Here is a 56,653-nt window from a genome sequence, read left to right on the forward strand (position 1 = left end):
AACGAGGGAGTGTACGACTGTACATGACCGAGTGAGGGAGCAAAGTAACGCCGCTAGCGTGCTTTATAGCCAGCGGGATAAAGCCACAGAATTTGCTTGGCGACCATAGCGTTATGGACCCACCTGATTCCATGCCGAACTCAGTAGTGAAACGTAACAGCGCCGATGGTAGTGTGGGGTCTCCCCATGTGAGAGTAGGACATCGCCAGGCTTCCAATTTAAGTTAACGTTGTGAACGAACGTTAATTTGAGTGGAGCGGTAGTTCAGTTGGTTAGAATACCGGCCTGTCACGCCGGGGGTCGCGGGTTCGAGTCCCGTCCGCTCCGCCACTTCTTAAAGAAACCTCAGCAGAAATGCTGAGGTTTTTTGCTATTTGTCATACTCAAATAAGACACTCAATTTACATACTCAATATCTGTCTTAAGTTCAAAATACAAGCCTGACCAAAATTAATGAGTGGGCATTGGTTAATAAGTTGATATGTCGAAAATCCACATCTAATGTATTGAAATGCATACACTGAGTGTTCATTGTTTATTACTCTTACTTTTATTTATGCAACGGATGGAGTATTGGTCTGAAGTTTTTATTATTGAGACTTTTTTTATATAACATCGCGGTATTATCAGTTTATCTAACAGGGATAAAGGAATCACCAGATGGATGATTTAGCAGCTTTACTTCAAATGACTCTGCTTTGTAGCGCTATTGCAGCTTTGGTTGCAGGGCCGGCAGTTATCGCATTACTGGTATTTAATAAGTACAAGCAGAAAAATCTTGCTGAAGAATTATAATTTTGCATGAAATCTGTTCATTTGGTTTAGCTTTCCCCAACCATTACTGGCTATTTGATTGAGAACCATTAGAATAACGCGCGTACAGGGGTGTAGCTCCAATTGGCAGAGCAGCGGATTCCAAATCCGCGTGTTGGGGGTTCGAATCCCTCCACCCCTGCCAAATTCGAAGCCTCAGCAGAGATGCTGGGGCTTTTTCATATATGGCATTTGTCTCTGCGAGCCAATTGTTGGGAGCTGGGGCGCCAGTCCGATCGAATCCCACCACCCTTGCCAAAATCGAAGCTTCAGCAGAAATGCTGGGGCTTTTTCGTATCTACTGTTCCCCCATTCAGTTCAGCATTTGAATTGGCTAAAAGATCGCCTTAGCGAATAGGTTCTTTACGGCGTATCATGTCAGCTTGGTTTTTTCGATAGCATGGGTTTGAACGCCATGAATCAAGCGGCTTTACTCTTCTATATTGCGATTGGAGGTGCATTTGGTGCCTGTTCTCGCTACCTGATCTCCGAGCTATGCGCAGTGATGCTAGGGCGCGGGTTTCCTTATGGTACTTTGATGGTTAATGTCGTGGGCTCATTTATGATGGGGCTACTCGTTGCCGCCTTGGAGCAAGAAGTCTTTTCTCCAGGTCCTTGGCGCCACCTTATCGGACTTGGCTTCCTTGGTGCGCTCACTACCTTTTCCACGTTTTCTATGGATAACGTTTTGCTGCTTCAACAGGGTGAGTGGTTCAAAATGGGCCTGAATGTTGTGCTTAATGTCGTTGTCTGTATTTTTGCAGCTTGGGCAGGCTTTCAGTTGTTAATGCGCGGTTAATCACTTTGAGTGGTTGAGATAACGGAAAGCATTCCCTATACTCGTTCGCTGATACTTGTCGGAGTGCCATTTGGCTGAGACTGCGAAAGCAGGATCCGTTGAACCTGATCAGGCTAATACCTGCGAAGGGAACAAGAGAACAACAATAGTGGTGTTCAGGGATAGCCATATCCATAATTGTCGCCACACCTCTTGCTCAGCAAATCCGGCAAGCATTTATTCCCAAAAATATATTGGAGTAATGCTATGTCGAACCGTAAACAAGCCAGAAACGAAGCAAAAGCCTTTATCGACAACCTGTCGGTACAACCCTTTCCTAACTCTCTTAAAGTTCATGTAGAAGGCTCCCGTCCAGATATCCGGGTGGGCATGCGTGAAATCTCCCTAGCACCAAGCCTCATTGGTGGCACTAAAGATAAACCCCAGTTTGAAGAAAATGAGCCAGTTCGTGTTTATGACACCTCGGGTGTGTATACCGATCCAGACTACGAAATTGACATCTATGCGGGTCTGCCAAAGCTGCGTGAGCGCTGGATAGAGGAACGTAGCGATACTCAACTCCTTGAGGGGGTGACGTCAGACTTTGCAAAGACACGTTTGGATGATGACACGCTGGATGAGCTTCGTTTTGGTAACCTACCGTCTGTGCGTCGAGCTAAAAGTGGGCAGTGTGTTACCCAGCTACACTATGCACGTCAGGGTATCATCACGCCTGAAATGGAATACATCGCGATTCGTGAAAACATGGGTCGCCAGCAATATGCAGATGAGCAACTGAACCGTCAGCATCCGGGTCAGAACTTTGGTGCTAACCTGCCAAAAGAAATTACGCCGGAATTTGTTCGCAAAGAAGTGGCGGAAGGCCGCGCGATCATCCCTTCCAATATTAACCACCCTGAATCTGAGCCAATGATCATTGGCCGCAATTTTCTGGTGAAAGTGAACGCTAATATCGGTAACTCATCAGTCACCTCATCGATTGAAGAAGAAACCGAGAAGTTGGTGTGGTCGACCCGCTGGGGTGCAGATACTGTCATGGATTTGTCGACCGGTCGAAACATCCATGAAACTCGCGAGTGGATCCTGAGAAACAGCCCTGTGCCAATCGGTACTGTTCCTATGTATCAGGCACTTGAGAAGGTAAACGGTATCGCTGAAAACCTGACGTGGGAAGTGATGCGCGACACTCTTATTGAGCAGGCAGAGCAGGGTGTTGATTACTTCACTATCCACGCTGGCGTACTGCTTCGTTATGTACCAATGACAGCTAAACGTGTCACTGGCATTGTCTCCCGAGGTGGCTCCATCATCGCCAAGTGGTGTCTGGCGCACCATCAGGAAAGTTTTCTCTACACTCACTTCCGCGAGATTTGTGAAATCTGTGCGAAGTATGACGTGGCATTGTCGCTGGGCGATGGTCTGCGTCCGGGATCTATTGCCGATGCTAACGACGAAGCTCAATTCTCAGAACTTCGTACTCTTGGTGAGTTGACCAAGGTTGCTTGGGAGTACGACGTTCAGGTGATGATTGAAGGCCCAGGCCATGTGCCAATGCACATGATCAAAGAAAACATGGAAGAGCAGTTAGAGCATTGCCATGAAGCACCTTTCTACACGCTTGGACCTTTGACGACAGACGTTGCTCCGGGCTATGACCACATCACTTCCGGTATTGGTGCGGCGATGATCGGCTGGTTTGGCTGTGCCATGCTTTGCTACGTGACACCAAAAGAACATTTAGGGCTTCCGAATAAAGATGACGTGAAAGTCGGCCTGATTACCTACAAGCTTTGTGCTCATGCGGCTGATTTGGCGAAAGGACACCCTGGGGCTCAGGTACGTGACAATGCCCTGTCTAAAGCGCGCTTCGAATTCCGTTGGGAAGATCAGTTCAACCTGGCGCTCGACCCAGATACTGCGCGCGCTTATCACGATGAAACTCTCCCACAGGAGTCAGGCAAAGTGGCGCATTTCTGCTCCATGTGTGGCCCTAAATTCTGCTCAATGAAAATCAGTCATGAAGTTCGCGCTTTTGCAAAAGAAGAAAGCACAAAAGGCCTTGAGCTAGGCGAAGGCATTGAAGTGAAAATGCTGGAAGATCCACTTGAAGGCATGAAGCAAAAATCGGCGGAATTTCTCGCTAAAGGCAGCGAACTCTACCACCAGAAAGCGTAGGGGGTGCTATGAACACCTCTCCCGTGTTTCCAAGGATGGACGGGGGCATAGGCCCTCTCTATCCGGTGGTGGATGATATTGCCCTGTTGAAGCGATTGCTGGCGTTTGGCGTGCGTACAGTGCAGCTTAGGGTTAAAGACGCCAACCATCCTAATCTTGATGCCATGATCAAAGAGGCTGTCGCTTGCGGCCGCCTCTGTCAGGCTCAGGTATTTATCAACGATCACTGGGAAAAGGCTCTCGATGCAGGCGCATATGGAATTCATCTGGGTCAGGACGATTTGAAATCGGCTGATCTGGATGCGATAGCCCGTGCCGGTATTCGCCTTGGAGTGTCCACCCGAACGTCTGATGAACTGGATTTAGCCTTGTCTCTTAACCCGAGCTATTTAGCTATCGGCCATATTTTCCCAACACCAACCAAACAGATGCCGACGCCTCCCCAGGGCGTAGCGCAGTTGTCGAAGCATTTAGCGACAGTAGCAGGGAAACTACCGACAGTGGCTATTGGTGGTATTGATCTCGCTAAAGCCCCAGAAGTTTGGCAAAGCGGCGTGAATGCGATTGCTGTTGTCCGGGCGGTCACCCAGTCCTGTGACTTGGCGGCAACGCTTCAATCGTTCGCTGAGGTGCTGACAGAGGAGGCAAGAAATGAGCGTATCGTCGTCGAACAAAGCTAGTCTGTCAGACAATGAATTTGACCGTTACAGTCGCCAAATCATGTTGGATAACTGGGGCGAAGAGGCGCAACTGAAACTTTCCCAAGCCAAAGTACTGATAGTGGGATGTGGTGGTCTTGGAACTGCGGCTTCGCAGTATTTGGCCGGGGCAGGAGTCGGACAGTTAGTGCTGGCTGATGGCGATGTGCTGGAGCGTTCAAACTTGCCGAGGCAAATTGCTTATCGCGAAAAGGACCAGGGTAAAGGTAAGGCGAAAGCGCTGAGTGAACAACTCAACGCGTTGAATAGCCTAATCCAATGTCGCCCTGTCATTCGTCAGCTTGATGGAATGGCGTTGGAGCTTGAAGCTTCCCTTGCTGATATCGTGCTTGATTGCAGCGACAACATGGCAACCAGGCAGGCGGTGAATGCCGCCTGTGTGAAACTGGGCAAACCGTTGATTGCTGGTGCAGGTATTGGTTGGCAAGGTCAACTGATGACTTTCGATTTCAGAACCTCTTCCTCGCCTTGTTATCACTGTCTATTCCCCTCCCATCACGACCCTCAATCGAGGAGTTGCCAGAGTGCAGGTGTCGTGGGGCCAGTAGTGGGCATTATCGGAAACTTTCAGGCTTTAGAAGCACTTAAGCTACTGATTGGAGAAAGGCTGTCACCTAACTTCTTTCAATTTGATGGACAGTCATTTTCGCTCAAAAAGATACTGGTTGCTCGCGATCCTGAGTGTGCCATTTGTCAGCCTCGCGCACTTCTAAATAAGGAGATCTCACATGCAGATCTGGCTTAATGATGAAGCCTACTCGCCAAAAACTGCCAGCGATTTGCTGGCATTGGTGAGCGAATTATCTCTGCCTGAACAGTCGGTGGCGATAGCTCTGAACGGTGAAATTATCCCCCGTAGCCAGTGGCAATCTACACCACTGACTGAGGGTGTTCAGGTCGCTATGTTTCAGGCCATTGCCGGAGGTTAACCATGTTGAAAATTGCAGATAAAACATTTTCCTCTCGCCTGTTTACCGGAACAGGAAAGTTCTCAAGCACCCAGGTTATGGCAGAAAGTATTGTCGAAAGTGGCTCCGAGTTAGTTACCATGGCGCTAAAACGTGTCGATGTCCAAAAGCGTGATGATGACATTCTGGCGCCACTGATTGCGTCGGGTATGAATCTGTTACCTAACACGTCGGGTGCAAAAACCGCGAAAGAAGCCATTTTTGCGGCAAGACTTGCCCGTGAGGCACTGGGAACGAACTGGCTGAAGCTCGAAATTCATCCTGATCCCAAATACCTGATGCCTGACCCGATTGAAACCTTGAAAGCGGCTGAAGCACTGGTCAAAGAGGGGTTTGTGGTGCTGCCATATTGCCATGCCGATCCTGTGCTTTGTAAGCATCTGGAAGAAGCTGGTTGTGCGGCCGTGATGCCGCTCGGTGCACCCATTGGCAGCAACAAAGGCCTTGCGTCGCGAGACTTTCTCGACATCATCATCGATCAGGCCAAAGTGCCAGTGGTGGTAGATGCTGGGATAGGCGCCCCTTCCCATGCTGCTGAAGCGATGGAAAAAGGTGCAGATGCTGTGCTGGTGAATACAGCCATTGCTGCGGCAGCTGACCCTGTCGCAATGGCTAAGGCCTTCAAGTTAGCCGTAGAAGCAGGACGCATGGCGTATGAGTCAGGCTTAGCAGGTCAGGTAAAACAAGCTGTCGCTTCCAGCCCACTCACCGCTTTTCTTGATGAGCTGGCGTGACGGGAGGAGATATGGCTTTTTCTGATCATTGGCAGACGCTCGATTGGGACGATATCCGTCTCTCGATTTACAGCAAAACGGAAGTGGATGTTCAGCGGGCACTGGCTAAGCCAAAGCGGAATTTGGAGGACTTCAAAGCGTTGATCTCGCCGGCTGCGGAGCCCTTCCTTGAAGCGATGGCGCAGCAAGCTGCCGCACTGACACGCCGTCGATTCGGCTATACGGTCAATTTCTACGTGCCGCTTTATCTGTCGAACCTTTGCGCCAATGCTTGTACCTATTGTGGTTTTTCAATGGAAAACCGTATCAAGCGACGTACCCTGTCATTGGATGACATTGAGCGAGAGTGCGAAGCGATTAAAGCAATGAACTTCGACAGCATCCTTTTGGTGACGGGTGAGCATCAAACCAAAGTGGGGATGGACTACTTTCGAACCTCAGTGCCTGTCATTAAGCAGCATTTCAGCTATCTCGCCATGGAGGTACAACCCATGGAAACGAAAGACTATGCTGAGCTTAAAGGTCTGGGTCTGGATGCAGTGATGGTCTATCAGGAAACCTATAATCGCTCGACCTATGCCGAACATCATCTACGTGGCAACAAGACAGATTTTGCTTTCCGTCTTGATACCCCTGACAGGCTTGCCCAGGCAGGGATCGACAAGATTGGCATTGGTGCTTTGATTGGACTGGATGAGTGGCGAACTGATTGCTTCTTTGTCGCCAGTCACCTTGAGTACATGGAGCGAACTTACTGGCGAAGCCGTTACTCGATTTCATTTCCAAGGCTCCGTCCTTGTGAGGGGGCGGTACAGCCAAAGTCAGTGATGACGGACCGGCAACTGGTTCAGCTAATATGTGCCTATAGGTTGCTTAACTCTGAAGTGGAGCTTTCTCTATCGACCCGAGAGTCACCTGAATTTCGGGATAAGGTGCTGCCGCTTGGGATCACTTCGATGTCAGCAGCCTCGAAAACCCAGCCTGGCGGGTACGCCGATGATGAGCCTGAGCTGGAGCAGTTTTCGGTCTCTGACGAGCGCAGTGCGAGTGCCGTTGCGACCGCTGTGAAAGCGGCGGGTTTTGAAGTGGTGTGGAAGGACTGGGAGCAGGGATATTCTGGATAACAAACAGAGTTATTGTATAAACAAAGAGCGCCAATCGGCGCTCTTCTCTTTGGTGTTTAACCATCTAGCGTGAAAGGGCGGCAGTTGCTCGCTCAAGCCACGCCAAGTCCTCTCCTTCAAGTGATGGGCTAACATCCTGCCACACTTTCTGGTGGTAATCGTTCCACCATGCAATCTCGCTGTCAGTCAACAAAGACACGTCCACCAAGCGGCGATCGATTGGAGCGCGGGTTAATGACTCAAAACCAAGTACAGTCATGTCGCCCTGGGTTGGCACTTCTACCACCAACTCCAGGTTTTCGATGCGGATACCAAAGGCATCAGCGCGGTAATAGCCTGGCTCATTTGACAACACCATACCTGGCAACAGCGCAACGGTATTCGGCGCTTTGGCAATGCGTTGAGGGCCTTCATGGACGCTTAGGAAGTGACCTACTCCGTGGCCTGTGCCATGGTCGTAGTCGAAGCCGTTAGCCCACAGGTGCTGACGCGCCAGCGCATCCAGTTGGCTACCAGCGGTACCCTTCGGAAAACGTGCAGTTGCCAGAGAGATATGGCCTTTCAGTACCAGAGTGAAGGCTTGCTTCACTTCGTCGGAACACTCACCAATCGCAACAGTGCGGGTGATATCGGTCGTACCATCCGGATATTGACCGCCTGAGTCCACCAGATAGACATTGTTGAGCTCAAGCTCGCCCGGCTCAGGCTGATTCAGGTGGTTGTAATGGCACATAGCTGCATTGCCACCTGCTGCTGAGATAGTATCGAAGCTCAAATCTGCCAGTGTTTTATCTAGTTCGCGGAAGCTGTAGAGCTTGTTTGAAAGCTCGGCTTCGTTTGGCAGGTTGTCCGCCGCGACTTCTTTATCCAGCCAGGCAAGGAAACGGCTGACTGCCACGCCATCGCGGACATGGCTTGCTTTCATACCTGCGACTTCTACTGCGTTTTTGGCCGCTTTTGGCAGCATGCATGGGTCGGCAGCGTGAACGATAATGGCACCGTTTTGATTCAGTACCTGACTTGCCCAGGCATTGCTGGTTTGCGGGTCGACCAACACAGATTGGCCGGATAGTGCAGCCAGAGCTGACTCCAGTGCTTCTGGAGCTTGAACCGATACGCCTTCGCCCACATGCGCTGAGAAACCTTCAGGCAGGCGCGCAGGGTCGATAAACAGAGTGACTTCGCCTTTGGCATTGACGATAGCGCTGGCCAGCACCACGGGCAGACGTGATACATCGCCACCACGGATATTCAGAAGCCAACAGATGCTGTCGAGCTGACTTAAAAGCGCTGCATCAGCGCCGGATTTAGCAATCGCAGTACCGATTTCACGGCGTTTATCTTCGCTGTTTTGACCCACAATGTTGGTGCCCATCAGCCTTGCATCGGTTAGCAGGGGAGCAGGACGATCATGCCATGCAGTATCGACCGGGTTGGTATCTACACACACCAAATCCAGTTTACCCTCGACCTGTTTCTCCGCAGAAGCCAGCCAGTTGGCGCTGTGAAGGCGTGGGTCAACGGCCACTTTGCTGCCTTTAGGCAAGTTGTCTTGCAGCCATTGCAGGGCAGGCTCTTCAATCAGATGACGGTATTCGAAAATGTCACCAGGCACTTGCTTGCGTACCTGTACCGTGTAGCGGCCATCAACAAACATCGCGGCTTTGTCTCGCGCGATAACAGCCGCGCCCGCTGAGCCAGTAAAACCGGTCGCCCAGAGGAGGCGTTCATTGTGCTCGGGGATGTATTCGCCGAGAAATTCGTCTTCATGAGGAATGATCAGAGCGTCCAGTGCCTGTTCTTCCAGCCAGCGTCTCAATGCATCGACGCGCTGCGCAATAATGGCGTGCATTCTTCGTCCTTATTTGGGTGATCGTATAGGGGTCTTTGGTTGTCTAAGCTATCTGTTTTCATCTGCCGCTGCAATTTCTGTCATATGTCGACAACGTGAAATAATCAACTGCCGTAACCAGCTATGACCAGGATCGGATTGCTGACTTTGATGCCAGAACAGGGTATATGCCATGGGCGGTAAAGGTGTTGGCAATGACAACACGTGTAAATTGAGTTGCTTAGCGACGGCTGCTGCAAAATGCGCCGGCGCGGTGAACACCAGGTCGGTATGGGTGCAAAGGCTCGCCGCGCTGTTGAAATCCGGCACATACATGGCGATGTCGCGCTCAATGCCCCGCTCTGCAAGTTTATAGTCAAGCAGCCAGCGATCGCTGCCATCACACCTGACCTGAACGTGTCGCTGTTTCAGGTAGGTATCCAAATCCCATTTTGCTTCATCTAGCACGGGGTGATCTTTTCTCACTATCACCCGTTGCTCATCCTGATAAAGCTCCTCATAGATGATGCCTTTCGGCGGCATCATCGTCAGCATGGCGTCAGCAGGGTTAAGGTCTTTTCCCGTAATGCCAAAATCTACCTCACCACGTGCCATGGCGTCGAAAGTTTGCCCGCTCCATGCCTGAGTATCCAGCGTGATTGAGGGAGCTGCGTCGAGGATTTCACCTAAAAATCGAGGAAGCAGCAGAGGATAGGCACTTTCGACCAGAGAGAAGTGAAAACGGCGATCGCTGGTTGCCGGGTTGAATTCATCCGAGACTGTCAGCCCTTCAATGTGCCCAAGCAGGCTTTTCAGTCCCGGTTTTAAGGACAAGGCTTTCGGCGTTGGGTAAAGGCCACGGGAAGTGCGGTTGAACAAGGGGTCATCAAACTGTTCGCGAAGTTTGGCGAGGTTTTTACTGACCGCGGATTGACTGAGATGAAGACGCTGCGCAGCCCGGGTGACGTTGCTTTCTTCCAGTAACACATGAAGACAGATAAGCAGGCTGAGATCGTAACGCAGCAGTTGGTTGAGGTTCATTAAGTGTTATTCCTAATGGGAATGTCTGACCTGAATATAAACCATTTTTGTTCATATCAAAATCCCACTACACTCCGCCTCAAATCATCAGGAGCTCTTTATGTCTACCCCTTCTTCCAAGCCTGATAGCCGACTTGTGGCGCTCATGGTCCTGCTGGTGCTGTTCAGCCCACTGGCAATCGATATTTACTTGCCTGCGATGCCACTGATGGCGGCAGAGTTTGACGTGGCCTCTACCCGGATTCAGGACACCATTTCCTGGTTTATGGTGAGTCTGGGTCTTGGCCAGCTTCTGGCTGGCCCTTTGGCAGACCGTTATGGCCGCCGTCCGGTCGCAATAGCCGGTATCGTGATTTACAGCTTGAGCTCGGGCTTTGCCTGGGTGGCAAGTTCGCTGGATGCGCTGCTTTTTGCCCGTCTGATGCAAGGTGCGGGCGCTTGTGCAACCTCTGTATGTGCATTCGCTGCCGTGCGTGACAGCTTTGGCGGTAAGCGAAGCGGTCAGATGATCAGCTACCTTAACGGCGCTATCTGTTTCATTCCTGCACTGGCACCGCTTTTGGGTGCATGGCTCACCGCTGAGTTTGGCTGGCGTTCAAACTTCAGCTTTATGATGGCGTATGCGCTGGTGGCATTGGTGCTGGTATTGACCCTGTTCCGTGAAACCCGTCCGGCAGACACGGACAGCAGCGGCAAACTGCTGAGCCCTTCGCGTTACTGGCAGGTTTTGAAAGAGCCAGTGTTTGTGTATCACGCTGTGCTTTGTATGCTGGCGATGTCGGTTATTTTGGCTTACGTCACCTCAGCGCCGATTCGCCTGATTAACGGCCTTGGCCTTACCATGGAGCAATTCACCCTGTGGTTTGGTGTCAATGCAGTGCTGAACATTACGGCATCCATGACGGCGCCAAAAGTCATGGATAAATTTGGCAGTCGCAAAACCCTGAATGCCGGCATGTTACTGCTGGTGTTTGCAGGTGGCCTGATGGCTGCACTCAGCGCCACACAAGCTGCCTGGGCATTTATGGTACCTGTCTTCCTGTCATCATTTGGTTTCGCCTGGATTCTGGGCTCTGCGGCGGGTAAAGCGCTGGAGCCGTTTGGTCAACGTGCAGGAACGGCAGCCGCTTTGCTGGGTCTTTTCCAGATGAGTGGCGCAGGTGTGCTGGTCAGCGTGACACAACGCGCAGGTCTTTCTGAGCCACACCTTCTGGTCTTTCACATGTTGCTGCTGGCACCAGGCCTTTTGCTGCTGTGGTCGTCGAAAGGTAAACGCTGGCATACCGCAGAAGCGTAAAACTTAGCGAATTCACTAATAAGACGCGAAAAGCGCGACGGTCTCGACAACCGTTATTCCACCATTTACCCGTTAATTGCTCATTAGCGGGTATTTTTTTGTTGCTTATTTGGCTTGGGAAGTATATTTAGTGTGCGAATTTCTCAGATCTTCCCGATTTCGGGGTGCCAGCCAAATCAAAGGCTGTTCGCACACTCCTTCGTAAATACATACACAGGCAGTTAAATATTATGTCGATGTCGACAATTGAATTAGCTCGTCATCTGGAGATGCTAGAAGAATCTCCGGAAAAAATGATGTTCGGTAAATTGCTCACTGAATTGAGCGGCATGAGTGAAGAGCGCGTAAAAAGTGCCGCGCGTCAAGTGCCAATCAGTGGTCTTCGCGAGCTGGTACACCAGTTCAATAAAGTGATTGATGAGCGCAAAGGTGAGCGTGTGCTGGAATTGGCGCAAGAGCTGGCAAACGACGGTATTTCTGTCGATGAGCTGCGCGACTATCTCGCGCAGCGCAGTGCCTGATTATTTCGCTTTCCCTTTTCGCTGCTGGATCAGCAAACCGACAACAATCATCACCAGACCGATTAAGGTCGTTGGATGAATTTGTTCTCCAATAATTTGCGACAGCAAGATCAGCGAAATAAAAGGTGAAATAAAGATCAGGTTACTGATCTTGGCGGTATTAGTGGCAAGCTTCATGGCATTAAGCCAAAGCACAAAAGTAATGCCCATCTCGAACAGACCGACATAGGTCACTGCCGCCCAGCCTTGCCATGGAATGCCACTCCAGTCACTGGTGTACAGGCTAAGTCCAATCGAAAAAGGCAAAGAAAGTAAGAAACCAAGCAGCAGCCCAATCACTGGGTCGGCTTGGTTTTTTGCGTTCAAAATCCAGTAACCCGCCCACAAAACCGTGGAAAGCAGCGCCAATCCGACACCTAATGGGCTGTCGAATTGCAGTCCAAAGATATCCCCTTTGGTGGCAATGACCACCACACCTGCATAACCTAGTGCCGCCGCAATCCAGTCCTGTTTACGAATTTTCTGGCCGAGGAATACTGCTGCCATCAGCGTCAGGGTGATCGCCCAGCTGTAGTTCAATGGCTGCGCGAGAGAAGCGGGCAACAAATCATAAGCTTTGAACAGCACCAGATAATAAATCAGCGGGTTGATAAGCCCGAGCAGCAGGTAATACAGCGGTCGTTTGGCAAAGGTAGACGTCAACAGGTGCAATTTGCCCTGAAAGCCTGCCACCGCAGCCAGAGAAATTGCCGACACCACACTGGCGGCTGCCAGCATCTGAATCGGCGTCATGTAGCTCAGGGTGATTTTAAAAGCCGTCGCGACGGTCGACCAAAGGAGTACCGCAGCCAATCCGTAGCCAATCGCTAGGCGGTCGTTCATAGGAGAATCACTTATAAAAAATGAGGGAGAGAATGCGGCAGTCTAGAGCAAGATCTGCTCAATAGAAAAGCTGGACATTTATCCAGTGTCTGATTAGCCTTCAATACAGTTAGCGTATTGGAAATAAAAGGGTATCGGCATGCAGCTTGAAGCGCTGTTTTCAGACAGTCTGGTATGGATGGCAGCAGGGGCTGGCGCAGGTCTCACAGCGTTATTGGCGGCGCTTTACCATCGTATGGCAAAACAAAATCTGCAGGCCTTGCATGAGCAATTGCGGGAAGCTGATGAAAAGCACAGCCAGTCTGAGATTGGTCGGCTGAAAGGCGAAAACCAGAGCTTGCAGGATGAGCTTGATGGCATGGATCTGGAACGTGATCGCTTAAGCTCTGAGCTTCGCACTCAATATGGCAAGCTCGCGGCAGCGGCAGAAAAGCTGCGCCAGATGGAAACCCTACGCGCTGAAAAAGCCCAATTGGCCGATACCGTTGAGAACCTTCGTGATACCAAAGCGGCACTGGAGCTGACCCTTCGCGAGCATCAAACCCGTACCGAAGAGCAGCTCGAAGCTGCAGAAGAGAAAATCAAACTGCTGGAAGGGGCGGAGGAGCGTCTTCGTATTCAGTTCGAGGCGCTCGCCAACAAAGTCTTCGACCATAAAACCCGTACTGTGGATGAGCAAAACCGCCAGAGTCTCGAATCTCTCTTGAGTCCTTTGAAAAACGAGCTGGAAGGTTTCCGTAAGCAAGTCAGTGACAGCTTTGGCGAACAGGCCAAAGAGCGCCACACTCTGGTGCATGAAATTAAAAACCTCCAACAGCTTAATGAGGTGATGACCCGAGAAGCGGTTAACCTGACTCAGGCGCTCAAAGGTGACAACAAGCAGCAGGGCAACTGGGGGGAAGTGGTTCTTGCCCGTGTGCTGGAAGAATCCGGCCTTCGTGAAGGGTATGAATACGAAACTCAGGTCAGCCTTGAGAACGAGCAGGGTAAACGTTACCAGCCGGACGTCATCGTACGCTTGCCGCAAGGGAAGGATGTGGTGATTGATGCCAAGATGGCACTGGTGGCGTATGAACGTTATTACCACGCCGAATCACTGGTGGATAAAGACAATGCACTGCGCGAGCACATTGCTGCCATTCGCGGTCATATCCGAGGCCTTGGTCGCAAGGACTATCATCAGCTTCATGGCATTCAAAGCCTCGATTATGTACTGATGTTTATTCCTGTCGAGCCCGCGTTCCAGATTGCCATCGAAGCAGAGCCTTCCCTTATCCGAGAAGCGCTGGACCACAACATCATGTTGGTGAGCCCAACCACTTTGCTGGTGGCTCTCCGCACCATCAATAATCTGTGGCGCTTTGAGCATCAGAACCAGAATGCCCGTGTGATTGCAGAAAAAGCCGGCAAGCTTTACGACAAAATTCGTCTGTTTGTGTCGGACATGGAAGCCATGGGATCGGCGCTCGATAAAGCGTCAGACAGCTATCAAAACGCCGTGAACAAGCTTTCCAGCGGACGAGGCAATATTTTGCGTCAGGCCGAGAGCTTTAAAACGCTGGGTGTGGAAGTGAAGCGCGATATCAGCCCAGCTATGCTGAAAAGAGATACGACAGAAGAGAATGATGATGTTGTGACCTTACCCGTCTCAAAGGATTAAACGGACAGTCACTTGGCGCACTAAGCGCTTTGAGCATGCTCTGCATCATGCTCAAATAACCGCATGAAGGCGAGTTCAGCGAGTAGTAATTGGCTTTCAAACAAGGCGTGGATTTGAAGGCGTAGTGGGCTACATCGAAAAGCCACAACGAAGTGTGGAAGCCAATTAAACTCGCCCTTCGGGAGTGATTCAGCACGCCCACTTCGGTGTCAAACGCCTTTGAAGTGGCTCACCATTTCCGCAGGCGTTTTCCTTGAAGTGGGCGTGCTGTTATCACTCTGAACAGCGCTTCTTGTGGTTGTTTGAGCATGTAAAGTACACTAAGCGCAAAAATATCGGGCGTTTTCTTCTTTTCCGGCCCGGTGTTACTCAGGGGTTAATAATGACAGATATGACACAGGGCGTGACGCAAGACGCGGAACAGAATACCACCCACTTTGGCTTCAAGACCGTCGCTAAAGATGAGAAAGCCGGTATGGTTGCCAACGTCTTCCACAATGTGGCGGCAAAGTACGACATCATGAACGATGTGATGTCCATGGGTATTCACCGTATCTGGAAACGCTTTACCATTGATTGCAGCGGTGTGCGCCCTGGCCATCGTGTCCTCGACCTGGCTGGCGGTACTGGCGATCTGACGGCTAAATTCTCCCGCATCGTGGGTGAGAAAGGTCAGGTGGTGTTGGCAGACATCAACAACTCCATGTTGAATGTCGGTCGCGACAAACTGCGCGATCTGGGTATCGTCGGCAACGTGAATTACGTGCAGGCGAACGCGGAAGAGCTGCCATTCCCTGATAATTACTTTGATTGCATCACCATTGGCTTTGGTCTTCGTAACGTCACTGACAAAGACAAAGCACTGCGCTCAATGTACCGCGTACTGAAGCCGGGTGGTCGTCTGCTGGTGCTTGAATTCTCCAAGCCAATCGTTGAGCCGCTGTCAAAAGTCTATGATGCCTACTCTTTCCACCTGCTGCCGAAAATGGGCGAAATTATCGCGAATGACGGCGAAAGCTACCGTTATTTAGCTGAATCTATCCGCATGCACCCCGATCAGGACACCCTGAAGGGCATGATGGAAGAGGCAGGTTTCGAGCAAACCAAATACTTCAACCTGACCGGTGGTATTGTTGCCCTGCACCGCGGCTACAAATTCTAAGGGGTCGGGAATGCCATTAGACCCATTAGTCACCGCCGTTGTTGAGACCAGCTTAAACACCCTGCTCAAGCAGGATGTGGAGAGTCAACGCCGACTGGCGAGGCTCAAAGGAAAAGTGCTGCGTGTTCGCCTGACAGACATCAACAAGCAGTTGGTGTTTGTGTTCAGTCAGCAAATCGATGTACTGGCGGATTTTGAAGGTGACGCAGACTGCGACTTGGCATTGGCCATTTCCATTGCGCCACAGCTGAAAGACAAAGCCAACCTGACCAAACTCATCAAAGAAGACAAATTGCATCTGGACGGTGATATTGATGTCGCCCAGCAATTTTCCAATCTTCTGAATGGCCTTAACCCGGATATCGCAGAGTGGCTCTCGCATTACACCGGTGATGTGGTTGCACACACCCTGGTTCGTGGTGCCCAGCAAGGGTTGGCATTTCTCAAGCAGATGACCGAGCGTAACCAGCGCTATGTTGGTGAACTGGTGGTCGAAGAATGGCGACTGGCGCCGGGTGCGTTGGAAGTGGCCTATTTTGCCGATCAAGTCGATGATGTTCAGAGTCAGGCCTCCCGTCTGTCAGCCCGACTTGAAGCGTTCGAAAAGCAATTGGCTGAGGTGGAGAGCGCATGACACCCAGCGAAATCCGCCGCCTCTACAAAATTACCCAAGTCCAGCTCAGTTATGGGCTGGATGAGCTGTTGCCGGACCAGCCGATAACCCGTGGCCCGCAATTGATGCGCAAAATGCTGTTCTGGATGAAGAATCAACATCCGGACAAGCAACTCGGTGAGCGTCTGCGTTTGGCGCTTCAAGAGTTGGGCCCGGTGTGGATCAAGTTCGGCCAGATGATGTCGACTCGCCGTGACCTTTTTCCGCCTGCGATTGCTGACCAGCTTGCTCTGCTGCAGGATCAGGTTGAGCCGTTTGATGGCAAGCTTGCCAAAGCGCAAATGGAAAAAGCCCTTGGTGGTCCGCTGGAAAATTGGTTTGACGATTTCAGCGAAACACCGCTGGCGTCCGCCTCGATTGCACAGGTTCACACTGCGACCTTGAAAGAAAACGGTCGCGAAGTCGTGCTTAAGGTTATCCGCCCTGACATCCTCCCTGTCATTCAGGCTGACATCAAACTCATGTATCGCATGGCACGTTTGGTGGCGCGTTTCCTCCCCGAAGCAAGACGCTTGAAGCCGGTGGAAGTGGTGCGTGAGTATGAAAAAACTCTTCTTGATGAACTGGATCTGATGCGAGAAGCGGCCAATGCGATCCAGCTTCGCCGCAACTTTGAAAACGATCATATTCTCTATGTGCCGGAAGTGTTCAGCGATTACTGTCGCTCGAGCCTGATGGTGTCTGAGCGCATCTATGGCATTCAGGTGTCTGATATCGAGGGGCTGAAAGCCAACGGAACCGATCTCAAGCTTCTGGCTGAGCGCGGCGTGCAAGTCTTCTTTACTCAGGTTTTCCGCGACAGTTTCTTCCATGCGGACATGCACCCGGGCAATGTGTTCGTTTCCTATGAGCACCCGGAAGACCCGCAGTGGATTGGTCTGGATTGCGGCATTGTTGGCACGCTGAACCGTGAAGATAAGCGTTATTTGGCGGAAAACTTTCTGGCTTTCTTCAATCGTGACTACCGCAAAGTGGCCGAACTGCACGTTGATTCAGGCTGGGTGCCGCACGATACCAATGTCGATGAGTTCGAATTTGCTATCCGTACCGTGTGTGAGCCAATTTTCGAAAAGCCATTGTGCGATATTTCATTTGGGCATGTGCTGCTGAACCTGTTTAACACTGCGCGCCGCTTCAACATGGAAGTGCAGCCTCAGTTGGTTCTGCTGCAAAAAACACTGCTTTATGTGGAAGGGCTGGGTCGCCAACTCTATCCGCAACTGGATTTGTGGGATACCGCCAAGCCGTTCCTTGAAGATTGGATGTCACGTCAGGTCGGCCCTCAGGCTGTGATCAACGCCATCAAAGAAAGAGCGCCGTTCTGGGCGGAGAAACTGCCCGAGCTACCAGAGCTGGTTTACGACAGCCTTAAGCAAGGCCGTCAGGTTAACCTGAGAATGGATGCCATGTACCGCGAATTTATGCTGGCGCGTAAGCAGCAAAACCGAGCCCGTTTCCTGATGGGCGTTGGCGCTACGCTGCTGGTGACTTCTGCCATACTGTATAGCAATCAGGTAGAACTTTTACCTCAGTTGACCGGTGGCACCGCGCTGTTTAGCTGGTTATTCGCATGGCGCGCATTTAATAAGTGAAATTAAAGAAATAAGTTGTAACATTGGGGGGATAAACTCCGGTTACTTTTTTATTCACCACATAACGCAGAGGTAACACTAGCATGGGTGGTATTAGTATTTGGCAACTGCTGATCGTAGCAGTCATTGTTATTCTTCTGTTCGGAACCAAAAAGCTGCGTAACATCGGTGGCGACTTGGGTTCGGCAGTAAAAGGCTTCAAGAAAGCCATGTCTGACGAAGACAAAAAAGATGCTGATTTCGGCCAGGAAAAACTGGAAGAGAAAGGCGGCAACACAGCTCAAAAAAGCGAAGCGAAAGACAAAGAGCAGGCATAATCCGTGTTTGATATCGGTTTTTGGGAGCTGATCCTGATCGCCGTTGTCGGTCTGGTGGTGCTCGGCCCCGAACGTTTACCTGTGGCCATCCGCAACGTGTCCCGATGGGTGGGTGCTGCGCGCAGAATGGCAGGCTCCGTGAGAGATGAGCTCGAACAAGAGCTGAAAATCCAGGAGCTTCAGGAGAACCTGAAAAAAGCCGAGCAGATGGGAATGCAAAACCTGTCACCAGATCTGCAACAGTCTGTAGATGAGCTAAAAAAAGCAGCGGAAGATGTACAGCGCCCTTACGCCCCGAAAAGCGAAAGTGAGCCTGCTGCAGACGCTGCCAATGCTTCCAGCCCAACCAAGGATAAAACCGAGTAAGGTTTTATCCGGGCTTCAGTTTTTGTCGAGAAACTATGTCATCTGTTGAAGATACCCAACCGCTCATCAGCCATCTTACCGAGCTGAGAGATCGTCTGCTGCGTGCATTGCTGGCTGTGCTGGTGGTGTTCTTGGCGCTGGTTTACTTTGCCAACGACATTTACACCTTCATTTCCGAGCCACTGGTTTCCCAGTTGCCGGAAGGTACCAGCATGATTGCGACGGATGTGGCCTCGCCCTTCTTCACGCCCATCAAGCTGACCTTGGTGGTGTCGGTGTTTGTTGCAGTGCCGATGATCCTCTATCAGGTCTGGGCGTTTATTGCCCCGGGACTGTACAAACATGAAAAGCGCCTGATATTCCCGCTGTTAGCCTCCAGTTCACTGCTGTTTTACTGCGGTGTGGCGTTTGCCTACTTCGTGGTTTTCCCGCTGGTGTTTGGCTTTTTTACCTCGATTGCGCCGGTAGATGTTCAGATAGCCACGGATATTGCCAGCTATCTGGATTTCATTCTGGCCTTGTTTATGGCCTTTGGTCTGGCGTTTGAGATCCCGGTAGCGATTTTGCTGCTGACCTGGACGGGCGCAGTAGAGCCTGATGATCTGCGCAAGAAGCGCCCATACATCGTCGTCGCGGCGTTTGTGGTCGGTATGCTGCTGACACCGCCTGACATCATTTCACAGACACTTCTGGCTATCCCTATGTGTCTGCTGTTTGAAGTCGGTCTTTTCTTCTCCCGCTTCTACAAACCGCGCGGCGAAGAAAACGAAGAGAATGAAGAGCAAAGCCAGGGTTAATCTGAGCGTGTGCTGAACCAGAAAGCCAGTGATACACTGGCTTTTTTCTTATTCATATCAAATGAAAAGGATTGAGCGTGATTGATATTGGGGTGAACCTCACCAGCAGCCAGTTCGACAAAGACAGAGAAGACGTCGTGTCGCGTGCCAAAGAAGCCGGTATCAGTGCCATGGTGCTGACAGGGACGGATCTGGAATCCAGTCCAGAGGCTGCAGCTATGGCCGAATCTATGCCGGGTTTTGCGTTTTCCACTGCTGGTGTTCATCCTCACGATGCCAAAACAGTGGACGATTTGACGCTGCCGTCTATCCGCGCTTTAGCCCATCAGCCTCAGGTGGTTGCCATTGGTGAGTGCGGACTCGACTTTAACCGCGACTTTTCACCAAGGCCGCAGCAAGAAGCGGTGTTTGAAGCGCATCTTAAACTCGCCGTTGAACTCAACTTGCCTGTGTTTCTTCATTGCCGTGACGCCCATGAGCGCTTTATGGCCATTCTAACGCCTTACCTCGATAAATTGCCGGGCGCCGTGTTGCACTGCTTTACGGGCTCTGAGGAGGAGCTGAAAGCGTGCTTGGAGGCTGGGCTTTATATCGGCATTACCGGCTGGGTGTGTGATGAAAGGCGCGGTGAAGCCTTGCGTGCTATTGTGCCACTTATCCCTGATGACAAGCTGATGATTGAAACCGATGCTCCGTATCTTTTGCCACGGGATCTCAAGCCAAAACCCAAATCCCGTCGCAATGAACCCTGCTATTTGCCTCATATTGCATCAGAAATTGCTGCATTACGTCAGCAGGACACTGAGCAGTTGATCACACAAACCACCCTCAACACCCGTCGATTCTTTGGACTGTAACCGCTATGATGCTGTCAAAGCTCAAGCACTTGGATTAAGGAGGATACCGTGACCGTATCCATTCAGGGCGCGTTTCCGGCCCGTCGTATGCGCCGTCTGCGCAAACATGATTTCAGCCGCCGCCTGATGGCGGAAAACCAGCTTTCCGCCAGCGATCTGATTTACCCAATGTTCATTCTGATGGGGAAAAACCGTCGTGAAGCGATAGAGTCAATGCCGGGCATTGAGCGTTTGTCCATCGATCTCATGCTGTACGAAGCAGAATATCTGGCGAAGCTGGGCGTACCTGCGATTGCCTTGTTCCCTGTTGTACCGAAAGAATTTAAATCAGCAACTGCTGACGAGGCACATAACCCGGAAGGTCTGGTGCAGCGCGCCGTGCGTTTGCTGAAAGAGCACGTACCACAAATGGGCGTGATCACTGATGTCGCACTCGACCCATACACTTTGTCGGGTCAGGACGGTCTGACCGACGAAGACGGTTACGTGTTGAATGACGAAACTACTCTGGTGCTTATCCAGCAGGCCTTGTCCCATGCGGAAGCTGGCGCAGATATCGTGGCACCGTCAGACATGATGGACGGCCGAATCGGTGCTATCCGTGAAGCGCTGGAAGAGGCGGGTTACATTCATACCCAAATCATGGCGTACTCGGCGAAGTATGCGTCGGCATACTATGGCCCGTTCCGTGATGCGGTCGGCTCAGCTGCTAACCTCAAAGGCGGCGACAAGAAAACCTATCAGATGGATCCGGCCAACAGCGACGAAGCCATTCACGAAGTGGCGATGGACGTGAATGAAGGTGCGGACATGGTGATGGTCAAGCCTGGCATGCCTTACCTTGACGTTGTTCGCCGTGTGAAGACGGAGCTTAAGGTGCCGACGTTTGCGTACCAGGTTTCCGGTGAGTACGCGATGCACAAAGCGGCATCCATGAATGGTTGGCTCGACGAGCGTAAAACCGTGATGGAATCCCTGATGTGCTTTAAGCGGGCAGGTGCAGACGGCATCCTGACGTACTTTGCCAAAGACGTAGCGCGTTGGCTGGCCGAAGATCAGCAGATGGAAATCCCTGATCTGCCAAATCAGGAAGAGACTGAATAAGCCTGCCTCCAATGAAAAAATGCCAGCGACTTGCTGGCATTTTTGTCTCTGGACGATGGAGTTTTTCATTAAGGCGCGACATTTCGCTTAATGGGGTTTTGCAGGGAAATCAGGGTTTCTGTTGATTGCACCTCATCAATCGCCTGAAGCTTATCAATCAGCACGTATTGCAACTCTTCAATCGAGCGGCACATCAGTTTGACGAAGATGTTATAGGCGCCCGTGGTGTAATAGGCTTCCACCACTTCATCAAGTTGTTGAAGCTTTTCCAGCGCCGAGTGGTAATCCCGTGCGGCATAGAGGTTGATGCCGATAAAACAGCACACGTCATAGCCGAGTGCTTTGGTGTTCACCAAAACTTCGGTGCCCGTGATGATGCCTGCCGATTTCATCTTTTCAACGCGTACATGCACAGTGGCTGGGCTGACAGAAAAACGTTTTCCCATTTCCGCATAAGGCACTTTGGCATCCGCCATCAGGGTTCGTAGAATTTGGCGATCTAAATCATCTAATTTTGCAATCTCATTCATAGTGATTCACTAAACTCCATGTTACCCGCAGTTTCCGTGCATAAAACTTGACCAATTGATAGCCTTCCCAATACCGTGTGGTACAACCGATACAGAATTAAGACAAACCTACTTCATTCTATGCGCCAAATATTTAAGTGGCTTTTTGTTACTGTTCTCTTTCTTCAAAGCGGCGCAGCACTAGCAGCCTATCAGGTTCTCGCCATTCATTCCTACCATCCGGACTTTTTCTGGACGGAATCCATTGTACGCGGAATCGAAAAGGGTGTTGAAGAGCAGGACATTGTTGTTGAGCACACCTATCTCGATACCAAACGCATTCAATCCCCTGATTATCATGAAGAGCTGAAACGTCTCTATCTCACCCGCCTTGAAGAGCATCAATACGATGCCGTGCTGACCACAGACAATGCCGCGCTCTGGCTGGTCAACGAACTTGCTGAAGAAATTGGCAATGTGCCTGTGGTGTTTTCCGGTTTGAACAGTGCCAGTCTAGAGCCGTATCAGAACATTAATATGCTCGGTGGCGTTGAAGAATTGATTAACGTGCCGGCCAACGTTTCGTTGATCAAATACCTTCACCCTGACACTGAACGTGTTTGGCTCGCACTGGATGATGCTTATTCCAGCCGCCAGTACTGGCAGGCTATCTCACGTCAGTTGGATAGCGCTCAGGATATGGGAGTGGAGATTCGCCGCATGCACAAAGTGAGCTTTGAGCAGCTGGTTGAGCAGAGCGCCACGCTGGAAGAGGGCGATGTGATTCTGTTTGTCTCCTTCTTCAAAGATGCCAATGGCGACTTTATGGAGCATGGCGATTTGCTCACTAAGGTCACGCACGCGGCAACGGTACCGGTTTATGGCGCTAACAGCTTTATGCTGCCCTACGGTATTGTCGGAGGTATCATGGTGGATGGCGAGCATCACGGCAAGGTGCAGGCAGGCTTACTGATTGAAACGCTAAACAGTGGCGAAATGCCGCAGATTATTTCCGACGCCAATCAGCTTATCTTTGAATATGACGCTGCTAAAAAGCGTCAAATAGACATCGGACAGTTTCCTCAAGCCACCGTCAACAACCAGCCCCCGCCCTTCTGGCAAGCCAATCGCGATGCAGTGTTGAGCAGCCTCGCCATCATGTTTATTGCCATGGTGATTATTGGTATTCTCACCAAGCACATGAACCGCCAGAAACAGGGTGAGCGGGCGCTGGCGCAAAGCCGGGCACTGTTCAAAGGTGTGTTTGATCAAAGTCACCAATACATTGCGTTGTTGGATTATCAGGGACGCGTTATTTCCGCCAACGGCGCATTCCAGCGTTTGTTTCCTGAATATGCCAACCGAGGCTTTTTGCCACTATGGCGCTGGTCAGAATGGCTCAGCGCTGACAGGCTTAAGCTTCACCTGGAATCTTTAATTGAAGGGCAGGCGAGCCGCTTTGAGGTATGCCTGCTTTCCGAGCAACAAAACGAAGTGATTCTGGATGTGGCGCTCAAAGCCTTGCCGGATCACAGCCATGCCGACGCGCAAATTCTGTTTGAGGCCCGCGATATCAGCCAGCGAAAACTGGCAGAGCAGAAGCTTCAGCGCAGTGAGGTGGAATACCGCATGCTCTATGAACAGCAGCCTGTAATGCTGCTGACCATTGATCAGCAATCGCGTATTCAATCCGTGAACCAGTGCACCACTGAGTGGCTGGGCTTTTCTAAACGCCATATGCTCGGACATAAAGTGACAGACTTTTATGCCGACGGCAGCCTACCGCCGAGAAGCCTTTTAAACGGGAAAGATCGGGAGCGGTTCGGGATCCGTCGCCGTGAGATCCGCTACCGCACCAGTGACGGCAAAGAGCGTTGGATTCGTGAAAGCATCCGCTCGACTCAGGTGCAATCCCAACTGTTATTAGTAGGAGAGGACATCACGGAAAATCGCCGAATGGAGCAACAGCTTCGTTATCAGGCGCAACATGATTTCCTGACCGGTTTGCTGAACCGTAACTACTTTGAAGCCAGATTGGTTGATGTACTGGGCACTTTGACTGAAAACGGTGCCACGCACGCCATGTTCTACATCGATCTGGATCAGTTCCGCGTGATTAACGACACCGTGGGTCATGAAGCAGGTGATGAAGCGCTCAAACAAACGGCGCAGGTTCTGCGCGAGTTGCTGCCTATTGGTGCGACGTTGGCACGTCTTGGTGGTGATGAGTTTGCGGTGATTTGTTATGACTGCAATGAGCAGGATGCTTTGGATCAGGGCAGGAAAATTCTCGATACGCTGAGTGAACTTGATTTCTATTGGAAGAATACTCGTCTTGCGTTGGGATGTTCTGTTGGCATCCGCATGCTGGATAAAACCGCGGGCACGCCTCAGCAGGTGCACGCTCAGGCTGATACAGCTTGTTATGCTGCCAAGCATGATGGTCGCAGCCGGGTTCACCTCTATCGCCCGGACGATCAGGAACTGCGCCGCCATGAGCTGGAAATGTCCTTTGTCAGCAAAATTCATGCGGCACTGGCGGAAGACCGGTTTGAAGTTTATGCCCAGCCGATTGTCAGCGTGACATCCCGTTTGAAAGAAAAGCTCTATTTCGAAGTCTTGGTACGGATGCGCGACCCCAAAGGGGAGAACGTGGCGCCGGGGCAATTCATTCCGGCTGCTGAACGCTATAACATGGCGCATTTGATTGATAAGCGGGTGATTGAGAAAACCTTGGGTTGGTTTGAGCGTTACCCCGAATATGTCGATTCCGTAGGCATGGTGTCGATCAACCTTTCCGGCCGCTCCATGAGCGATGAAGGTTTTATCCAGTTCCTGATTGAAGCGCTCAAAACCAGCACCATTCCAAGTACATCAATCAGTCTCGAAATCACGGAAACGGCAGCGATCGGCAACCTCAGTGACGCGATAGAGCTATTTAAAAAGCTTAAACAGCTGGGCTGTACCATCGCGCTGGATGATTTTGGCTCTGGGCTTTCATCATTTGGTTACCTCAAACGCCTACCTGTCGATATCATCAAGATTGATGGTCAATTTGTGCGGGACATTGCTGAAGATGAAACCGACTATGTGATGGTGCGAGCGATTCACCAACTGGCGACCCAGATGGGCAAGAAAACCGTGGCAGAGTTTGTGGAAAACGACGCCATTCTGATGCGTCTACGTTCCCTCGGTGTGGATTATGCCCAAGGTTATTACTTTAGTGTGCCGAAGCCGATGGAGCAGCTTATTCTCGAAGCGGCAGCCAGTGAAAAAGAAGCGGTGCTCTAACAGGGCACCGCAGCCAATTTTCTATTTCTCCTAGAACCTTATCCTTTCGTTATATACTCAAACGACCTGAATCCTGCATCTTCAGGTCGTTTGGGTATATACTCACGGCGAATATGACGCCGGAGAACCCAGGTGCAGATAGCTTTAACCTGTGAAGCGCCAGAACGCGCTGACATCCTTAACGAGATTGCCAACCGTTGGGGACTGACCCACGATGAGAACGCCCTGTTTGCGTTGGTACTGACCGAAAACCAATTGGAGCTTAGAAAGCTGGACGAGCCAAAGCTCGGCGCGGTTTTCGTCGACTTGGTGGGTGGTGCTGTTGGTCATCGCCGTAAATTTGGTGGCGGTAAAGGGCAGTCGATTGCTAAAGCCGTCGGACTCAACAAAGGGGCAACGCCAACGGTGTTGGATGCCACAGCAGGATTGGGGCGCGATGCTTTTGTGTTGGCTTCTCTTGGTTGTAAGGTGCAGATGGTTGAACGTCATCCTGTGGTTGCGGCGCTGCTGGATGATGGCCTTGCCCGTGCCAAAGTGGATCCGGAAATCGGCGGTTGGGTGAGTGAGCGCATGTCGCTTCTGCATGCTTCAAGCCATGATGCACTGGTGAAGCTTGTTGATGACGAAAACTTGGAACGCCCGGATGTGGTGTACCTCGACCCCATGTACCCATACAAGAAAAAGTCAGCATTGGTAAAAAAAGAGATGCGTGTTTTCCAGTCGCTGGTAGGCGCAGATGACGACGCAGATGGTCTGTATGAGCCAGCTTATACACTGGCGACCAAGCGTGTGGTGGTCAAACGTCCGGATTATGCGGAGTTTTTGGCTGGCAAAACGCCTTCTACCCAAATTGAAACCAAGAAGAACCGCTTTGACGTTTATGTGAAGGCAGCTATGCGATAGTCCTCTCCACCAGAAACCAAAACGCCTCCGAAACGGAGGCGTGGGGTGCAAGGGTCGGATTACTCCATACCTTTAACCAGTAGAACTGTCAGCAGACCAGTAACAACTGAAACCAACAGACCTGATACCAGGATCCAAGGTAACATATCCATGATGGGCGGGCTCACTATCAAAAAGGATTGGCAAAGCCGATGCCAATTGCTGATCGCACTGACTGATAAAAGCCCACGAATTGATTAACAACTGAAACCGGCAAAATATAATTTGTTACGCCCTTATTTGATAACAGCTACTTTGTCTTAACAATGGCTGGTAAATAGCAGTTAATCATTATTAACAGCCTGAAACAACTTGGGTTGTTTTTAGATCTGACTGTAGACGTCGTGAATAAAAAAACGCCCTTTCGGGCGTTTTTTGTGCATGAAATGTTTCACTCTTTGTGAGGTAGAGCAAGCTTGAGTGCTTCGCGTGAAAGGCTGTTGGCAGCACCGGATTCGTTGAGCTTTTCCAAGGTGTCTACCAACCAGGCGTAATCGGTTACGTCTGGGCGGATTTCCAGCGCTTTTTCAAAATGGGTTCGAGCTTCAGCCCATTTCCCTTCGCGGAAGTAAAGTTGGCCTAATGCACTATGGGTCACCGGGTTATTCTCGTTGTAGCGCAGCAGATCCTGAAGCTTTAGAATGGCTGGGTGATAGTCAGGCAGCCTCAGCTCAGGCACCAGAGAAATCAGGGTTTCATCCGGGTGTTTTTTCAGGTTCTCACGTAGAATGATGTAAGCCTCTGAGTCTGCATGACGTGAAATCAGCTGCTGCACCAGACAGGCAATCAGCTTAGGTTGCTGACGCGCTGCACGACTGAGGCTGTTCCAGTGCGCAAGAAGGCCATCGCTGCCTTTTTGGGTTGCAATGTGCGCCATCAGACCACACTCGGCTCTCTGCTCCAGATTTTCCGCTTCACTGTTAGTCACAGCTTTCACGCGCTTCAGTGAGGGCATCAGTCGGAGCAGTGCCTGCCAGTCCTGAAGTTGCAGATAAGTGTCTTTTAATAGGGTCAGCAGAATCGGGTTGCGCGGATTGGCATCAACCAAGCCTTGTAGGCTGGCCAGTGCTTCCTCATATTGACCTTGGCGAAACTGCAGTTTGGCACGGGTCAATGAGGTCGCTAAGCGATCTGTCCCGAAGTCTGCCGCCTGTTGGAGGTAACGGTCACGGCTGTCGACGTCGCCACGGCCTTGCGCTGCTTCTGCTGCTGCCAGGTAGTTCAGTAAAGGGGCATCGCTGTGGGCTGCACCTTTCATCACCAGCTTTTCAGATTGCTTCCAGTCACCTTCCAGCAGTTTCAGCAAGCCATCGTTGGTCAGCGCGCGTGCTTTTTTACTCTTACGGCCGGAAAACCAGCCGCGGGTGGAGCTTGAAAGCGAGAAGATTTTGCGAATGAGCCATTCAAGGATGAACAGTGCAGCAAAAGCGAACACCACCAGAATGATGAGCGTGGATACACTCATCTCGATGGTTTGGTTGGCCGCGGAAATCAGCACATAACCTTGATTTCCCGCCAGATCCGGCCCGACAATCAGGCCTGCAATCAGCGCGATAACCAGCAGGAGAATTTTAATCATTGGTTATTCTCCCCGGTTTGCAGTGGCGCTAAATCGCGGCGCAGACGGTCAGCCAGCATGTCACTAATCAGTGCTTGGCTTTCCAATGCCTCAGGGTAGCTCACCTCGATGGTTTGTTGGCTGAGGTTGGTCAGGGTCGCAATGAAACTCTTGGTAATGTCAGCGTCCTGATTGTAGAAACGCTCTGCCCAGTCTTTCGCGGTTTTCAGTGACTCGGCATACAAGCGGCCATTCTCGCGATATACCGAGGTAACGGCCTGATCCAGCTTCGCCTTGAGGTTTTCCTGCAGGTAGAAAGTTTGCGCCGGGGTGAGCAGCGGTACCACGTCGCCTTCACGCTTGCGGTAGGTGATGAACTTACCGACGAAATCACTGAAAGAGGCTTTCAGGTTTTGCTGCCAGTCGTCGACATTGCCAGAGACTTTCTGAGGCGCCACTTCTTCTGCTTCTGGCATGATGGCATTGGCCAGCGGAAGTTTGTCGACTTCCTGTTGAAGCGAGTTCAGGCGAAGCACAATACCGTCGCGGTCAATGCGCTTCACGGCTTTCAATTGCTGTATGTCTTTTGCCATCGCCTGACGGATTGGTGTCAGTGATGGGTCATTAAGCTCTGCAATGCGTTGATCTGCGTTTTGCATCAGGGTGGTGGCTGTCAGTACATCGTGTTCCAGCCAAAGCTTACGTGCAGCTTGATTCACCAGGTAATCCGCTTCTGCTAACAGCCAGTCATTCGGACGACGCCCTTTCACATCAGCCAGCGCAGATTGCAGACTCTTGATGGTAGTGTCCTGCTGTTCAATCAGCACTTGAGTATCCTGCACGGCTTTTTTCACCGCTTCCTGACTTTGCTTTTCGCTATCAGCTAATGCAGATTTCAGAGAGCTGATTTCGTCTGTCAGGGCTGTTATGTTGGCCGTGAGCTGTTGGCTTTGCTGGTGGCCGTGATAGTAAAGGCCGCCGCCGAGGGCAATCACCAACACAATGGCAACCACAGAAAGTTTGTTGCTACCTTTTTTCTCTTGGTTGGCTGGGGGCGGCGTTGCAGCGTTTTTGTCACTGGCCGGCGTATCAGCAGGCGTGGACTTGGCAGCGGATTTGTCGGTCGCAGAAGGCTTACCGCTTTGCTTGGAAGACGATGGCGTTTCCTTGCCGGTAGGGGATGCTGGCGCCGACGTGTCTTTATCCGTGCCTGAAGTCTTATTGTTGTCTGTCATCCGAATGTCCCGAGTTAATCATCTCGTTTAACGCGTGAAACAGGGCGTGATTGGAGGCGCTGTTTACGCAGCTGATTGCATTAAAACCAAGGCCAATTGCTTGATTGTAAATCCGTTTGCTAGGCACCAGTATATGGCATTCTCGTAACCATTGCTGGTCACACTCTGAGATTGTCTGACACAAAAGCGAAAGTTGTTCGCCACTGGTGATGACCAGAGTATCGACATTTTCCGCCCGCCATTGCATAGCTAGTGATGATAGGGATTCACTGGTCCAATGTCGTTGATAGGCTTCAAAATAGCGCACCTTGGCACCGTGATTTGTCAGGGTATCGCCTAAAAGTGCCCGTCCGCCGTTGCCACGCAAGATCACAACCTGAAGACTTTCCGGCTTCTCGAAAACAGATAAGGACACCATGCCTTCGCTGTCTTCTGTCGGCGGCTGAATCGAATCCACACTGCTTTTGGCTTTCCAGACTTGCGCCGTTTTTTCTCCGACTGCCACATAATGCAGATCGTCACGCCAGCTGGCGTTTTCGTCCTGAAGTTGTTGATGGGCGTATTCAATCGCACGGGGACTCACCGCCACGACAACGCTGTGTGGGGGTAGTGTATTAAGGGAGTGAGTCAGAGAGGGAAGATCGTTTCCGGCGGAAAAAGACAATAAAGGCGCGGGAAGCGCCTTTATTCCTGATTGATTCAGGGTTTCGGCAAGTTCATAGCAGGCAGGTGCGGGGCGCACCACCAATACTGTCATACTTCGTCCTGATACAGTTTTTCCAGAATCACGCGCGCACCATCTTCAAGCAGTTGTTCAGCAAGGCCAGTACCCAGCTCTTCCGCTTTTTCAAGCGGGCCCGTCACTTCACCGCTGACGATCTTGCTGCCGTCCGGTTCGCCTACCAGTGCGCGCAGGTGAATTTGGTCGCCGTGGATTTCTGCGTAGCTGCCAATCGGCACCTGACACCCACCCATCAGACGGTTGTTCATCGCACGCTCACATAGCACGCGGTAAGTGGTGTTGGCATCGGCCAATGGTTCCAGCAGCGCACGGACGCGTTCGTCATCCAGACGGCACTCAATGCCGACAGCGCCTTGGCCAACCGCTGGCAGAATTTCTTCCGGTTCGATTTCATTGCGGATACGGTCATGAAGATTCAGACGTTTCAGACCTGCTGATGCAAGAATGATGGCGTCGTATTCACCGTTGTCGAGCTTACCCAGACGGGTGCCGACGTTGCCGCGCAGATCTTTCACCACCAAATCAGGGCGCTTGGCACGAACCTGACATTGGCGGCGAAGGCTTGATGTACCGACAACCGCACCTTCTGGCAGTGCATCGATACTTGCATAATTGTTGGAAACAAAGGCGTCACGCGGGTCTTCACGCTCACAGATAGTGACCAGCCCGAGCCCTTCAGGAAACTCTACAGGCACGTCTTTCATGGAATGGACCGCAATGTCTGCACGACCATCCAACATTGCTTGCTCCAGCTCTTTCACGAACAATCCTTTGCCGCCAACTTTGGCCAGTGGAGTGTCGAGAATGATGTCGCCTTTGGTCACCATAGGAACCAGCTCCACAACCAAACCCGGGTGGGTTTCTTTCAGAGCGGCTTTTACAAATTCAGCCTGCCACAGGGCAAGTGGGCTCTGGCGGGTGGCGATGCGGATGGGTGTTGAAGTCATAGTTGCGTCCATTTGATTTGCTTACGCTAATCGTACCACCCCTTGTTATTCCTTGAGAACTTAAGGTGATAGCGGCGATAAAAAGGTGCGAATCTACGCGGCTTCGGCTATGATGATGTGATATGGATCATGTTTTTGAGGCGGTTCACAGGGATAAAACCCTACGTGGTTCATCTTATTTCGAATCAAATTTGAGATAAAGCGTTGTCTCTCTCACAGTTTTGGTCATATAGTGAGCAAAGTGAAGCAGAAATGATGAGTCATTGCTCGCTTTACGCTCCAAAGAAAAACTGTTAGATTGATCACGTTTTTATCCATGGGCACTGAAGTCTTTTAGATTCAGCTCCCGTTACGTTGACTAGGATGTCGGCAACTTTGGATGTTTATCTTGCAAAACTATGTTGATCAGCAATTAGAGCGTCTTAATGCCTTCAACCACGTTAGGTTGGAGCGCGCACGAAGCGCTATGCACTCTCAGGCCGTTAATGTCTTTAACGTATTGCCTGCCTTGCTGCACTTTAATCATCCTGCTGTCCCTGGCTACCTAGAACGTAGCGTCGTCCATGGTATCTGCAATTTCTCCCTTTCAGACGTTCAGCAAGACTTCGTCAACGATTGCGCCCTCGCACTGAATATCCCATCACCGGGTAAGCCATTTTCCCAAGAGCACCCTATCAAAGGCCTGTTCTCTATGGGGAGTACCGCTTCGATGGGTCAAAGCCTTTCCAGTGATCTGGATATTTGGGTCTGTGTACAGGACTGGGTGGGGCATGATGAGCGTGACATGCTTGACGCCAAATGTTCACTGATTTCCGACTGGGCGATGTCTCAGGGTGTGGAAGTGAACTTCTTTGTGATTTGCGAGCAACGTTTCCGCCAGAACATGGCGCAGGCGATGACCACGGAAAACTGTGGCTCGACCCAACATTATCTTCTACTTGATGAATTTTACCGCTCCGCTGTGCATCTGGCTGGACAGCATCTTCTTTGGTATCTGGTACCTCCAGAGATGGAAGGCTGTTACGAAGATTACGTCGGGGAGATGATTGCCAGTGGTGCCATTGAGCGCAACGACTGGGTGGATTTTGGTGGCCTGCCTTCGATCCCGGCTGAAGAGTACTTCGGCTCAAGCCTCTGGCAACTGTATAAAAGTATCGATTCACCGTATAAGTCGGTACTAAAAGCAATCTTGCTTGAAGCTTACTCTTGGGAGTACCCGGGAACCCAGCTTTTGAGCGTTGACGGCAAACGCCGTTTCTTCTCTGGCATGTTGGACGTTTATCAGTCTGACGCTTATTACCTTATGCTGGAGAAAGTGACCCGTTATCTTGAGCGTATCGATGACCACCGCCGTCTTGATCTGGTGCGCCGCTGCTTCTACCTCAAAACCCACGAGAAACTAACCCGTGAGCCTGGCCCAGGTTCTGTGCCATGGCGTCGAGAAGTACTGTGTATCCTAACCCGTGAATGGGGCTGGTCACAGGAAGACATCGCGCGGCTGGATGATCGCCGTAATTGGAAAGTGGAAGAGGTTAAAGAAGCACATAACGAGCTACTTGAAGCCTTGATGCTGAGCTATCGAAACCTTATCCGTTTCGCGCGCCGCAATGACATTACTTCTGCTATCAGCCCTGAAGACATCAGTATTCTGGCACGTAAGCTTTATGCTGCGTTTGAGGTATTGCCGGGCAAAGTGACCCTGCTTAACCCGCAACTGTCTCCGGATTTGCATGAAGCGGACCTGAGCTTTATTCAGGTGAAGGAAGGTCGCAGTAATCCTCCGGGTTGGTATCTGTATAAACAATCATTGAAGCCAGTGGAAATCATTGGCCGTTCGCCGCTCGAACATAATCGCTACCTTTCAAAGCTGGTGGCGTGGGCGTATTTCAATGGCCTTTTGACTGAATCTAGCCGCCTGCATTCCGTGGCACGTAACAGCAAGGTCGACATCGACAAGCTTTACCAACTGGTCAGTGACCTTCGTAACACCTTCTCTGTACGTCGTCCGCAGCCTTCACTGCAGGCGCTGTCGAGTCCTTGTGAAGTGCGTAAGCTGGCGTTGTTTATCAACCTTGAAAACGACCCAACCACAGAGCTTAAACAGCCTGCGGTGCGTTTCGATTTCAAAAACACGGATATTTTCAGCTATGGTGCTGAGCAGCAGTGTTTGGTTGGCAGTGTCGATTTGGTTTACCGCAATAGCTGGAACGAAGTGCGTACCCTGAACTTCAAGGGTGAAAACGCGATTCTTGACGTATTGAAAACTTTGCTGGGTAAAATGCACCAGGATGCCATTCCGCCAGAGTCGGTGGATGTGTTCTGCTATGCAGGCAAGATGCGTGGTTTGATTCGTAACCTGGTTTATCAACTGGTTGCAGAATGCATCGACATGCGCCTGAAACCAATAGATCAGGAGAAACGTCGCCGATTTAAAGCGATTCGAGTCGCGGACCAAACCTTTGGCTTATTCTTTGAGCGTCGCGGTGTGTCAGTCCAGAAACTCGAAAACTCCGTCGAGTTCTACCGTTCTATTTCGACCAACAAGGTTCACGGCTCACCGGTAGTGGTATTGGACAAAGACGCCGATATTCATCCGCCGGAAGTGGTTGACTCATACGCCAGTGAAGGTCTTATCCAGTTCTTTTTTGAAGATTGTAATGACGGCTTCCACATCTATGTGTTGGATGAAAATAACCGCGTGGAAGTTTACCGTCAGTGCAGCGGTGACAAAGAGGAAATGGTGCAGGGTGTGAACCGTTTCTACACCTCAGCACAGGAAGCAACGAACTTTGGCGGTAAAGCGGTGAACTTCAATCTGCCGCAGTTTTACGACATCATTCACCAGGCTGATGGTCGCGCTCAAGTGATTCCTTACAAGAGTGACCGCCAATGGCAACGTTCTGATGCGAATACTGACGCTGCCCAATACGCGTCCCGCTGATTAATCTCAAATAAGAAAGGCTGGCACCAGTTGCTGTCAGCCCTTCTTGATACACCTTCATATAAAGTTGCTTTCTACCAATCCACACTCTCGCCAGCGTGTTTGGAACATTCTTGCTTCACCATGTCCATAAACTCGATACCACTTTTGCTGCACAGCCATTGACCGTCCTGATAGCTGAAATGGAAGCCGCCTGAGCGTGATGCCAACCAAATCTCTTTCATCGGCTCCTGGCGGTTGATGATGATCTGGCTGCGGTCTTCAAAATCCAGTGTCAGAACATTGCCATTCGTTTCGTAATCGATATCCGCGCCACTCTCGTCGATGCCGTCTTCAATCGCCATCCATTGTTCGTCAACCAGTTCATGGTATTGGCTTGTGTTCATTCTTAGTCGTCCTATTGCTTTTCAGTGCGTTGATGCGATTATAGAGGGCATTAACTTTTAGATCACTGGCATAAATGATGCGATTAGCCCTGAAACTTGCCGCACTGGCAACAGTAGCCCTGATTTCGGCATGCGGTCAGCAAGGACCTCTCTACTTTCCTGAAGATATACCCGCCCAAAATGAGCAGGTAAATCCGGAAACGCCGCAGGATACTCAGGAATCTACTCAGCCATAAAACTTTGGACAGGGAAGGACAACGTTGGACTACTTCAATTATCAGGATGACGGGCAACTGTGGGCAGAAGAGCTGCCACTGGCGCAGCTTGCGGAACAATACGGTACACCGCTTTATGTTTACTCGCGTGCGACGCTTGAGCGTCACTGGCATGCGTTTGATAAAGCTGTGGGTGACCACCCGCACCTGATTTGTTATGCCGTGAAGGCAAACAGCAACCTTGGCGTACTGAATGTATTGGCGCGTCTGGGATCAGGCTTTGACATCGTTTCTCAGGGCGAGCTGGAGCGGGTATTGGCGGCTGGCGGAGACCCAAAGAAAGTGGTGTTTTCTGGCGTAGGTAAAACCGAGCCGGAAATGGCGCGCGCGCTGGAGCTCGGTATTAAATGCTTCAACGTCGAATCAGAAGCCGAGCTTGATCGCCTGAACAAAGTGGCGGGCGAGCTGGGGAAAGTGGCACCAATCAGCCTGCGTATCAACCCGGATGTGGATGCGAAAACCCACCCGTATATTTCTACCGGTCTGAAAGAAAACAAATTCGGCATCGCGTTTGATAGAGCCCGTGAGGTTTACCAATACGCGAACAGCCTGCCACACCTTTCTGTGCATGGTATTGACTGTCACATTGGTTCACAGCTGACAGAGCTGGCTCCGTTTATCGAGTCGACCGATCGCCTGCTGGCGCTGATTGATGCGCTTGGACAGGATGGCATCTCTATCGATCACCTTGATGTAGGTGGTGGTCTCGGCGTGACTTACAGCGATGAGAAACCGCCAGAGCCATCTGACTATGCGAAAGCCTTGCTTGACCGTTTGTCGAACCATCAGGATATCGAGCTGGTTTTTGAGCCGGGCCGTGCGATCGCCGCCAATGCCGGTGTCTTGCTGACCAAGGTTGAGTTCCTCAAGCACAACGAAGAAAAGAATTTCGCCATCATTGATGCGGCGATGAACGACTTACTGCGTCCAGCGCTTTACCAAGCTTGGCAGGATATTGTTCCTGTACAGCCACGTCAGGGTGAAGCCAAAACTTATGATTTGGTTGGGCCTGTGTGCGAAACCGGCGATTACCTTGGTAAAGACCGCGCGCTGGTGCTTGAAGCGGGTGATCTGCTGGCGGTGCGTTCATCAGGTGCTTATGGCTTTGTGATGTCGTCTAACTACAACACCCGCTGCCGTGCAGCAGAAGTGATGGTAGATGGCGACCAATCCCACCTGGTGCGTCAGCGTGAGCCGCTGGCATCACTGTGGGAGTTAGAACAGGTACTGCCTGAGTAAAAGGATCCGGATGCAGATACAATTTTCCAAAATGCATGGTCTCGGCAACGATTTTATGGTCGTTGACTGTGTGACGCAAAATGCATACTTCTCTCCGGATATGATCCGCCGTCTGGCGGACAGAAATACCGGCGTGGGGTTTGATCAGCTGTTGGTGGTTGAACCGCCTTACGATCCGGAAAGTGATTTCCATTACCGGATTTTTAATGCTGACAGCAGCGAAGTGGAGCAGTGCGGCAATGGTGCGCGCTGCTTTGCCCGTTTTGTGCGAATGAAAGGGCTGACCAACAAAAACCAAATTCAGGTCAGCACTAAAGGCGGCAAGATGATACTCAAGATGGACAGTGACGAACTGGTCACTGCCAACATGGGTGAGCCTATCTGGGCACCGTCTAAAATCCCCTTCCGCGCAAACGCTGAAGAAAAAACCTATATTTTACGTGTAGAAGATAAAACCCTGTTTGTGGGCGCGGTCAGTATGGGTAACCCGCATTGCGTCACCGTGGTCGATGACGTCGATACCTATGACGTGGAAGGCCTGGGTCCGTTGGTGGAATCCCACGAGCGTTTCCCAGAGCGTGTTAACGCTGGCTTTATGCAGGTGGTATCGCGCAATGAAATCCGTCTTCGCGTTTACGAGCGCGGTGCGGGCGAAACTCAGGCGTGTGGCAGTGGTGCTTGTGCAGCAGTCGCTGTGGGCATTTTGCAGGGTTTGCTTGATGAGTCGGTGAAAGTGCACTTGCCGGGCGGCGATCTGAAAATCCGCTGGAAAGGTGTAGGGCATCCGCTTTACATGACGGGTCCGGCTTCACACGTATACGATGGACAGATAACAGTATGACGGAGCTTTCCAAGCTCAAAGGGCCACTGGCTGAGGCATTGACCGAAGAAGCCGTGGCCGCTTTTCTGAAAGACAATCCAGATTTCTTCAATCGCCAGCCTGAACTGGCGGCACAACTGAGAGTGCCTCATGCTGAGCGTGGTGCGGTATCTCTGGTGGAAATCCAACTCGGCCGTTTGCGTGAGCGCGTGGCCGAGCTTGAAGAAGACATTACCCAATTGATGAGCATCGCGGCAGGTAATGAGAACCTGTTTCGCGCTTTCTCTCATGCGCACAAGGCGCTGTTTGTGGCAGAAAGTGAAGACGATATTCACAAAGCCTTGCTGGAACTTGCCAACTCACTGCACTTGGTTGTGAACCTCCGTCTCTATAACGGTGTACACCATCCACTGCACCGCAAGAGTGTGGATGCGGTGAAAGCGGCGCATTTCTGCGGTCAGCGCATCTACCTTGGCAGATTACGCAAAGTCGATGGCGACCATTTCGTTACTCAAGCCCCTGAGCTTGGCTCTTATGCACTGGTTCCTGTGTTTAAAGGCAAAGAACTGGGTTTTCTGACCTTTGCCAGCCAAGATGGCGGTCACTTCCAGCCCAGTATGGATACATTGTTTGTCGAACAGATTGCCGAGCACATCGCCATCCTCCTCACCAAGTGGCAGGCGAACGAATGAGTTTGCCTGCCAGCATCGAAAAACCGCTGGCGCGATTCTTTGATTACATGATCCGCGAGCGGGGCTTAAGCCGCCACACCGAAAACAATTACCGTCAACAATTGACCGCCAGTGCAGAGTTCCTGGTGGGGGCAGGCGTGACCAAATGGCAGGATGTCGATGCCGCATGGGTGCGTCAAATTGCAGCCCAAGCCAAGCGCGAACGTCTGAAAGCGGGCAGCATTGCGCTTCGCCTGTCAGCCCTTCGCAGCTTCTTTGATTTTATGGTGTCAGACGGAGCACTGGCGGCGAATCCTGCGAAAGGCGTGGCAGCGCCCAAGCAAGGTCGCACGCTGCCAAAGAACCTTGATGTCGATGAAGTGAATCAGCTGCTGTCGGTGGATGCGGATGACCCATTGTCAGTGCGCGATCGCGCCATGATGGAGCTGATGTACGGCGCAGGACTTCGCCTGTCTGAGCTTATTGGCCTTAACGTTCGTGATGTGGCGATGCGAAAGGGCGATTTGCGTGTGATCGGTAAAGGCGACAAAGAGCGTGTGGTGCCTTTTACCGGTATGGCGAAAGAGTGGCTGTTCAACTGGCTGAAAGTACGTAACCAACTGCTTAAAGGGCCGGAAGATGCTCTTTTCCTGTCGAAGCTGGGAAACCGTATCTCTCCGCGCAGCGTACAAAAGCGTATGGCGGAATGGGGAAAGAAACAGGCGGTCAGCAGCCATATCAACCCCCATAAATTGCGTCATAGTTTTGCTACCCACATGTTGGAGTCTTCCGGTGACTTGAGGGCGGTGCAGGAGCTTCTGGGCCACGCTGATCTCTCCACCACTCAGGTTTATACCCACCTCGACTTCCAGCATCTGGCTAAAGTGTACGACGCTGCGCACCCCAGGGCGCGTAAGCGCAAAAACGACGACTGACCTCACTACTCACTGCAAGGAGCGCGCATGAAGTTCTATCGCCGCTGGCAACCTGTCTCTGCTATGACGTTTGATTTGGATGACACCCTGTATGACAACCGGGTGGTGATTATCCGTGCAGAGCAAATGTTGCTGGATTGGCTGGAAGCGTGCTGCCCGGCGATGGCCAACTTTGACTGGCCCCAGTGGCAGGTGATGCGCTCAGAAGTGATTGCAGCGGATGCCTCGCTGGTGGGGTTTGTCACCGAAATCCGTCGAGCCCAACTCACCTTGGCAGCTTTACGTTGCGGCCTGAGTGAGGCTGACGCCAAATCTCTCGCCGATGATGGCGTGGCATTTTTCCTTCATGAGCGCAGTAATTTTATCGTGCCGGAAGACGTGATGCAGAGCATGGGCGAATTGGCTGACCGCTATCCGCTGGTGGCGATCACCAACGGGAATGTTGATTGTGACAAGCTGGGCCTGACGCCGCTATTCAAGCAGGTGCTTCAGGCAGGGCCGGACGGTGCAGCGAAACCTGACGGCGCACTGTTTACCAAGGCGCAGTCCATCCTGAATATTCCCGCAGATACCATTCTCCATGTTGGCGATCACCTCAAAGCCGATGTACGCGGGGCGAAACTAGCTGGCTTTAAAGCGTGTTGGTTTAACGACACAAAAACGCCGCTGACATTGCAGCGGCGCGCTTCGTTACTACCGGACGTGGAAATTTCTGACCTTTCCGAGTTGCTCTTGCTGGGCTAGTTACGGTTCTTCAACCAGTTATCAACCGCAGCCATGCCTGGACCCCAAATCATAGTGACAAGCAGCATCACACCCCACATCTGGTGGTCGAAAAAGCCTTTTGGCCACAGCGCTGGATAAGACACCACGGCAACAATGTTAAAGGCAAACAGGGCAAAAGCCGCTGGGCGGGTTAAAAGGCCGAGTGCCAGGAACACGGGTAAAATAAGTTCCGCCGCTGTGCCGAGGTAGGCCGCCATTTCCCAAGGAAGAAACGGTACCTGATATTCGTATTCGAACAGGAACAGGGTACTGTCCCAGCTGGCAACTTTGGTTTGGCCGGATTTGAAAAATACCCAGGCTACCCAGAGGCGGCTAACCAGCAGAAGAACCGGAACCAAAGGCTTCAGCGCAGATTCCATCAAGTCGTCGATTTTATTGATCACAGCGAACATGTGCGATTTCCTTTTTCTTGTTAATCACTGGCCAGTGCAAAGCTGCTGAAAACACCGCTTAGCATGGCACCGGAAATGTGTGGCAAAAGCTCGGGGTCAATCTCCCCAAACGCGAAATCTTTACAAGCGAGGATCAGCGAGGCTTCTTCATCGCTGATAGTGGTGACACTGATCCCTTCGTTATCTTTCTGCACCAGCAGGGCTTCTGGACGCATCAAATCCAGCTGATTCAATGCCTCCTCATCCTGATTGCTGACCGCTTGCCAGAGTGTGGCGACAGCAAAGTCACTTTTCATCACGGCGGATGCCGGAGAAACCGTCAGCTGAATACGCGGAAAATCTTCCGGTGGTATTTCTGACAAGGCCTCGACCGGAAAAGCTTCCGGCAATGGCGCTCTGTTCACGCATTGGATATGCCATTCAATCTCAGTGATATCTGCCAGATACGGAACAGCTTCAATAATGTTGGGCAGCGCGCGAATGGTGTCAGCAAACCCGGCGCCATAGCGATCGGCGCAGGCGTTATCCATGGTGGTGCCAAGTACGTGGTGACGGGCAATGGCCTGAAAGCACTCTTCGCCCACCAGAGCATTGGCGACGGGGTAAATATTCTTGAGGCATTCGGTCAGGGTCATCACAAAGTTGTTGCGGTAAACCTGTATCAGCGCCTCAGGCTCCGTCACGCCCTGCGCAACAGGGAGCTCGTGCGATTCATAATGCAGGGCATCGCGAAATTGATGCTGCAGTGAAGCAAGGCTGGGGGCGCTCATGAAGCCTCCTTCACGGATGGCGAGAGGGCTTTGACGATGCGATCGGCTTTTGCTGCTTCACCGAGTAAAACGTCCGGCGTAGGGATATCGCGATCCCATTCAATCAAGGTATGGCGCGCGCCGTGCTCGGCAATCCATTTTTCATAAAGCGACCACACAGGCTCAGACACGGGTTGGCTGTGGGTATCAATCCAGATTTCCCCTTCGTCCAACTGCTTCACGGTAAAACCGGCCAGATGGATTTCCTGCACCCACTCAGGATTAATTGCTGCTAGGTAGGTGTCGGTATCAAAGCCATGATTGAAGGCGCTGACATGAATGTTGTTCAGATCGAGTAATAAGCCACAGCCAGTGCGTCTCGCCACTTCGGCAAGAAACTCCCACTCAGGAATGGTGGAGTGACTGAAGCTTAAGTAGCTTGAAGGGTTTTCGACCAACATTTGGCGGCTCAGGTAATCTTGCGTCGCGTCGACATTACGGCAAAACACCTTCAATGCTTCTTCTGTATACGGCAGAGGCAGCAGGTCATTGAAGTACTCGCCGTCGACCGAACTCCAGCTTAAATGGTCGGAAACAAAGAGAGGGTCGATTGTGTCGACCAGATGTTTCAGCTTGCCAAGGTGGTGTTTGTTCACCGGATCGACAGACCCCAGTGACAAACCCACACCGTGGCAACTGACGTCATAGTGGCGCCGCAGGGTGTGCAGCGCCTCAAAGGCTTTTGAGTGCGGCAGGAAAAAGTTCTCACTGTGTACTTCTAACCATCCGATATCCGGGGAATGATTAAGAAAGTGATCGTGGTGTGGTTGTCTCAGTCCAACGCCCACCCAAGGAGATACCTTTTCCATAACGGAACCCTTCAATGCCAATTAAGACGAAGTGGTTGAACCGCCAACCAGACGCTCACACAGACCTTTTGGTACAACGACGAAAGCGTCGGTTTGTGCATCTTTGGTTGAGGTGCCTGCACAAGAGCTGTTGTTAGTCGCACAGTCGTTTTTACCGGCTTTCACCACGCCGTAGCATTTTTCTTTCTCTGCTGCTTGAGCGGGAGCAGCTGTCAGGGTAGTAGCACCTACAGCAAGAAGACTGGTAACAGCAGCAGCGACAGCAAAATTGGTCTTTTTCATGATAGTTCCTCTCTTTACAGACTTTTGTCATCAAGATAATCAATAGGTTATTCAGGGAGTCCCTGATGGCACTGTTGGTTATTCAGTGCTCTTCCAAAAGGATAGGTCTCTAGCATAAAAACTTTCGTCATTACGGTTATTTTTTAAGCTTATTTTTCTTTAAATAAACAAAATTACCGCTATGCATATGATTTTATTATTTTTAATTTTCAGGTGTTTTTTGTCTTGAAACGGTAGACGTTAAAGCGATTCATGAAGTCAGAAAGAGGCAGAAGCCGTTACAGATTCAAAAACAAGCGCAGTGCGATAAGGAGACCTGCAACTCACGACGGTTTATGGGTATAATCCTCAACCAGTGTATAAATAACCAGTGAATGAACGATGGACGTATCCCACCTGATTGACGGTCTGAATGACAAACAACGCGAGGCAGTGGCTGCTCAGCTTGGCAACTATCTGGTTCTGGCGGGCGCAGGCAGTGGTAAAACACGTGTGCTGGTTCATCGTATTGCCTGGTTAATGCAGGTTGAGTATGCCTCGCCGTTTTCGGTGATGGCGGTAACCTTTACCAACAAAGCCGCCGCAGAAATGCGCGGGCGTATTGAGCAGTTAATGCAGGGGACGGCCTCCGGTCTTTGGTGCGGCACTTTCCACGGTTTGTGTCACCGTATTCTCCGCGCCCACCATCTGGATGCAAACCTGCCGCAGGACTTTCAGATCCTGGACTCAGACGATCAACAGCGTCTGCTTCGCCGCCTGATCAAAGCGCAGAATCTGGATGAAAAACATTGGCCTGCGCGTCAAGCGTCTTGGTATATCAACGCCAAGAAAGACGAAGGTCTGCGTCCTCATCACATTGATGCCCAGTTTGATCCGGTAGAGAAAACCTGGTTGCGTGTTTACGCTGCCTATCAGGAAGCGTGTGACCGCGCAGGCTTGGTGGATTTTGCGGAATTGCTGCTGCGTTGCCACGAGCTGCTGCGTGATAAAGAGCATATTCGTGAGCACTATCAAGCGCGTTTCCAGCATATTCTGGTGGACGAGTTCCAGGATACCAACAACATCCAATATGCCTGGCTGCGTATGATGGCGGGCAACAATGCCAAAGTGATGATCGTAGGTGATGATGACCAGTCCATCTATGGTTGGCGCGGCGCGAAAATCGAGAACATCTCCCGCTTCCTTCAGGACTTCCCTGGCGCTGAAACCATCCGTCTTGAGCAGAATTACCGCTCGACCGGCAACATCCTGAAGGCGTCTAACCACCTGATTGAAAACAACGCCGAGCGCATGGGCAAGAGCCTGTGGACGGAAGGTCAGGAAGGTGAATTAATATCTGTATACAGTGCGTTTAACGAGTTGGATGAAGCCCGTTTCGTGGTGGGTAAAATCAAAGCCTGGCAAGACGAAGGCGGCGCGCTGAATGACACTGCGATTTTATACCGAAACAACGCCCAATCCCGTGTGCTTGAAGAGGCCTTGATTCAGGCAGGTCTGCCGTACCGCATTTACGGTGGTATGCGATTCTTCGAACGTCAGGAAATCAAAGATGCGCTGGCGTACCTGCGCATGATCGGTAACCGCTTTGATGATGCCGCTTTTGAGCGTGTGGTGAATACGCCAGCACGCGGCCTTGGCGATCGCACCCTCGAAACCATCCGTCTTGCTGCGCGCGACCGTGGTGCAACCATGTGGGAAGTGAGTAACCAACTGCTTGAAGAGCAGGTGCTGGCAGGCCGCGCTGCAAACTCACTGCGTCGTTTTGTCGAGCTGGTGAATGCGCTTGAAGATGACACCCGCGAAATGGCGCTATTCCAGCAAACGGACTACGTGATCCAGCACTCCGGCCTTCGCGCTATGTACGAAGCGGAGAAAGGTGAAAAAGCGCAGGCGCGCATTGATAACCTTGAGGAACTGGTTACCGCTACCCGTCAGTTTGAAGTGCCGGAAGAGGTGCAGGAAGAAATGTCGCCATTGTCGGCGTTCCTCTCTCATGCAGCGCTTGAAGCCGGTGAAGGTCAGGCGGATGAGTTTGACGATGCGGCGCAGTTGATGACACTGCACAGTGCCAAAGGCCTGGAGTTTCCCATGGTGTTCATGGTGGGCGTGGAAGAAGGCATGTTCCCAAGTCAGATGTCGGCAGAAGAAGCCGGACGTTTGGAAGAAGAGCGTCGCCTCTGTTATGTCGGTATGACCCGTGCGATGAAAAAGCTCTACATCACTTACGCGGAGATGCGCCGAGTTTACGGCAAAGACATGTTCCACAAAGCGTCGCGATTTATCCGCGAACTGCCGGAAGATTGCCTCGAAGAAGTGCGAATGCGCGCGAAAGTGTCGCGTCCAGCCGCAGCATCAGGGCGTTTCTCGCAAACCCAGACCCAAGAGAACTTCAACCAGACCGGATTCTCGCTTGGACAGCGTGTGCAGCACCCGAAATTCGGTGAGGGAACCATCATCAACTTTGAAGGAAGCGGTCAACAGAGCCGGGTACAGGTGGCCTTTAACGGAGAAGGCATCAAGTGGTTGGTGACTCAATATGCCAAGCTTGAAGCAATGTAATTCGGGTTTAGAGCAAAAAAGGAAGGGTGGCATTGAGCCACCCTTTCTGTCTTTGGCGTGGCGATAATTGGGATTAAGCGGGCGTGCCCCAGGCACTGGCCAGATCGCTGATGAGCGAATCACTCGCGCCAGCACCTGTCAGGTGCTTCAAAATCACAGGTGAGAATTTCTGCACCATACCTGAGTCCATTCCCAACATGTTAAACACTTTGTCTACTGACTCCATGTTCGACAGGTTGCTGCCCAAATCACCCGGGATCATGCTGGTCAGTGAATCCATACCCGGTACCATTTTCAGAAGTTCGCTGCTCTGGCCTTCGCCCAATGTCTGGTAAGCCATGGCCAGCAATGCACCGGCACCGCCTGCCGCTTGCTTGTCGTCAACACCGAGGTCGGTAGAAAGCAGAGAGGTCAGCGGGTTGCTGGCTGTTTCGCTGCTAACGCCTTCCAACAGGTTCGACGCTTCTTTCTCGGCACTGCCCAGCAGGCTACCCAAGTCGGTCGCCTGCGCCGGGACACTCGCTGCGCCCAGAAGGGTACACAGCGCAATCATATTCACTTTACGCAACATTCTTTTGCTCCTGGCGTTAATCCGCCACAACTAAACCTTCGCGCCTTGGGTCAGCTCCGCCTACCAAGGTGCCGCTATCGATAACAATACCGTGGATACCCGAGGTTAAGTCACGAATATTGACTTCATATCCCATTGCTTCAAGCGCTGGCTTGAAACTTTCTGCATCAGTCCCGGCTTCAAGATCGTAGGTGCCAAAACGGTTTATAAGGTGAGGCAGGTCGATGGCAGATTGGATGTCGAGTCCCCAATCAAGGTGCGCGACCAAGGTTTTCGCCACGTAGCCTATGATGCGGCTGCCGCCCGGTGAGCCAACGGCCATGTATGGCTTGCCATCACGCATCACGATGGTTGGCGACATGGATGAGCGGGGGCGTTTGCCCGGCTCAACGCGGTTGGCAATCGGATACCCGTTAGCGTGGGTTTTGAACGAGAAGTCTGTGAGCTCGTTGTTGAGCAGAAAGCCTCGCGTCATCAGGCGTGAGCCAAAGCCGTTCTCGATGGTAGTGGTGATAGAAACGATGTTGCCGTCTTTATCCACAATCGAGTAATGGCTGGTGGAAGGCAACTCAATAGACTCGTCATCTGCAAGTTTTGGCGTAACGCTGGCGTAACTAAACTTGGGCTCACCCGGGTTAACCTCTTTCATGGCACCTTCTGCAGGGATCAGCGCTGCGCGAGCTTTGAGGTATTCCGGAGCCAGCAGGCCTTCTGTTGGCACTGGCACAAAATCGCTGTCGGCAATGTAGCGGCCGCGGTCTGCAAACGCCATCCGAGAGGCATCCCCAATCAAACGCCAGCTTTCGGGATTATCTTTACCCAGTGACTTCATCGGGAAGTGACTGAGTACCCCCAGAATTTGCCCCACTGTAATACCGCCTGATGTTGGTGGTCCCATGCCACAAATACGGTACTGGTGGTAAGGCGCACAAACAGGCTGGCGCTCCACAATGCGGTAATCAGCCAGATCTTCTTTGCTCAGAATGCCCGGGTTGCCCGCGGCGTTTTGCACTGTCGCCACGATGTCGGCGGCAATCTCACCTTCGTAGAAGTTATCAATGTCTTCAGCGACCAGTTTTAAGGTATTGGCATATTCCTGATTCACCAGACGGTGACCGACAGTAAGTGGATTACCATTGTCGTCAAAGAAATACTGATAAGTGGATGGGTAACGGCGCAGTCTATCGGCATCGCCCTCAATCATACCCGCTAAACGGGGTGAGACTTCAAAGCCACTTTCTGCCACTTCAATGGCCGGCGTCAGTACTGTGCGCCATGAAAGGTTTCCAAATTTGGCGTGAGTATCGTGCATCAGGCGTAATGTGCCCGGTGTGCCGACAGAGCGCCCACCGACCACAGCATCATAGAACTTCAGCGGCTCGCCATTTTCGTTCTGGAACAGGGTAGGCGTGGCATCTTTTGGCGCGGTTTCGCGTCCGTCAAACGTGGTGAGTGCCTGCGCATCACTGTCCCAATACACCAGCAGTGCACCGCCGCCGATACCTGAGCTTTGTGGTTCAACCAAGCCGAGGACAGTTTGTACCGCAACCATGGCATCAATCGCATTCCCGCCAGCACGCAGCATGGCTTCACCTGCTCGGGTAGCATGGGGGTTGGCAGAGGCCACCATCCACTCTTTACCTTTCACGGCTTTTCGCATCACGCTGCCGGTTGCAAGTTCTGGTGCAATCGCATCTGTGGTTTGGCCTTCAGATGTGGCGGTAGCAGGAAAAGAAAGTGCAAGGCTGAGTGCCAGTGTGGAAAGGAACAGGGTAGGGTGTTTTTTCATTGTAATTCCTTTTAACGCCCAAACATTCGGACTTTGAGTATAGTTCGCAAAAGGAAGAGAAGAGTGTCGGATTAACGAGGCAGAAACACGGATTTTTTCCGCTATGGCAGCAAGATAGAGGATTTGTAGGGCGTAAAGGAAAACGGCACCTGACGGTGCCGTATTGAGTGCTTATTTGCTGCGTTGCTTGCTCCGGTTTCTGACAGCATCAAAGGTAAAGATTGCCAGCGCGGTCCAGATAAAGGCAAAAGTGGTCGCTTTATCTGTCGTGAACGGCTCGTTGTAGAGGCCAACGGCCAACATGAACATCATGGTTGGGCCGATATACTGGAAAAAGCCAAGCGTCGAGAGACGTAATTTCGTCGCCGCTCCGTTAAAGCAAAGCAGTGGCAGTGTGGTCACCACGCCAGCAGCGATCAGAAGGAGGTTCAATCCCCAGCTGTTTTGCATCATGTCTGAGGTGGTGCTGCTGGCGATAAATAGAAGGTAAATCAGCGACACAGGCATCAGCACCAGGGTTTCTATGAAAAGGCCGGTTGCGGCATCGACGTTTATCTTCTTACGCAGCAGGCCGTAGCAGCCAAAACTACAAGCCAGTACCAGCGCGACCCAGGGCAGTGAGCCAAAGGTGATGACCTGAATGGCCACGCCGAGAAATGCCAGGGTTACGGCAGCCCATTGTAGCTTTCTGAAACGCTCACCAAGGAAGACCATACCAAGCACCACATTGATAAGCGGGTTGATGTAGTAGCCGAGACTGGCATCGAGCATCAGGTCATTTTTTACCGCCCAAATGAAAATCAGCCAGTTGGCGGCGATCACCACGGCAGTGATGGTCAGAAGGCCAAGACGTTTTTTGTCTTTCAGTAACAATTTGACGCGCGCAAGGCCACTGCTGGCACGAAGAATGAGGGCTAGGAAGAAGAAAGACCAAATCACGCGGTGCACCAACACTTCCATCGGTGGTACATCGGTTAGAGCCTTAAAGTAAAGCGGAGCGACGCCCCACATGGTGTAAGCGCCCAGCGCCAGCATCACGCCGCGGCGGGTTTGTTGCGCATCATTCACTGCGAAATCTCTACATCTAAAAACGCTAAAGAGCAAAAACCGCCTGATGGCGGTGCGTGCAGCGAAAAATAAAGGCCTGAAGCGGATTTTTCCGGTGAAAGCCCAGCATCCACATCATATATAAAAGTTTTTGCTGCTTTGGCCAGTATATGGACTTCCCTTTTTGAAGCACACCTTTTCTGTTGAGAAAAATTGAACTGACAGTTCGTCGTCGTTGACCTTTTATCCATGCCCCGCTGCGTTTAGAATGAGCGGCTATTCAATGATGAGAGGCTCTATGACCGTTACCGATTCGGCCGAAATGACACCACCACTGGCGCACGACGAAACTGTTCTGCAGGAAGTGTTCGGCTATCACAGTTACCGCGACGGTCAGAAAGAAATCATCGATGCCGCAGTTGGCGGGCGTGATTCATTGGTTATCATGCCAACAGGCGGTGGCAAGAGCCTCTGTTATCAAATTCCTGCCTTGGTGCGCGATGGCCTCACCATCGTGATCTCGCCGCTGATCTCCTTGATGAAAGATCAGGTCGACCAATTGCTGGCGAATGGTGTGCAGGCCGCATGTCTTAACTCTTCGATGAATCCAGACGAGCAATCGGCCACGTGGCAATCGCTGCGCAATGGCTCGCTCAAGCTGTTGTATGTATCGCCAGAGCGTATTCTGATGCGTGATTTCATCGAGCGCCTACACTCGGTCAACCTTGGCCTGATTGCGGTCGATGAAGCGCACTGTATTAGTCAGTGGGGACACGACTTTCGTCCTGAGTACGCGCAACTTGGCAGCCTGAAGCAGCATTTCCTCGACGTGCCTGTGATGGCGTTGACCGCAACGGCAGACGACACCACGCGTCAGGATATCTGCCAGCGTCTGGCTCTCAATGACCCGCACATCTATCTTGGCAGTTTTGACCGTCCGAATATCCGCTACACCTTGGTTGAAAAGCACAAGCCTCTGGCGCAATTGACCCAGTTTCTGGCAACCCAGTCCGGCCAGAGCGGTATCGTTTACTGCAACAGCCGCAAGCGGGTCGAGCAGGTGGCAGAAAAGCTGGTTGGCAATAATATCCGCGCTGCGGCTTATCATGCAGGCATGACGAACGAGCAACGTGCCTGGGTACAGGAAGCGTTCCAGCGAGATGATGTGCAGATAGTCGTCGCGACCGTGGCATTCGGTATGGGTATTAATAAACCCAATGTGCGTTTTGTTGTGCATTACGACATTCCGCGCAATATCGAATCCTACTATCAGGAAACCGGCCGCGCCGGACGTGATGGTCTGCCCGCAGAAGCAGTGATGTTCTATGACCCGTCAGACATTGGCTGGCTGCACCGCTGTTTGGAAGAAAAACCGGATGGTCCGCAAAAGCTGGTGGAAAGCCACAAGCTCAATGCGATGGGTGCGTTTGCCGAAGCGCTGACTTGTCGCCGTCTCGTATTGCTGAATTACTTTGGTGAATACCGCGATAAGCCTTGCGGCAACTGCGATATCTGCCTTGACCCGCCGACGCTGTTTGATGGTACTGAGCAAGCGCAAAAAGCCTTGTCCTGCGTGTACCGCGTCAACCAGAATTTCGGTGTGGGCTATACGGTCGAAGTGCTGCGCGGGATGCAGAATCAGCGTATTAAGGAATACGGACACGAGAAGCTCAGCACCTATGGTCTGGGGAAAGCGTTCAGCCATGAATACTGGGTCAGCATTTTCCGTCAGCTTATCCACCGTGGTTATCTGGTGCAGAACATCGCCCGAAGCTCTGTGCTGCAATTGACCGAAGAAGCGCGTCCGGTGCTTCGCGGGGAAATTGCGCTAGAACTTGCGGTGCCGCGATTGGGGCTGTCGCCACGTAGCAAAGCTGACAAGCTTGGTAAGCGCAACTATGACAAGAAACTGTTCGCCAAACTTCGCAAGCTCCGTAAAGCGATTGCGGATGAAGAAGACATTCCACCATACGTGGTCTTCAACGATGCCACCTTGATTGAGATGGCAGAGATGATCCCGACCTCACAAGGTGAGCTGCTGGCGGTGAACGGTGTCGGTCAGCGCAAGCTTGAAAAATACGGCAATGTATTCCTCGATGTGATTGAAGACCATATCACCCTCAATGACGATGAGCCGAGTTATGGATAACCCTACTTTCCGTCTTTCCCACCATGACAGCGAAGCAGGTCGGTTGGTGCTGGCTGCAGATGCGCTGGATTTTGATAACGCCGAGCAACATCTGATGGCGTTTTGCCAACTGATTGACGCTAAGGTCACAGAAAAACAAACCGACGCGGACTTATTAAGCTGGCTTATCGACTTCGAAGGCGTGCCATTTATGCTGCGTGCCGAGCATTACAGCGCCAGTGTGTGGCTGGAAAGGCTGGGCGCAGAGGGTGACGAAGAGCTCGCCTTTATGAACAACTGGCTGTCGAAACAGCTTGGCTAATCTTCGCCTCGAATTTCGCAATTTGTAGCAGTTGGCATTCGCCGGAATTGATGTATAATTCGCCACCTTATTAGGGGCTGTTAACCTTTGGTGATGATTTTTGCAGCAGTTTGTGGGGATTTTATGCAAGGCAGAGGCTTCGATGTGTAGCTAGCCTATATGAGAAGCTGATAACGCAGCAGAAATTCCCCACAAACGCTGCCAGAACGGTTCTGCTCTATGCGTTTTATGCTTTGTTGAGGCGTAATTGCTTAGAATGACTAGGCGGCATACACCTCGCCGCGCCTAAAACGCTTATAGCGAGAACAAAACTTAACCACCAAAGGTCAACAGCCCCTAGGAGCCAGATCACAGAATCTGGTGAGTTGGTAATTTGGGTTCCCTCGCCCCCAATGACAAAAAGGTTCACAATGAGCACTTTTACGCCCGCGCAACAGCGCAAAGCCCTCTCTTTCCTGGTGGTTTTCCACCTGGTTATCATTGCATCCAGTAACTACCTGGTTCAGTTGCCATTTACCGTTTTCGGGTTTCACACCACTTGGGGTGCGTTTACTTTCCCGTTCATTTTTCTGGCAACCGATCTAACTGTTCGCATCTTTGGTGCGGGTCTTGCGCGCCGGATCATTTTCGCGGTCATGGTACCGTCGTTATTGATCTCCTATGTGCTGTCGGTTCTTTTCTACCAAGGCGAATATCAGGGGCTGGGTCATTTGACTGAGTTTAATCTGTTCGTTGCGCGTATCGCTGCAGCAAGCTTTATGGCTTACCTGCTGGGGCAAATCCTCGATATCCATGTGTTCAACCGTCTGCGCCAAACCAAGCAATGGTGGGTGGCACCAAGCTGTTCAACGCTGTTTGGTAACGCGATTGATACCCTGGCGTTCTTTGCGATTGCTTTCTACAACAGCCCAGATGCCTTTATGGCGGAGAACTGGGTAGAAATCGCGCTGGTCGATTACGCATTTAAACTGGTGATCAGCCTCGGCTTGTTCGTCCCTATGTACGGTGTGCTGCTGAACTATATTGTCAGCCGCATTACCCGGGTGAACGAAACGGTTGAAACCAAACTGGTTTAACAGCGAAATCAACGCAGAATATTGAGGGAAAGAGAGCCGGTCGACAGACCGGCTTTTTTTATGTCTTATCCTCAAGCGCTATAATCGAAACACGAGCGTCTTGGCGCTGACTATTTCAAGGAATCCCTCATGATCATTCGAGAAGGCACGCTGGCGGAAGCTGTGAACGTGCTCAGCCAGATTGATGAGTTTGCCCATCAGGAAAACCTCGCGTCGTTAAAAAAACGTATTGGTGATAAAGCATCACTGGTATTGGTTGCTGATATCGACGGCGAACTTTGTGGCGTCAAAATTGGCTATCAGTTAGATAACGAGTGCTTTTACAGTTGGCTGGGTGGTGTGACCAAAACTGGTCGCCGTCGTGGTACTGCGCAGGCATTGCTTCATGCGCAGGAGCGTTGGGTGGCAAAACATGGCTATACCAGTCTCAGAGTGAAGTCCCGTAACTGCTTTGCAGGCATGCTGTGTTTACTGTTGAACAATCACTACCAGATTGAACATCTGGAGAAGAAAGAGGCATTGGCGCAATATCGCCTTCATTTTGTGAAGAAAATCACACCTGTGGCATGAAGGTAAAAAACAACAAAAATACTGCTTGCCAAATAGTAATGAGAATGATTATTATTTGTCTTGTTCGAGGGCAAGTGGGAAACTTACTTTCGGACACACGACATTGCTCACATTGCTTCCAGTATATGTTTTTGCATAAAACTGCTTACGTTGTGCAGTTGACCCTGATGCAGGCGACGCTTTTGCTCAAAGCGTCGCTTTTTTCTTTTCTGTCCTAAATAAACCCTACGCCAGTTCAACCAGCTTACTGACCAGCTTGGAAATCCCTGCATTTGCCTGACTGACTGAGGTGGCCAGCATGTATGCCGGCGTTGAGAGTAGGCGACGGCTTTGATCCAGCACGAAGTCATCCACTGGGCAATCAATGTGCTCACCGCCCATGGCGTTGAAAGCCGCCGCTGTTTGTGGATCGTTACCTATGGTGCCTTTTGCGCCTGGCCCATACACTTTCGGGATCAGCACCGGAGAGATACAGACATAGCCAGCAGGTTTTTCCGCCGTGGCAAACGCCTTACACACGCGCAGCACTTCTTTCTCGATCTCCATTTCTTCGTCGCTGGTGGCAAAGGTGCTCAGGTTCTTAGCAACGCCAAATCCGCCGGGTAGCAGCAGGGCATCAAACTCATTCACGTTGAGTTCGCTAAGTGGCTTTACATCACCGCGGGCAATGCGCGCCGCCTCTACCAGAACATTACGTGTTTCACCGGATTCTTCACCCGCGGCATGATTAATCACATGGTGTTGATCAACATCCGGCGCGAAGCAATGCCAGGAAGCACCCGCCTGCTCAATGGCCAACAGGGATAAAACGGATTCATGGATCTCTGCGCCGTCGTAGACACCACACCCAGCCAGAATGACTGCCACTTTCTTCATAAATGTGTCCTCATTTTAAATTCGGGACAGGCAATCAACGCTCATTCCTAGCCTGTCAGATCATCAATGCTAGGCTAGTTTATGAGCAAACTGGTAGGGATTTGAATCTAACCGGATCACATCCTTACAGATCGATAAAAGAAAATTTTTCTGGATAACTCGATCATGCCACTAATTTCTTTTTCCACAGCCGATGATCGGCGATCGATCCTGATCACGATCAACGACTTAAGGTTAAGTGTCTAAAAATTATAAGGTAAATTTCTTTCCCTTATGGCATTCCGAATTTGATCTACAGACCTGAAAATAAATACCAACAAACTTATCCACAGCGGTTTTTAGTGAATGAGCTGTGTATAAGGCTTATGCACAGGGTGGGGAAGGTCGGCTAAGTAGAGAAGAATAATGTTGTAAATCCAAAGCGATCACCTTGGCATTCCTGAGCCGAAGAGCGAAATCTCGGGTTAACAGACTCCGGAACTCGTGGCATCCTTACCCATCAATCATTTTCCGGTTAGCTTATAACGTTATGGCGACGACTTCTGATAACCCGTTGATCCTGGTCGACGGCTCTTCTTATCTCTACCGCGCGTACCACGCTTCTCCCAACCTGACCAATGCCAATGGCGAGCCAACAGGTGCCGTTTATGGCGTCGTGAACATGCTGCGCAGCTTGGTGAAACAGTATCCGCAATCTCATGTGGCGGTGATTTTCGACGCCAAAGGCAGGACTTTCCGTGACGACATGTATGCGGAATACAAAGCGAACCGTCCGCCAATGCCGGATGATCTGCGCAGCCAAATTGCTCCGCTGCATCAAATCATTGAAGCCATGGGCTTCCCGATGCTGGTGATTGAAGGCGTTGAAGCGGATGACGTTATCGGCACACTGGCGGTGCAAGGTTCTAAGGCAGGCATGCCAATCCTTATCAGCACCGGTGATAAAGACATGGCGCAGTTGGTGGATGAAAACGTCACCCTGATTAACACCATGACCAACGTGATCATGACGCCACAAGGCGTGCATGACAAATACGGCTTTGGCCCAGAGCACATCATCGACTATCTCGCACTGATGGGCGATAAAGTCGATAACATCCCGGGCGTACCGGGTGTAGGTGAGAAAACCGCCACGGCGTTGATCGCCGGTATCGGTGGTCTGGATGCGCTGTATGACAACCTTGATAAGATTGCAGACCTTAGCTTCCGTGGCTCAAAAACCATGGCGAAGAAGCTAGAAGATAACAAAGAGAATGCTTACCTCTCTTATCAGCTTGCGACTATCAAGCTTGATTGTGAGCTGCCGTTTAAGCCGGAAGAACTGATTAACCGCGCGGCAGATAACAACATGCTGGTTGAGCTTTTCACTGAACTGAACTTCAAGCGCTGGCTGGCAGAAGCCCAAAGTGGCAGTGCAGGTGTTGATGCCGTCGCAGAGCGCGCAGCTTCTGGCGCTTCAGCAGCGAAATCGTCTGTCAAAGCAGAAGTAACATTCGAAGCCGCTGCGATTGATCGCAGCCAATACGAAACCATCCTGACAGGAGAAGACTTCCAGCGCTGGATGGAAAAGCTGAAGAAAACCAATGTCGTGGCTTTCGATACCGAAACCGACAGCCTGGACTACATGGAAGCCAACCTGGTAGGCATTTCCTTCGCCGTTGCTGAAGGTGAAGCGGCTTACCTGCCGCTGACTCATGACTATCTGGATGCGCCGAAGCAGCTGGACAGAGACTGGGTGCTGGCAGAAATGAAACCCTGGCTCGAAGATGCCGGTGCGCTGAAAGTTGGCCAGAACCTAAAATACGATGCGAGCGTGCTGGCACGATACGATATCGCGATGCGCGGCATTGCTTACGACACCATGTTGGAATCTTACGTGTTCAACAGCGTTGCGGGTAAGCATGACATGGATAGCCTGGCACTTCGCTACCTGCAGCATAAGTGCATCAGCTTTGAAGAGATTGCGGGTAAGGGTAAGAAGCAACTGACCTTCAACCAGATTGAAATGGATCAGGCGTCCCCTTACGCGGCAGAAGACGCTGACGTTACCCTGCGCTTGCACAATGCTCTGATGGCGCAGCTCAACAATGACGAGAAACTGAAAGTTATTTTCGAGCAGTACGAAATGCCGCTGGTGCCAGTACTGTCGCGTATTGAGCGCCATGGTGTGTTGATCAGTGCAGAAATGCTGGCGAAGCAATCTCAGGAAATTGCGATTCGCTTGGATGAACTTGAAAAGGAAACTTATGAGATTGCCGGTGAAGAATTTAACCTGAGTTCACCCAAGCAGCTCCAGGCTATCCTGTTCGAGAAAATGGGTCTGCCAGTATTGAAGAAGACGCCATCAGGTACCCCTTCTACCAACGAAGAAGTGCTTCAGGAGCTGGCGCTGGATTACCCGCTGCCAAAACGCATTCTGGAATACCGTGGACTGGCGAAGCTGAAATCCACCTATACCGATAAACTGCCGAAGATGGTGAAACCAGCTACTGGCCGTGTGCACACTTCTTATCATCAGGCAGTAACGGCAACGGGTCGCTTGTCATCAACCGATCCGAACCTTCAGAACATTCCTATCCGCAATGAAGAAGGCCGTCGTATCCGTCAGGCGTTTATCGCACCGGCAGGGAAAACCATTCTGGCAGTCGACTACTCGCAAATTGAACTTCGTATCATGGCGCACCTGTCTGGTGATGAAGCCCTGATTGATGCTTTCCGTCACGGCAAAGACATCCATGCGGCAACGGCTGCAGAAGTGATGGGGATTGATATCAGTGATGTGACCTCAGAAATGCGTCGCCGTGCGAAAGCCATTAACTTCGGCCTTATCTATGGCATGAGTGCGTTTGGCTTGGCAAAACAGCTCGGCATTCCACGTGGTGAAGCGCAGCAATACATGGAGCGCTACTTCGAGCGCTACCCAGGCGTACGCCAATACATGGAAACCACCCGACTGCAGGCTGCCGAGCAGGGCTATGTAGAAACTATCTTTGGCCGCCGTCTTCACCTGCCGGAAATCAAATCTAGTAATGCCATGCGTCGCAAAGGGGCAGAGCGCGCTGCAATCAATGCTCCTATGCAGGGAACGGCAGCAGATATCATCAAACGCGCGATGATTTTGGTGGATGCCTGGATTCAAACCCAGCCTGAGGGTCGTGTGGCACTCATCATGCAAGTACACGATGAATTGGTGTTGGAAGTAGATACCGAACACCTTTCTGACATTGAGCAACAGGTTTGTAAGTTAATGGAATCGGCTGCGTTGCTGGAAGTTCCGCTGGTCGCCGAATCTGGTAGCGGCGAAAACTGGGATCAGGCGCATTAAATCAGGCGGTTGATTCCGACCTGACTCGCACAAACACTTAAAACTTAATGCGAAAAAAGCCCGTTACTGCGGGCTTTTTTATTTCTTAAATGAAGCAATATGAATACATTAGGTGTTTATTTTTATAATTTGATGAAAAAAAACTACGTAAAGGGTTTTCTTAATCGGCCATTTGATATACAGTAAGAGGCGTAGGGTAAAGAGGTAAGATGTTCTATCTTTCAGACCTTTTGTTTCACGTTATTGGATTTAGCTGATTCAGCAGCCCCGGTTGACAAATGTCAGCCGGGGCATTTTTTATTGTGCTTTTCCTATCCAATGCTTCTTCTGGGTATCGCTCATTAATTACTTTAAATACATTATCTTATATTCATTTCTATTGATGTATTTGTATTTTGTTACCGCTCATTAGAGTAAATACTTTAATTTGAGGGCGTTGGCGTTATAATGACCACTGCTTCTTGTTCTTGATGTGTCAGGGTTGTCTGCAATCCAACTTACGACAGGCAACTCACACGTTATTTCTGACCGAATTGAGCGATCGATTCGGTCTTTTTTTATCCAATCAAATCTGTAACTCACTTCCAGAATGAAAACGATCGTTATTTATACGATTCTCATGATATTTCATATTAAAAAATAAGTTTGGCAAATAAAAATAAAGCGATTAACAATCAATGTGTTGGAATTTTTAACAGAACAGGTGCCTGATCTTTGAGGCAAATATGATAGGTGTTTAGGCGGGTCTAACTTGCGGGGTTGGGGAAAATCACTGACACTAGCTTTATAACGACTAAAAAAAACCTCCTATTTCTCTCCCGTTACCCCACCTACATGGTGGGGTCTTTATTTTCAGCGTCCTGACAGATTAAGCGTCGTCGTTTTCAGTATCTTGCTGATCAGATTCTTGTGGGATTTCGAGTGTCGGTGCGTACCAACCATCCAGCTTTTTACGCAGTTTATCGACACCAATACCCTTTAATGATGAGTAAAGCTCGACTTCTACATCACCGCCAAAATCTTTGGCTGCTTCACGCACTTTTAAAAGCTCTGCTTTGCGCGCGCCGCTTTTCAGCTTGTCACACTTGGTTAGCAGTGCCAGCACCGGCAAGTTGCTGTCTACCGCCCAGAAAATCAAATCCTGATCCAGCTCTTTCAGTGGGTGACGGATATCCATCAGCACGACGAGGCCTTTAAGCTGGTTACGCTTTTGCAGGTATTCGCCCAGAGATTTCTGCCATTTTAGCTTCATTTCCAGCGGCACTTGCGCGTAGCCGTAACCCGGCAAGTCAACAATGTGGCATCCCTCATCCACTTTAAACAGGTTGATTAATTGTGTGCGCCCCGGCGTTTTACTGGTTTTCACCAAGCTTTTTTGATCACAAAGCC

At 51.1% G+C, this 56,653-nt stretch carries 54 protein-coding genes, 2 tRNA genes, 1 rRNA gene and 1 riboswitch (1 of these 58 cut by a window edge); of the genes, 38 read left to right on the top strand and 19 right to left on the bottom strand.

Annotated features, from left to right (window positions below; translation table 11 throughout):
* Window positions 1–95: 95 nt before the first annotated feature.
* The 11 genes from rrf (at window position 96) to thiH (ending at window position 7,332) form a co-directional block, all read left to right on the top strand.
* A 5S ribosomal RNA gene (gene rrf / locus GMA8713_RS09645) occupies window positions 96–211 on the top strand.
* 42 nt (window positions 212–253) lie between these two features.
* Window positions 254–330 (top strand) — tRNA-Asp (locus GMA8713_RS09650).
* A gap of 330 nt (window positions 331–660) precedes the next feature.
* Window positions 661–795, top strand: a complete 135-nt coding sequence (locus GMA8713_RS28425) for a hypothetical protein (protein ID WP_269747444.1) — start codon at window positions 661–663, stop codon at window positions 793–795.
* Between the two features lie 86 nt (window positions 796–881).
* A tRNA-Trp gene (locus GMA8713_RS09655) sits at window positions 882–958 on the top strand.
* Between the two features lie 270 nt (window positions 959–1,228).
* Window positions 1,229–1,612 carry a fluoride efflux transporter CrcB gene (gene crcB / locus GMA8713_RS09660; RefSeq protein ID WP_062708796.1) on the top strand — a complete coding sequence of 128 codons (384 nt, stop codon included), beginning with the start codon at window positions 1,229–1,231 and terminating at the stop codon, window positions 1,610–1,612.
* Between the two features lie 49 nt (window positions 1,613–1,661).
* A riboswitch (TPP riboswitch) is annotated at window positions 1,662–1,760 on the top strand.
* 98 nt (window positions 1,761–1,858) lie between these two features.
* Window positions 1,859–3,787: a phosphomethylpyrimidine synthase ThiC gene (gene thiC, locus GMA8713_RS09665; RefSeq protein WP_062708559.1), complete on the top strand. Its 1,929-nt coding sequence runs from the start codon at window positions 1,859–1,861 to the stop codon at window positions 3,785–3,787.
* A gap of 8 nt (window positions 3,788–3,795) precedes the next feature.
* Window positions 3,796–4,467 carry a thiamine phosphate synthase gene (gene thiE, locus GMA8713_RS09670; RefSeq protein ID WP_062708562.1) on the top strand — a complete coding sequence of 224 codons (672 nt, stop codon included), beginning with the start codon at window positions 3,796–3,798 and terminating at the stop codon, window positions 4,465–4,467.
* A complete protein-coding gene (locus GMA8713_RS09675) occupies window positions 4,439–5,251 on the top strand; it encodes a HesA/MoeB/ThiF family protein (protein ID WP_062708565.1) in 813 nt (270 codons plus the stop codon). Before thiE ends, GMA8713_RS09675 begins: the two co-directional genes overlap by 29 nt.
* Complete coding sequence (gene thiS, locus GMA8713_RS09680; RefSeq protein ID WP_062708568.1) at window positions 5,235–5,435, top strand: sulfur carrier protein ThiS; 201 nt, start codon at window positions 5,235–5,237, stop codon at window positions 5,433–5,435. The genes GMA8713_RS09675 and thiS overlap by 17 nt, the downstream gene beginning before the upstream one ends.
* A 2-nt stretch (window positions 5,436–5,437) precedes the next feature.
* Window positions 5,438–6,208 carry a thiazole synthase gene (locus GMA8713_RS09685; protein WP_062708571.1) on the top strand — a complete coding sequence of 257 codons (771 nt, stop codon included), beginning with the start codon at window positions 5,438–5,440 and terminating at the stop codon, window positions 6,206–6,208.
* 11 nt (window positions 6,209–6,219) lie between these two features.
* The gene (gene thiH, locus GMA8713_RS09690) at window positions 6,220–7,332 is read left to right on the top strand and encodes a 2-iminoacetate synthase ThiH (RefSeq protein ID WP_062708574.1); all 1,113 of its coding nucleotides are present in this window, start codon (window positions 6,220–6,222) and stop codon (window positions 7,330–7,332) included.
* Window positions 7,333–7,396: 64 nt separating this feature from the next.
* Here the strand turns inward: thiH and GMA8713_RS09695 are convergent, their stop codons facing one another.
* Both GMA8713_RS09695 and GMA8713_RS09700 read right to left on the bottom strand, forming a co-directional pair.
* A complete protein-coding gene (locus GMA8713_RS09695) occupies window positions 7,397–9,184 on the bottom strand; it encodes an aminopeptidase P family protein (RefSeq protein WP_062708577.1) in 1,788 nt (595 codons plus the stop codon).
* Between the two features lie 48 nt (window positions 9,185–9,232).
* Window positions 9,233–10,204 carry a LysR substrate-binding domain-containing protein gene (locus GMA8713_RS09700; RefSeq protein ID WP_062708580.1) on the bottom strand — a complete coding sequence of 324 codons (972 nt, stop codon included), beginning with the start codon at window positions 10,202–10,204 and terminating at the stop codon, window positions 9,233–9,235.
* 100 nt (window positions 10,205–10,304) lie between these two features.
* Between GMA8713_RS09700 and GMA8713_RS09705 the strand changes: the two genes are divergently transcribed.
* Entirely contained in the window at window positions 10,305–11,501 is a 1,197-nt protein-coding gene (locus tag GMA8713_RS09705; RefSeq protein WP_062708583.1) for a multidrug effflux MFS transporter, read from the top strand.
* 230 nt (window positions 11,502–11,731) lie between these two features.
* On the top strand, window positions 11,732–12,022 hold the full coding sequence (gene tsrA / locus GMA8713_RS09710; protein ID WP_002541590.1) for an H-NS-like global regulator TsrA: 291 nt from the start codon (window positions 11,732–11,734) through the stop codon (window positions 12,020–12,022).
* On the opposite strand, the gene GMA8713_RS09715 is transcribed toward tsrA, so the two are convergent.
* Window positions 12,023–12,904, bottom strand: coding sequence for a DMT family transporter (locus GMA8713_RS09715; protein WP_062708587.1), 882 nt, complete (start codon window positions 12,902–12,904; stop codon window positions 12,023–12,025).
* Window positions 12,905–13,043: 139 nt separating this feature from the next.
* Here GMA8713_RS09715 and rmuC point away from each other — a divergent pair, with 139 nt between their 5' ends.
* The 9 genes from rmuC to hemB all read left to right on the top strand — a co-directional run bounded on the left by rmuC (window position 13,044) and on the right by hemB (window position 21,432).
* Entirely contained in the window at window positions 13,044–14,564 is a 1,521-nt protein-coding gene (gene rmuC / locus GMA8713_RS09720; RefSeq protein WP_062708590.1) for a DNA recombination protein RmuC, read from the top strand.
* Between the two features lie 382 nt (window positions 14,565–14,946).
* Complete coding sequence (gene ubiE / locus GMA8713_RS09725) at window positions 14,947–15,726, top strand: bifunctional demethylmenaquinone methyltransferase/2-methoxy-6-polyprenyl-1,4-benzoquinol methylase UbiE (protein ID WP_046305560.1); 780 nt, start codon at window positions 14,947–14,949, stop codon at window positions 15,724–15,726.
* A gap of 10 nt (window positions 15,727–15,736) precedes the next feature.
* Window positions 15,737–16,360 (top strand): ubiquinone biosynthesis accessory factor UbiJ, encoded by a 624-nt coding sequence (locus GMA8713_RS09730; RefSeq protein WP_062708594.1) that lies wholly within the window; start codon window positions 15,737–15,739, stop codon window positions 16,358–16,360.
* Complete coding sequence (ubiB, locus tag GMA8713_RS09735) at window positions 16,357–17,991, top strand: ubiquinone biosynthesis regulatory protein kinase UbiB (RefSeq protein WP_062708597.1); 1,635 nt, start codon at window positions 16,357–16,359, stop codon at window positions 17,989–17,991. Before GMA8713_RS09730 ends, ubiB begins: the two co-directional genes overlap by 4 nt.
* 83 nt (window positions 17,992–18,074) lie before the next feature.
* Window positions 18,075–18,308 (top strand): Sec-independent protein translocase subunit TatA, encoded by a 234-nt coding sequence (gene tatA / locus GMA8713_RS09740; protein WP_062708600.1) that lies wholly within the window; start codon window positions 18,075–18,077, stop codon window positions 18,306–18,308.
* Window positions 18,309–18,311: 3 nt separating this feature from the next.
* Window positions 18,312–18,674, top strand: a complete 363-nt coding sequence (gene tatB / locus GMA8713_RS09745) for a Sec-independent protein translocase protein TatB (protein ID WP_002541582.1) — start codon at window positions 18,312–18,314, stop codon at window positions 18,672–18,674.
* Window positions 18,675–18,709: 35 nt separating this feature from the next.
* Window positions 18,710–19,471: a Sec-independent protein translocase subunit TatC gene (tatC, locus tag GMA8713_RS09750; RefSeq protein ID WP_002541581.1), complete on the top strand. Its 762-nt coding sequence runs from the start codon at window positions 18,710–18,712 to the stop codon at window positions 19,469–19,471.
* A gap of 77 nt (window positions 19,472–19,548) precedes the next feature.
* A complete protein-coding gene (gene tatD / locus GMA8713_RS09755; RefSeq protein ID WP_062708605.1) occupies window positions 19,549–20,328 on the top strand; it encodes a 3'-5' ssDNA/RNA exonuclease TatD in 780 nt (259 codons plus the stop codon).
* A gap of 48 nt (window positions 20,329–20,376) precedes the next feature.
* Window positions 20,377–21,432 carry a porphobilinogen synthase gene (gene hemB / locus GMA8713_RS09760; RefSeq protein ID WP_062708608.1) on the top strand — a complete coding sequence of 352 codons (1,056 nt, stop codon included), beginning with the start codon at window positions 20,377–20,379 and terminating at the stop codon, window positions 21,430–21,432.
* Window positions 21,433–21,500: 68 nt separating this feature from the next.
* Here the strand turns inward: hemB and asnC are convergent, their stop codons facing one another.
* Window positions 21,501–21,962: a transcriptional regulator AsnC gene (asnC, locus tag GMA8713_RS09765; protein WP_002541578.1), complete on the bottom strand. Its 462-nt coding sequence runs from the start codon at window positions 21,960–21,962 to the stop codon at window positions 21,501–21,503.
* 120 nt (window positions 21,963–22,082) lie between these two features.
* Here asnC and GMA8713_RS09770 point away from each other — a divergent pair, with 120 nt between their 5' ends.
* Together GMA8713_RS09770 and GMA8713_RS09775 are read left to right on the top strand one after the other, a co-directional pair.
* On the top strand, window positions 22,083–25,232 hold the full coding sequence (locus GMA8713_RS09770; RefSeq protein ID WP_062708611.1) for a bifunctional diguanylate cyclase/phosphodiesterase: 3,150 nt from the start codon (window positions 22,083–22,085) through the stop codon (window positions 25,230–25,232).
* Window positions 25,233–25,364: 132 nt separating this feature from the next.
* Window positions 25,365–26,135: a class I SAM-dependent methyltransferase gene (locus tag GMA8713_RS09775; RefSeq protein ID WP_062708614.1), complete on the top strand. Its 771-nt coding sequence runs from the start codon at window positions 25,365–25,367 to the stop codon at window positions 26,133–26,135.
* A gap of 430 nt (window positions 26,136–26,565) precedes the next feature.
* Here GMA8713_RS09775 and GMA8713_RS09780 read toward each other — a convergent pair whose 3' ends face one another.
* From GMA8713_RS09780 to hemC, 4 genes are read right to left on the bottom strand one after another with little or no spacing between them, the layout of a single operon-like run.
* Window positions 26,566–27,753 carry a heme biosynthesis HemY N-terminal domain-containing protein gene (locus tag GMA8713_RS09780; RefSeq protein ID WP_062708617.1) on the bottom strand — a complete coding sequence of 396 codons (1,188 nt, stop codon included), beginning with the start codon at window positions 27,751–27,753 and terminating at the stop codon, window positions 26,566–26,568.
* A complete protein-coding gene (locus tag GMA8713_RS09785) occupies window positions 27,750–28,967 on the bottom strand; it encodes a uroporphyrinogen-III C-methyltransferase (RefSeq protein WP_062708621.1) in 1,218 nt (405 codons plus the stop codon). Before GMA8713_RS09785 ends, GMA8713_RS09780 begins: the two co-directional genes overlap by 4 nt.
* Window positions 28,951–29,724 carry a uroporphyrinogen-III synthase gene (locus tag GMA8713_RS09790; protein WP_062708624.1) on the bottom strand — a complete coding sequence of 258 codons (774 nt, stop codon included), beginning with the start codon at window positions 29,722–29,724 and terminating at the stop codon, window positions 28,951–28,953. Before GMA8713_RS09790 ends, GMA8713_RS09785 begins: the two co-directional genes overlap by 17 nt.
* Entirely contained in the window at window positions 29,721–30,656 is a 936-nt protein-coding gene (gene hemC, locus GMA8713_RS09795; protein WP_062708627.1) for a hydroxymethylbilane synthase, read from the bottom strand. Before hemC ends, GMA8713_RS09790 begins: the two co-directional genes overlap by 4 nt.
* Before the next feature lie 388 nt (window positions 30,657–31,044).
* Between hemC and GMA8713_RS09800 the strand changes: the two genes are divergently transcribed.
* Window positions 31,045–33,597 carry a class I adenylate cyclase gene (locus GMA8713_RS09800; RefSeq protein WP_479687080.1) on the top strand — a complete coding sequence of 851 codons (2,553 nt, stop codon included), beginning with the start codon at window positions 31,045–31,047 and terminating at the stop codon, window positions 33,595–33,597.
* 74 nt (window positions 33,598–33,671) lie between these two features.
* Here GMA8713_RS09800 and cyaY read toward each other — a convergent pair whose 3' ends face one another.
* Window positions 33,672–33,983, bottom strand: a complete 312-nt coding sequence (gene cyaY, locus GMA8713_RS09805; RefSeq protein WP_062708633.1) for an iron donor protein CyaY — start codon at window positions 33,981–33,983, stop codon at window positions 33,672–33,674.
* Window positions 33,984–34,057: 74 nt separating this feature from the next.
* Here cyaY and lptM point away from each other — a divergent pair, with 74 nt between their 5' ends.
* Genes lptM through GMA8713_RS09830 form a run of 6 tightly spaced genes read left to right on the top strand, consistent with a single transcriptional unit; the run spans window position 34,058 to window position 38,667 of the window.
* Window positions 34,058–34,219 carry an LPS translocon maturation chaperone LptM gene (gene lptM, locus GMA8713_RS26730; RefSeq protein WP_084387693.1) on the top strand — a complete coding sequence of 54 codons (162 nt, stop codon included), beginning with the start codon at window positions 34,058–34,060 and terminating at the stop codon, window positions 34,217–34,219.
* A 24-nt stretch (window positions 34,220–34,243) separates the two neighbouring features.
* Window positions 34,244–35,497, top strand: coding sequence for a diaminopimelate decarboxylase (gene lysA / locus GMA8713_RS09810; protein WP_062708636.1), 1,254 nt, complete (start codon window positions 34,244–34,246; stop codon window positions 35,495–35,497).
* 10 nt (window positions 35,498–35,507) lie between these two features.
* On the top strand, window positions 35,508–36,338 hold the full coding sequence (gene dapF, locus GMA8713_RS09815) for a diaminopimelate epimerase (protein WP_002539665.1): 831 nt from the start codon (window positions 35,508–35,510) through the stop codon (window positions 36,336–36,338).
* The gene (locus GMA8713_RS09820; RefSeq protein WP_062708639.1) at window positions 36,335–37,009 is read left to right on the top strand and encodes a DUF484 family protein; all 675 of its coding nucleotides are present in this window, start codon (window positions 36,335–36,337) and stop codon (window positions 37,007–37,009) included. Before dapF ends, GMA8713_RS09820 begins: the two co-directional genes overlap by 4 nt.
* Window positions 37,006–37,923 (top strand): tyrosine recombinase XerC, encoded by a 918-nt coding sequence (gene xerC, locus GMA8713_RS09825; RefSeq protein WP_062708641.1) that lies wholly within the window; start codon window positions 37,006–37,008, stop codon window positions 37,921–37,923. The genes GMA8713_RS09820 and xerC overlap by 4 nt, the downstream gene beginning before the upstream one ends.
* Before the next feature lie 27 nt (window positions 37,924–37,950).
* On the top strand, window positions 37,951–38,667 hold the full coding sequence (locus GMA8713_RS09830) for an HAD-IA family hydrolase (RefSeq protein WP_062708644.1): 717 nt from the start codon (window positions 37,951–37,953) through the stop codon (window positions 38,665–38,667).
* On the opposite strand, the gene GMA8713_RS09835 is transcribed toward GMA8713_RS09830, so the two are convergent.
* The 4 genes from GMA8713_RS09835 to GMA8713_RS09850 are packed head-to-tail and all read right to left on the bottom strand — an operon-like array spanning window position 38,664 to window position 41,001.
* The gene (locus tag GMA8713_RS09835; protein ID WP_062708647.1) at window positions 38,664–39,101 is read right to left on the bottom strand and encodes a DoxX family protein; all 438 of its coding nucleotides are present in this window, start codon (window positions 39,099–39,101) and stop codon (window positions 38,664–38,666) included. The two genes, GMA8713_RS09830 and GMA8713_RS09835, sit on opposite strands and share 4 nt — an antisense overlap.
* A gap of 20 nt (window positions 39,102–39,121) precedes the next feature.
* Window positions 39,122–39,871 (bottom strand): HvfC/BufC N-terminal domain-containing protein, encoded by a 750-nt coding sequence (locus GMA8713_RS09840; protein ID WP_062708650.1) that lies wholly within the window; start codon window positions 39,869–39,871, stop codon window positions 39,122–39,124.
* A complete protein-coding gene (bufB, locus tag GMA8713_RS09845) occupies window positions 39,868–40,719 on the bottom strand; it encodes an MNIO family bufferin maturase (protein WP_062708653.1) in 852 nt (283 codons plus the stop codon). Before bufB ends, GMA8713_RS09840 begins: the two co-directional genes overlap by 4 nt.
* Window positions 40,720–40,740: 21 nt before the next feature.
* A complete protein-coding gene (locus GMA8713_RS09850; RefSeq protein ID WP_002539675.1) occupies window positions 40,741–41,001 on the bottom strand; it encodes a BufA1 family periplasmic bufferin-type metallophore in 261 nt (86 codons plus the stop codon).
* 381 nt (window positions 41,002–41,382) lie between these two features.
* Here GMA8713_RS09850 and uvrD point away from each other — a divergent pair, with 381 nt between their 5' ends.
* Entirely contained in the window at window positions 41,383–43,560 is a 2,178-nt protein-coding gene (gene uvrD / locus GMA8713_RS09855; protein WP_062708655.1) for a DNA helicase II, read from the top strand.
* Between the two features lie 73 nt (window positions 43,561–43,633).
* Here uvrD and GMA8713_RS09860 read toward each other — a convergent pair whose 3' ends face one another.
* From GMA8713_RS09860 to GMA8713_RS27300, 4 genes are all read right to left on the bottom strand, one after another.
* Window positions 43,634–44,131 (bottom strand): DUF2780 domain-containing protein, encoded by a 498-nt coding sequence (locus GMA8713_RS09860; RefSeq protein WP_062708658.1) that lies wholly within the window; start codon window positions 44,129–44,131, stop codon window positions 43,634–43,636.
* Between the two features lie 16 nt (window positions 44,132–44,147).
* On the bottom strand, window positions 44,148–45,920 hold the full coding sequence (ggt, locus tag GMA8713_RS09865; RefSeq protein ID WP_062708661.1) for a gamma-glutamyltransferase: 1,773 nt from the start codon (window positions 45,918–45,920) through the stop codon (window positions 44,148–44,150).
* 171 nt (window positions 45,921–46,091) lie between these two features.
* Window positions 46,092–46,988, bottom strand: a complete 897-nt coding sequence (gene rarD, locus GMA8713_RS09870) for an EamA family transporter RarD (protein ID WP_062708664.1) — start codon at window positions 46,986–46,988, stop codon at window positions 46,092–46,094.
* Window positions 46,985–47,218: a hypothetical protein gene (locus GMA8713_RS27300; protein WP_157515558.1), complete on the bottom strand. Its 234-nt coding sequence runs from the start codon at window positions 47,216–47,218 to the stop codon at window positions 46,985–46,987. The genes rarD and GMA8713_RS27300 overlap by 4 nt, the downstream gene beginning before the upstream one ends.
* Window positions 47,219–47,265: 47 nt before the next feature.
* Here GMA8713_RS27300 and recQ point away from each other — a divergent pair, with 47 nt between their 5' ends.
* The 4 genes from recQ (at window position 47,266) to GMA8713_RS09890 (ending at window position 51,063) form a co-directional block, all read left to right on the top strand.
* Window positions 47,266–49,116, top strand: coding sequence for an ATP-dependent DNA helicase RecQ (recQ, locus tag GMA8713_RS09875; protein ID WP_062708797.1), 1,851 nt, complete (start codon window positions 47,266–47,268; stop codon window positions 49,114–49,116).
* Window positions 49,109–49,417, top strand: a complete 309-nt coding sequence (locus GMA8713_RS09880) for a DUF3630 family protein (RefSeq protein ID WP_062708667.1) — start codon at window positions 49,109–49,111, stop codon at window positions 49,415–49,417. Before recQ ends, GMA8713_RS09880 begins: the two co-directional genes overlap by 8 nt.
* A gap of 410 nt (window positions 49,418–49,827) precedes the next feature.
* Window positions 49,828–50,493 (top strand): 7-cyano-7-deazaguanine/7-aminomethyl-7-deazaguanine transporter, encoded by a 666-nt coding sequence (locus tag GMA8713_RS09885; RefSeq protein ID WP_062708670.1) that lies wholly within the window; start codon window positions 49,828–49,830, stop codon window positions 50,491–50,493.
* A 129-nt stretch (window positions 50,494–50,622) separates the two neighbouring features.
* A complete protein-coding gene (locus GMA8713_RS09890) occupies window positions 50,623–51,063 on the top strand; it encodes a GNAT family N-acetyltransferase (RefSeq protein WP_062708673.1) in 441 nt (146 codons plus the stop codon).
* A gap of 225 nt (window positions 51,064–51,288) precedes the next feature.
* On the opposite strand, the gene elbB is transcribed toward GMA8713_RS09890, so the two are convergent.
* On the bottom strand, window positions 51,289–51,939 hold the full coding sequence (gene elbB, locus GMA8713_RS09895) for an isoprenoid biosynthesis glyoxalase ElbB (RefSeq protein ID WP_062708677.1): 651 nt from the start codon (window positions 51,937–51,939) through the stop codon (window positions 51,289–51,291).
* Window positions 51,940–52,468: 529 nt separating this feature from the next.
* On the opposite strand from elbB, the gene polA reads away from it, so the two are divergent.
* Window positions 52,469–55,264: a DNA polymerase I gene (polA, locus tag GMA8713_RS09900; protein ID WP_062708681.1), complete on the top strand. Its 2,796-nt coding sequence runs from the start codon at window positions 52,469–52,471 to the stop codon at window positions 55,262–55,264.
* 209 nt (window positions 55,265–55,473) lie between these two features.
* Complete coding sequence (gene spfP, locus GMA8713_RS28745; RefSeq protein WP_438356882.1) at window positions 55,474–55,521, top strand: small protein SpfP; 48 nt, start codon at window positions 55,474–55,476, stop codon at window positions 55,519–55,521.
* 611 nt (window positions 55,522–56,132) lie between these two features.
* Here spfP and yihA read toward each other — a convergent pair.
* On the bottom strand, window positions 56,133–56,653 hold the 3' portion of the coding sequence (gene yihA, locus GMA8713_RS09905) for a ribosome biogenesis GTP-binding protein YihA/YsxC (protein WP_062708684.1). It continues 136 nt past the right edge of the window; 521 of the gene's 657 nt are visible here — the last part of the coding sequence; the start codon falls outside the window, past its right edge — the gene reads right to left on this strand; its stop codon occupies window positions 56,133–56,135.

Source organism: Grimontia marina, from assembly GCF_900060185.1.
GTDB lineage: Bacteria > Pseudomonadota > Gammaproteobacteria > Enterobacterales > Vibrionaceae > Enterovibrio > Enterovibrio marinus.

Excerpts from the sequence above, each read along its gene's own strand:
- GMA8713_RS28425 (WP_269747444.1), top strand. The coding sequence starts at position 661 with ATGGATGATTTAGCAGCTTTACTTCAAATGACTCTGCTTTGTAGCGCT.
- crcB (WP_062708796.1), top strand. The coding sequence starts at position 1,229 with ATGAATCAAGCGGCTTTACTCTTCTATATTGCGATTGGAGGTGCATTT.
- thiC (WP_062708559.1), top strand. The coding sequence starts at position 1,859 with ATGTCGAACCGTAAACAAGCCAGAAACGAAGCAAAAGCCTTTATCGAC.
- thiE (WP_062708562.1), top strand. The coding sequence starts at position 3,796 with ATGAACACCTCTCCCGTGTTTCCAAGGATGGACGGGGGCATAGGCCCT.
- GMA8713_RS09675 (WP_062708565.1), top strand. The coding sequence starts at position 4,439 with ATGAGCGTATCGTCGTCGAACAAAGCTAGTCTGTCAGACAATGAATTT.
- thiS (WP_062708568.1), top strand. The coding sequence starts at position 5,235 with ATGCAGATCTGGCTTAATGATGAAGCCTACTCGCCAAAAACTGCCAGC.
- GMA8713_RS09685 (WP_062708571.1), top strand. The coding sequence starts at position 5,438 with ATGTTGAAAATTGCAGATAAAACATTTTCCTCTCGCCTGTTTACCGGA.
- thiH (WP_062708574.1), top strand. The coding sequence starts at position 6,220 with ATGGCTTTTTCTGATCATTGGCAGACGCTCGATTGGGACGATATCCGT.
- GMA8713_RS09695 (WP_062708577.1), bottom strand. The coding sequence starts at position 9,184 with ATGCACGCCATTATTGCGCAGCGCGTCGATGCATTGAGACGCTGGCTG.
- GMA8713_RS09700 (WP_062708580.1), bottom strand. The coding sequence starts at position 10,204 with ATGAACCTCAACCAACTGCTGCGTTACGATCTCAGCCTGCTTATCTGT.
- GMA8713_RS09705 (WP_062708583.1), top strand. The coding sequence starts at position 10,305 with ATGTCTACCCCTTCTTCCAAGCCTGATAGCCGACTTGTGGCGCTCATG.
- tsrA (WP_002541590.1), top strand. The coding sequence starts at position 11,732 with ATGTCGATGTCGACAATTGAATTAGCTCGTCATCTGGAGATGCTAGAA.
- GMA8713_RS09715 (WP_062708587.1), bottom strand. The coding sequence starts at position 12,904 with ATGAACGACCGCCTAGCGATTGGCTACGGATTGGCTGCGGTACTCCTT.
- rmuC (WP_062708590.1), top strand. The coding sequence starts at position 13,044 with ATGCAGCTTGAAGCGCTGTTTTCAGACAGTCTGGTATGGATGGCAGCA.
- ubiE (WP_046305560.1), top strand. The coding sequence starts at position 14,947 with ATGACAGATATGACACAGGGCGTGACGCAAGACGCGGAACAGAATACC.
- GMA8713_RS09730 (WP_062708594.1), top strand. The coding sequence starts at position 15,737 with ATGCCATTAGACCCATTAGTCACCGCCGTTGTTGAGACCAGCTTAAAC.
- ubiB (WP_062708597.1), top strand. The coding sequence starts at position 16,357 with ATGACACCCAGCGAAATCCGCCGCCTCTACAAAATTACCCAAGTCCAG.
- tatA (WP_062708600.1), top strand. The coding sequence starts at position 18,075 with ATGGGTGGTATTAGTATTTGGCAACTGCTGATCGTAGCAGTCATTGTT.
- tatC (WP_002541581.1), top strand. The coding sequence starts at position 18,710 with ATGTCATCTGTTGAAGATACCCAACCGCTCATCAGCCATCTTACCGAG.
- asnC (WP_002541578.1), bottom strand. The coding sequence starts at position 21,962 with ATGAATGAGATTGCAAAATTAGATGATTTAGATCGCCAAATTCTACGA.
- GMA8713_RS09770 (WP_062708611.1), top strand. The coding sequence starts at position 22,083 with ATGCGCCAAATATTTAAGTGGCTTTTTGTTACTGTTCTCTTTCTTCAA.
- GMA8713_RS09780 (WP_062708617.1), bottom strand. The coding sequence starts at position 27,753 with ATGATTAAAATTCTCCTGCTGGTTATCGCGCTGATTGCAGGCCTGATT.
- GMA8713_RS09785 (WP_062708621.1), bottom strand. The coding sequence starts at position 28,967 with ATGACAGACAACAATAAGACTTCAGGCACGGATAAAGACACGTCGGCG.
- GMA8713_RS09790 (WP_062708624.1), bottom strand. The coding sequence starts at position 29,724 with ATGACAGTATTGGTGGTGCGCCCCGCACCTGCCTGCTATGAACTTGCC.
- hemC (WP_062708627.1), bottom strand. The coding sequence starts at position 30,656 with ATGACTTCAACACCCATCCGCATCGCCACCCGCCAGAGCCCACTTGCC.
- cyaY (WP_062708633.1), bottom strand. The coding sequence starts at position 33,983 with ATGAACACAAGCCAATACCATGAACTGGTTGACGAACAATGGATGGCG.
- lptM (WP_084387693.1), top strand. The coding sequence starts at position 34,058 with ATGATGCGATTAGCCCTGAAACTTGCCGCACTGGCAACAGTAGCCCTG.
- dapF (WP_002539665.1), top strand. The coding sequence starts at position 35,508 with ATGCAGATACAATTTTCCAAAATGCATGGTCTCGGCAACGATTTTATG.
- GMA8713_RS09820 (WP_062708639.1), top strand. The coding sequence starts at position 36,335 with ATGACGGAGCTTTCCAAGCTCAAAGGGCCACTGGCTGAGGCATTGACC.
- xerC (WP_062708641.1), top strand. The coding sequence starts at position 37,006 with ATGAGTTTGCCTGCCAGCATCGAAAAACCGCTGGCGCGATTCTTTGAT.
- GMA8713_RS09830 (WP_062708644.1), top strand. The coding sequence starts at position 37,951 with ATGAAGTTCTATCGCCGCTGGCAACCTGTCTCTGCTATGACGTTTGAT.
- GMA8713_RS09835 (WP_062708647.1), bottom strand. The coding sequence starts at position 39,101 with ATGTTCGCTGTGATCAATAAAATCGACGACTTGATGGAATCTGCGCTG.
- GMA8713_RS09840 (WP_062708650.1), bottom strand. The coding sequence starts at position 39,871 with ATGAGCGCCCCCAGCCTTGCTTCACTGCAGCATCAATTTCGCGATGCC.
- bufB (WP_062708653.1), bottom strand. The coding sequence starts at position 40,719 with ATGGAAAAGGTATCTCCTTGGGTGGGCGTTGGACTGAGACAACCACAC.
- GMA8713_RS09850 (WP_002539675.1), bottom strand. The coding sequence starts at position 41,001 with ATGAAAAAGACCAATTTTGCTGTCGCTGCTGCTGTTACCAGTCTTCTT.
- uvrD (WP_062708655.1), top strand. The coding sequence starts at position 41,383 with ATGGACGTATCCCACCTGATTGACGGTCTGAATGACAAACAACGCGAG.
- GMA8713_RS09860 (WP_062708658.1), bottom strand. The coding sequence starts at position 44,131 with ATGTTGCGTAAAGTGAATATGATTGCGCTGTGTACCCTTCTGGGCGCA.
- ggt (WP_062708661.1), bottom strand. The coding sequence starts at position 45,920 with ATGAAAAAACACCCTACCCTGTTCCTTTCCACACTGGCACTCAGCCTT.
- GMA8713_RS27300 (WP_157515558.1), bottom strand. The coding sequence starts at position 47,218 with ATGGATAAAAGGTCAACGACGACGAACTGTCAGTTCAATTTTTCTCAA.
- recQ (WP_062708797.1), top strand. The coding sequence starts at position 47,266 with ATGACCGTTACCGATTCGGCCGAAATGACACCACCACTGGCGCACGAC.
- GMA8713_RS09880 (WP_062708667.1), top strand. The coding sequence starts at position 49,109 with ATGGATAACCCTACTTTCCGTCTTTCCCACCATGACAGCGAAGCAGGT.
- GMA8713_RS09885 (WP_062708670.1), top strand. The coding sequence starts at position 49,828 with ATGAGCACTTTTACGCCCGCGCAACAGCGCAAAGCCCTCTCTTTCCTG.
- GMA8713_RS09890 (WP_062708673.1), top strand. The coding sequence starts at position 50,623 with ATGATCATTCGAGAAGGCACGCTGGCGGAAGCTGTGAACGTGCTCAGC.
- elbB (WP_062708677.1), bottom strand. The coding sequence starts at position 51,939 with ATGAAGAAAGTGGCAGTCATTCTGGCTGGGTGTGGTGTCTACGACGGC.
- polA (WP_062708681.1), top strand. The coding sequence starts at position 52,469 with ATGGCGACGACTTCTGATAACCCGTTGATCCTGGTCGACGGCTCTTCT.